This is a genomic window from Paraburkholderia domus, assembly GCF_905220705.1.
GTDB classification, from domain to species: Bacteria; Pseudomonadota; Gammaproteobacteria; order Burkholderiales; family Burkholderiaceae; genus Paraburkholderia; species Paraburkholderia domus.
In genome coordinates this window covers 576,716-634,386 of record NZ_CAJNAT010000001.1, presented here as the reverse complement: position 1 = coordinate 634,386, position 57,671 = coordinate 576,716, and the positions used below count along the sequence as shown (strand labels likewise).

47 protein-coding genes and 2 tRNA genes (1 of these 49 cut by a window edge) are annotated in these 57,671 nt (G+C 62.1%); 28 read left to right on the top strand and 21 right to left on the bottom strand.

Features of this window, described 5'->3' with window-relative positions; genetic code table 11:
* Positions 1 to 79 precede the first annotated feature (79 nt).
* The gene (locus KHO31_RS02705) at positions 80 to 307 is read left to right on the top strand and encodes a sulfurtransferase TusA family protein (protein ID WP_025600552.1); all 228 of its coding nucleotides are present in this window, start codon (positions 80 to 82) and stop codon (positions 305 to 307) included.
* A 124-nt stretch (positions 308 to 431) separates the two neighbouring features.
* Here the strand turns inward: KHO31_RS02705 and galU are convergent, their stop codons facing one another.
* Complete coding sequence (gene galU / locus KHO31_RS02700) at positions 432 to 1,313, bottom strand: UTP--glucose-1-phosphate uridylyltransferase GalU (protein ID WP_201069900.1); 882 nt, start codon at positions 1,311 to 1,313, stop codon at positions 432 to 434.
* 73 nt (positions 1,314 to 1,386) lie between these two features.
* Positions 1,387 to 4,254 (bottom strand): valine--tRNA ligase, encoded by a 2,868-nt coding sequence (locus tag KHO31_RS02695; RefSeq protein WP_211622646.1) that lies wholly within the window; start codon positions 4,252 to 4,254, stop codon positions 1,387 to 1,389.
* A gap of 1,068 nt (positions 4,255 to 5,322) precedes the next feature.
* Between KHO31_RS02695 and KHO31_RS02690 the strand changes: the two genes are divergently transcribed.
* Complete coding sequence (locus KHO31_RS02690; RefSeq protein ID WP_201071070.1) at positions 5,323 to 7,674, top strand: UvrD-helicase domain-containing protein; 2,352 nt, start codon at positions 5,323 to 5,325, stop codon at positions 7,672 to 7,674.
* On the top strand, positions 7,671 to 8,447 hold the full coding sequence (locus KHO31_RS02685; RefSeq protein ID WP_201123043.1) for a 5'-methylthioadenosine/adenosylhomocysteine nucleosidase: 777 nt from the start codon (positions 7,671 to 7,673) through the stop codon (positions 8,445 to 8,447). Before KHO31_RS02690 ends, KHO31_RS02685 begins: the two co-directional genes overlap by 4 nt.
* Here the strand turns inward: KHO31_RS02685 and KHO31_RS02680 are convergent.
* Complete coding sequence (locus KHO31_RS02680) at positions 8,444 to 10,333, bottom strand: propionate--CoA ligase (RefSeq protein WP_201140877.1); 1,890 nt, start codon at positions 10,331 to 10,333, stop codon at positions 8,444 to 8,446. The genes KHO31_RS02685 and KHO31_RS02680 overlap by 4 nt on opposite strands.
* Before the next feature lie 229 nt (positions 10,334 to 10,562).
* On the bottom strand, positions 10,563 to 11,831 hold the full coding sequence (locus KHO31_RS02675; RefSeq protein WP_211622644.1) for an MFS transporter: 1,269 nt from the start codon (positions 11,829 to 11,831) through the stop codon (positions 10,563 to 10,565).
* 511 nt (positions 11,832 to 12,342) lie between these two features.
* On the opposite strand from KHO31_RS02675, the gene KHO31_RS02670 reads away from it, so the two are divergent.
* Positions 12,343 to 14,022: a methyl-accepting chemotaxis protein gene (locus KHO31_RS02670; RefSeq protein WP_201069884.1), complete on the top strand. Its 1,680-nt coding sequence runs from the start codon at positions 12,343 to 12,345 to the stop codon at positions 14,020 to 14,022.
* Between the two features lie 417 nt (positions 14,023 to 14,439).
* Here KHO31_RS02670 and KHO31_RS02665 read toward each other — a convergent pair whose 3' ends face one another.
* Genes KHO31_RS02665 through KHO31_RS02650 form a run of 4 tightly spaced genes read right to left on the bottom strand, consistent with a single transcriptional unit; the run spans position 14,440 to position 19,273 of the window.
* Positions 14,440 to 15,300: an efflux RND transporter periplasmic adaptor subunit gene (locus tag KHO31_RS02665; protein WP_201069881.1), complete on the bottom strand. Its 861-nt coding sequence runs from the start codon at positions 15,298 to 15,300 to the stop codon at positions 14,440 to 14,442.
* Between the two features lie 13 nt (positions 15,301 to 15,313).
* A complete protein-coding gene (locus KHO31_RS02660; protein ID WP_063496755.1) occupies positions 15,314 to 15,514 on the bottom strand; it encodes a DUF1656 domain-containing protein in 201 nt (66 codons plus the stop codon).
* Entirely contained in the window at positions 15,504 to 17,714 is a 2,211-nt protein-coding gene (locus KHO31_RS02655; RefSeq protein ID WP_211622642.1) for an FUSC family protein, read from the bottom strand. The genes KHO31_RS02660 and KHO31_RS02655 overlap by 11 nt, the downstream gene beginning before the upstream one ends.
* 11 nt (positions 17,715 to 17,725) lie before the next feature.
* A complete protein-coding gene (locus KHO31_RS02650) occupies positions 17,726 to 19,273 on the bottom strand; it encodes an efflux transporter outer membrane subunit (protein WP_211622640.1) in 1,548 nt (515 codons plus the stop codon).
* 154 nt (positions 19,274 to 19,427) lie between these two features.
* Here KHO31_RS02650 and KHO31_RS02645 point away from each other — a divergent pair, with 154 nt between their 5' ends.
* Both KHO31_RS02645 and KHO31_RS02640 read left to right on the top strand, forming a co-directional pair.
* Positions 19,428 to 20,366, top strand: a complete 939-nt coding sequence (locus KHO31_RS02645) for a LysR family transcriptional regulator (protein ID WP_201069873.1) — start codon at positions 19,428 to 19,430, stop codon at positions 20,364 to 20,366.
* Positions 20,367 to 20,584: 218 nt separating this feature from the next.
* Entirely contained in the window at positions 20,585 to 20,743 is a 159-nt protein-coding gene (locus KHO31_RS02640) for a hypothetical protein (protein ID WP_201069870.1), read from the top strand.
* 134 nt (positions 20,744 to 20,877) lie between these two features.
* Here the strand turns inward: KHO31_RS02640 and KHO31_RS02635 are convergent, their stop codons facing one another.
* From KHO31_RS02635 to wrbA, 5 genes are all read right to left on the bottom strand, one after another.
* Positions 20,878 to 21,597: an SOS response-associated peptidase gene (locus KHO31_RS02635; protein ID WP_201069867.1), complete on the bottom strand. Its 720-nt coding sequence runs from the start codon at positions 21,595 to 21,597 to the stop codon at positions 20,878 to 20,880.
* Positions 21,598 to 21,785: 188 nt separating this feature from the next.
* Positions 21,786 to 22,592, bottom strand: a complete 807-nt coding sequence (locus KHO31_RS02630; protein WP_201069864.1) for a metallophosphoesterase — start codon at positions 22,590 to 22,592, stop codon at positions 21,786 to 21,788.
* Between the two features lie 50 nt (positions 22,593 to 22,642).
* Positions 22,643 to 24,061 carry an FAD-binding oxidoreductase gene (locus KHO31_RS02625; protein ID WP_201069862.1) on the bottom strand — a complete coding sequence of 473 codons (1,419 nt, stop codon included), beginning with the start codon at positions 24,059 to 24,061 and terminating at the stop codon, positions 22,643 to 22,645.
* Positions 24,062 to 24,123: 62 nt separating this feature from the next.
* A complete protein-coding gene (locus tag KHO31_RS02620; protein ID WP_211622832.1) occupies positions 24,124 to 24,534 on the bottom strand; it encodes a DUF2069 domain-containing protein in 411 nt (136 codons plus the stop codon).
* An 11-nt stretch (positions 24,535 to 24,545) separates the two neighbouring features.
* Positions 24,546 to 25,148, bottom strand: coding sequence for an NAD(P)H:quinone oxidoreductase (gene wrbA, locus KHO31_RS02615; RefSeq protein ID WP_115780521.1), 603 nt, complete (start codon positions 25,146 to 25,148; stop codon positions 24,546 to 24,548).
* A 120-nt stretch (positions 25,149 to 25,268) separates the two neighbouring features.
* Here wrbA and KHO31_RS02610 point away from each other — a divergent pair, with 120 nt between their 5' ends.
* On the top strand, positions 25,269 to 26,582 hold the full coding sequence (locus KHO31_RS02610) for a YihY family inner membrane protein (protein WP_236060703.1): 1,314 nt from the start codon (positions 25,269 to 25,271) through the stop codon (positions 26,580 to 26,582).
* 14 nt (positions 26,583 to 26,596) lie between these two features.
* Here the strand turns inward: KHO31_RS02610 and KHO31_RS02605 are convergent, their stop codons facing one another.
* From KHO31_RS02605 to KHO31_RS02595, 3 genes are all read right to left on the bottom strand, one after another.
* On the bottom strand, positions 26,597 to 26,917 hold the full coding sequence (locus KHO31_RS02605; protein ID WP_012433756.1) for an Mpo1-like protein: 321 nt from the start codon (positions 26,915 to 26,917) through the stop codon (positions 26,597 to 26,599).
* 200 nt (positions 26,918 to 27,117) lie between these two features.
* Entirely contained in the window at positions 27,118 to 27,963 is an 846-nt protein-coding gene (locus KHO31_RS02600; RefSeq protein WP_201138603.1) for an alpha/beta fold hydrolase, read from the bottom strand.
* Positions 27,960 to 29,381 carry an O-acetylhomoserine aminocarboxypropyltransferase gene (locus KHO31_RS02595; RefSeq protein ID WP_236071047.1) on the bottom strand — a complete coding sequence of 474 codons (1,422 nt, stop codon included), beginning with the start codon at positions 29,379 to 29,381 and terminating at the stop codon, positions 27,960 to 27,962. Before KHO31_RS02595 ends, KHO31_RS02600 begins: the two co-directional genes overlap by 4 nt.
* A gap of 239 nt (positions 29,382 to 29,620) precedes the next feature.
* Between KHO31_RS02595 and KHO31_RS02590 the strand changes: the two genes are divergently transcribed.
* The 4 genes from KHO31_RS02590 to KHO31_RS02575 all read left to right on the top strand — a co-directional run bounded on the left by KHO31_RS02590 (position 29,621) and on the right by KHO31_RS02575 (position 35,006).
* Entirely contained in the window at positions 29,621 to 30,085 is a 465-nt protein-coding gene (locus tag KHO31_RS02590) for a CBS domain-containing protein (protein WP_201069857.1), read from the top strand.
* A 141-nt stretch (positions 30,086 to 30,226) separates the two neighbouring features.
* Entirely contained in the window at positions 30,227 to 32,164 is a 1,938-nt protein-coding gene (locus KHO31_RS02585; protein ID WP_201069856.1) for an MFS transporter, read from the top strand.
* 218 nt (positions 32,165 to 32,382) lie between these two features.
* Positions 32,383 to 33,483 (top strand): chorismate synthase, encoded by a 1,101-nt coding sequence (gene aroC, locus KHO31_RS02580; protein ID WP_211622636.1) that lies wholly within the window; start codon positions 32,383 to 32,385, stop codon positions 33,481 to 33,483.
* 47 nt (positions 33,484 to 33,530) lie between these two features.
* Entirely contained in the window at positions 33,531 to 35,006 is a 1,476-nt protein-coding gene (locus tag KHO31_RS02575; protein WP_211622634.1) for a tetratricopeptide repeat protein, read from the top strand.
* Positions 35,007 to 35,141: 135 nt separating this feature from the next.
* On the opposite strand, the gene KHO31_RS02570 is transcribed toward KHO31_RS02575, so the two are convergent.
* On the bottom strand, positions 35,142 to 36,815 hold the full coding sequence (locus tag KHO31_RS02570; protein WP_211622633.1) for an electron transfer flavoprotein-ubiquinone oxidoreductase: 1,674 nt from the start codon (positions 36,813 to 36,815) through the stop codon (positions 35,142 to 35,144).
* Positions 36,816 to 37,003: 188 nt separating this feature from the next.
* On the opposite strand from KHO31_RS02570, the gene KHO31_RS02565 reads away from it, so the two are divergent.
* Positions 37,004 to 37,780, top strand: a complete 777-nt coding sequence (locus KHO31_RS02565) for an SDR family oxidoreductase (RefSeq protein WP_201069848.1) — start codon at positions 37,004 to 37,006, stop codon at positions 37,778 to 37,780.
* Positions 37,781 to 37,842: 62 nt separating this feature from the next.
* Positions 37,843 to 38,274 carry an acyl-CoA thioesterase gene (locus tag KHO31_RS02560; RefSeq protein ID WP_201069844.1) on the top strand — a complete coding sequence of 144 codons (432 nt, stop codon included), beginning with the start codon at positions 37,843 to 37,845 and terminating at the stop codon, positions 38,272 to 38,274.
* A gap of 121 nt (positions 38,275 to 38,395) precedes the next feature.
* On the opposite strand, the gene KHO31_RS02555 is transcribed toward KHO31_RS02560, so the two are convergent.
* Entirely contained in the window at positions 38,396 to 38,941 is a 546-nt protein-coding gene (locus KHO31_RS02555) for a LuxR C-terminal-related transcriptional regulator (RefSeq protein ID WP_211622632.1), read from the bottom strand.
* 289 nt (positions 38,942 to 39,230) lie between these two features.
* Between KHO31_RS02555 and KHO31_RS02550 the strand changes: the two genes are divergently transcribed.
* From KHO31_RS02550 to KHO31_RS02480, 15 genes are all read left to right on the top strand, one after another.
* Positions 39,231 to 39,935, top strand: a complete 705-nt coding sequence (locus tag KHO31_RS02550; protein WP_201069840.1) for a CoA transferase subunit A — start codon at positions 39,231 to 39,233, stop codon at positions 39,933 to 39,935.
* 2 nt (positions 39,936 to 39,937) lie between these two features.
* A complete protein-coding gene (locus KHO31_RS02545) occupies positions 39,938 to 40,579 on the top strand; it encodes a CoA transferase subunit B (RefSeq protein ID WP_115780510.1) in 642 nt (213 codons plus the stop codon).
* Positions 40,580 to 40,839: 260 nt separating this feature from the next.
* Complete coding sequence (locus tag KHO31_RS02540; protein ID WP_201069837.1) at positions 40,840 to 41,751, top strand: alpha/beta fold hydrolase; 912 nt, start codon at positions 40,840 to 40,842, stop codon at positions 41,749 to 41,751.
* Positions 41,752 to 41,847: 96 nt separating this feature from the next.
* Positions 41,848 to 42,201 carry a RidA family protein gene (locus KHO31_RS02535; RefSeq protein ID WP_201069836.1) on the top strand — a complete coding sequence of 118 codons (354 nt, stop codon included), beginning with the start codon at positions 41,848 to 41,850 and terminating at the stop codon, positions 42,199 to 42,201.
* 63 nt (positions 42,202 to 42,264) lie between these two features.
* On the top strand, positions 42,265 to 44,508 hold the full coding sequence (locus KHO31_RS02530) for a RelA/SpoT family protein (protein ID WP_201069835.1): 2,244 nt from the start codon (positions 42,265 to 42,267) through the stop codon (positions 44,506 to 44,508).
* A 129-nt stretch (positions 44,509 to 44,637) separates the two neighbouring features.
* Positions 44,638 to 44,714, top strand: a tRNA-Val gene (locus KHO31_RS02525).
* Positions 44,715 to 44,964: 250 nt separating this feature from the next.
* Positions 44,965 to 46,872: a threonine--tRNA ligase gene (gene thrS / locus KHO31_RS02520; RefSeq protein ID WP_201069834.1), complete on the top strand. Its 1,908-nt coding sequence runs from the start codon at positions 44,965 to 44,967 to the stop codon at positions 46,870 to 46,872.
* 49 nt (positions 46,873 to 46,921) lie between these two features.
* Positions 46,922 to 47,446 (top strand): translation initiation factor IF-3, encoded by a 525-nt coding sequence (gene infC, locus KHO31_RS02515; RefSeq protein WP_211622830.1) that lies wholly within the window; start codon positions 46,922 to 46,924, stop codon positions 47,444 to 47,446.
* A gap of 247 nt (positions 47,447 to 47,693) precedes the next feature.
* Positions 47,694 to 47,891, top strand: coding sequence for a 50S ribosomal protein L35 (gene rpmI / locus KHO31_RS02510; protein WP_074282768.1), 198 nt, complete (start codon positions 47,694 to 47,696; stop codon positions 47,889 to 47,891).
* A 29-nt stretch (positions 47,892 to 47,920) separates the two neighbouring features.
* Positions 47,921 to 48,280 carry a 50S ribosomal protein L20 gene (rplT, locus tag KHO31_RS02505; RefSeq protein WP_006052502.1) on the top strand — a complete coding sequence of 120 codons (360 nt, stop codon included), beginning with the start codon at positions 47,921 to 47,923 and terminating at the stop codon, positions 48,278 to 48,280.
* A 157-nt stretch (positions 48,281 to 48,437) separates the two neighbouring features.
* On the top strand, positions 48,438 to 49,451 hold the full coding sequence (gene pheS, locus KHO31_RS02500; protein WP_074282769.1) for a phenylalanine--tRNA ligase subunit alpha: 1,014 nt from the start codon (positions 48,438 to 48,440) through the stop codon (positions 49,449 to 49,451).
* A 142-nt stretch (positions 49,452 to 49,593) separates the two neighbouring features.
* Entirely contained in the window at positions 49,594 to 52,029 is a 2,436-nt protein-coding gene (gene pheT / locus KHO31_RS02495) for a phenylalanine--tRNA ligase subunit beta (RefSeq protein ID WP_201084594.1), read from the top strand.
* Between the two features lie 69 nt (positions 52,030 to 52,098).
* Positions 52,099 to 52,509, top strand: a complete 411-nt coding sequence (locus KHO31_RS02490) for an integration host factor subunit alpha (RefSeq protein ID WP_063496729.1) — start codon at positions 52,099 to 52,101, stop codon at positions 52,507 to 52,509.
* Positions 52,510 to 52,555: 46 nt separating this feature from the next.
* Positions 52,556 to 52,960: a MerR family transcriptional regulator gene (locus KHO31_RS02485; protein WP_201069830.1), complete on the top strand. Its 405-nt coding sequence runs from the start codon at positions 52,556 to 52,558 to the stop codon at positions 52,958 to 52,960.
* 63 nt (positions 52,961 to 53,023) lie between these two features.
* Positions 53,024 to 53,100 (top strand) — tRNA-Pro (locus KHO31_RS02480).
* Between the two features lie 145 nt (positions 53,101 to 53,245).
* On the opposite strand, the gene KHO31_RS02475 is transcribed toward KHO31_RS02480, so the two are convergent.
* The 3 genes from KHO31_RS02475 to KHO31_RS02465 form a co-directional block, all read right to left on the bottom strand.
* On the bottom strand, positions 53,246 to 54,376 hold the full coding sequence (locus KHO31_RS02475; protein ID WP_211622631.1) for an acyl-CoA dehydrogenase family protein: 1,131 nt from the start codon (positions 54,374 to 54,376) through the stop codon (positions 53,246 to 53,248).
* A 12-nt stretch (positions 54,377 to 54,388) separates the two neighbouring features.
* A complete protein-coding gene (locus KHO31_RS02470) occupies positions 54,389 to 55,597 on the bottom strand; it encodes an acyl-CoA dehydrogenase family protein (RefSeq protein ID WP_211622630.1) in 1,209 nt (402 codons plus the stop codon).
* Positions 55,598 to 55,680: 83 nt separating this feature from the next.
* A protein-coding gene (locus KHO31_RS02465) for a 3-hydroxyacyl-CoA dehydrogenase NAD-binding domain-containing protein (protein WP_211622629.1) crosses the window boundary here: on the bottom strand, positions 55,681 to 57,671 show its 3' portion. 130 nt of this gene lie beyond the right edge of the window; 1,991 of the gene's 2,121 nt are visible here — the last part of the coding sequence; its start codon lies beyond the right edge, outside the window — the gene reads right to left on this strand; the stop codon is at positions 55,681 to 55,683.

Genomic DNA, 57,671 nt, shown 5'->3' with positions numbered 1-57,671 from the left:
ATGACGCCTGCTGTAGAATTTGACCCTCTCCCCGGCGTCGAGCGACGACGCCTCATCCCGAAGGTCATCGTCGATGCAAATTCAGGTTCACAAGGAAGTCGATGCGCGTGGGCTGATGTGCCCGCTGCCCATTTTGCGCGCCAAGAAGGCGCTCGCCGACATGGAAAGCGGCCAGATTCTCAAGGTACTGGCTACCGATCCGGGTTCGCAGCGCGATTTCGCCGCGTTCGCGAAGCAAACCGGCAACGAAATCGTCGAAAGCTCGGCGCACGACAAGGTTTTTACCTTTTTGATGAAGCGCCGCTGAAAGGCGCGCCCCAAAACAAAAGGCGCTGTGCCCGCAAATGCGGGCACAGCGCCTTTTTTACGTCTGACTGATGCTATCGAGAGGCTAACAGCGCAAAAGGGCTCTGCGCGGCTGTCCAGTTTGCTCAGCCTTCCAGCACCGGCGAACGGGTACGCAGATATTCTTCGAAATCGGCTGCCACTTCCGGGTGACGCAGAGCGAACTCGACGGTCGCCTTCAGGTAACCCAGCTTGCTGCCGCAGTCGAAACGCGTGCCGTGGTACTTGTACGCCAACACCTGTTCATCGGCGAGCAGCGATTGAATCGCGTCCGTCAGCTGCAATTCGCCGCCTGCGCCCGGCTTCAACGCGCGTAGATGCTCGAAAATCCGCGGCTTCAGTACATAGCGGCCCACAACGCCGAGATTCGACGGCGCAACAGACGGCTCCGGCTTTTCGACGATGCCCGACATCTTGATGATCGAGTCTTCCCACTCCTTGCCATCGACGATACCGTACGACTTCGTCTCTGCGGCCGGGATCTCTTCTACGCCGATCACCGAGCTGTGATAATGGTCGAATACCTCGATCATCTGCGTCATCACGGGCGGCGTGCCATACAGCAAGTCGTCCGCGAGGATGACGGCGAACGGGTTGTCGCCCACCAGTTTTTCGGCGCACATCACCGCATGACCGAGACCGAGCGCTTCCGGTTGACGCACGTAGAAGCAGTCCACATGGCTCGGCTTGATGCTGCGCACCAACTCCAGCAGCTTTTGCTTGCCACGCGCCTCGAGTTCAGCCTCGATTTCGTATGACTTATCGAAATGGTCCTCGATCGCACGCTTGCTCCGGCCCGTGACAAAGATCATTTCGGTGATGCCCGCCGCCATTGCCTCTTCCACCGCATATTGAATCAGCGGCTTGTCGACGATCGGCAGCATCTCCTTCGGGCTCGCCTTCGTGGCAGGGAGGAACCGGGTGCCAAGACCTGCTACCGGAAATACTGCTTTTGTAACTTTTAGCATGTGATTACCCTGAATCCTCTGGTTTAGCATTTGATCCGGGCCCGCCCACAACGGGACGGACCCGGAGCGTCGATCAGGCTGGCAAACGGGCCAATTGGGCTTTCAGCTTGCCGATAGTGGTTTCGAATTCTGCCAGCCTTTTCTGCTCCTGCTCAACGACCGCCGGCGGCGCCTTTGCAACAAAGCTTTCATTCTGCAACTTGGCATTGCACTTGATGACTTCCGCGCCAAGCCGCGCAATCTCCTTCGACAGACGCTCGCGCTCGACGGCAACGTCGATTTCCACCTTCAGCACGAGCTTGTCATTTCCAACGATAGCAATTGGCGCGCCATCCGCCTGCGCATCCAGCGTTGCCTCGTCGGCAATGATCTGCACTTCCGACAAACGGGCCAACGCCTGAGCGTACGGAGCGAAGGTGGCGAGGCGCTCCGCGTTGCCGGTAGCGAGCAACGGCACCTTGACCGCCGGCGACAGATTCATCTCGCCGCGCAGATTCCGGCACGCATCGATCACTGCTTTCAGGTCGGCCGCCCATTGCTCCGCGTCTTCGTCGATTTTCGACGGCTCCGCAACGGGGTACGGCTGCACCATGATGGACGCTTCGCCTTCGGGGTAACGAGCCGCCAGCGGTGCAACTTTTTGCCACAGCGCTTCGGTAATGAACGGAATCACCGGATGCGCGAGGCGCAACACCATCTCGAGTACGCGCAGCAGCGTGCGGCGCGTTGCGCGCTGCTGGTTCGGCTGACCCGTCTGGATCTGAACCTTGGCGAGTTCGAGATACCAGTCACAGTATTCGTCCCATACGAACTTGTATAGGGCGTTGGCCACATTGTCGAAACGATAGTCGGCGAAACCCTTGGCGATTTCCGCTTCCACGCGTTGCAGGCGCGACACGATCCAGCGGTCGGCCGCCGAGAAATTCAGGTGGCCGTCCGGGCCGCATTCGCCGCATTGCTCCGGCTTGCCGAAACCGCAATCGTGGCCTTCGCAATTCATCAGCACGAAGCGCGTGGCATTCCACAACTTGTTGCAGAAGTTGCGATAGCCTTCGCAGCGCGCCAGGTCGAAGTTCACGTTGCGGCCGAGCGTGGCCATCGACGCCATCGTAAAGCGCAGCGCGTCCGTGCCGAACGCCGGAATGCCGTCCGGGAATTCCTTGCGGGTTTTCTTTTCGATCGACGCAGCCTGCTTCGGATTCATCAGGCCCGTGGTGCGCTTGGCAACCAGCGCGTCGAGGTCGATGCCGTCGACGATATCGATGGGGTCGAGCGTATTGCCCTTGCTCTTCGACATCTTCTGGCCTTCGGCGTCGCGTACGAGACCGTGCACGTAGACCGTGTCGAACGGCACTTTGCCCGTGAAGTGCGTGGTCATCATGACCATGCGCGCGACCCAGAAGAAAATGATGTCGAAGCCGGTGACCAGTACCGACGAAGGCATGAAGTGCTTCAGCTCCGGCGTTTCGGCAGGCCAGCCGAGCGACGAGAACGGCACCAGCGCCGACGAGAACCACGTGTCGAGCACGTCTTCATCGCGCTTGAGCGGGCCCGTGTAACCGGCCTCGGCGGCCTTCTCGCGTGCGCCTTCTTCGGTCTTGGCGACGAAGATTTCACCGTTTTCGCCATACCATGCCGGGATCTGATGGCCCCACCAGAGTTGACGCGAAATACACCAGTCCTGGATGTTTTCGAGCCATTGGTAATAAGTGGTGGACCAGTTTTCCGGCACGAATTTGATTTCGCCGCTGCGAACCACGTCCAACGCCGTTTCGGCGATCGATTTGCCCGGATTAAAAGTGCCTTCCGGCGCCGGCTTGCTCATGGCGACGAACCATTGATCCGTCAGCATCGGCTCGATCACGACACCCGTGCGGTCGCCGCGCGGCACCATCAGCTTGTGCGGCTTGACCGATTCGAGCGCACCGAGCGCTTCGAGGTCCATCACGACCTGCTTGCGGGCTTCGAAACGATCCAGGCCGCGGTAATTTTCCGGCGCGTTGTCGTTGATCTTCGCGTCGAGCGTGAGGATTTCGATCATCGGCAGCTTGTGACGCAAGCCGACCTGATAGTCGTTGAAATCGTGCGCGGGCGTGACCTTGACCACACCGGTACCGAATTCGCGGTCGACGTAGTCGTCGGCGATGATCGGTACTTCGCGGCCGGAGAGCGGCAGCGTGACCGTTTTGCCGATCAGGTGCGCGTAGCGTTCGTCTTCCGGATGAACCATCACGGCGGTGTCGCCGAGCATGGTTTCCGGGCGCGTGGTGGCGACGGTCAGGTGGCCCGAGCCGTCCGTGAGCGGATACTGGATGTGCCAGAGATGGCCATTTTCTTCTTCGCTAGCCACTTCGAGGTCGGAGACGGCGGTGAGCAGAACCGGATCCCAGTTGACGAGGCGCTTGCCGCGGTAGATCAGGCCTTGTTCATACAGGCGTACGAACACATCGCGCACGGCGGTCGACATTTTGTCGTCCATCGTGAAATATTCGCGCGACCAGTCGATCGACGCGCCGAGGCGGCGCACCTGATTCGTGATGGTCGAGCCCGATTGCTGCTTCCATTCCCAGACGCGTTCGGTGAATTTTTCGCGCCCGAGATCGTGACGGGAGACGCCTGTGGCATCCAGTTGCCGTTCGACGACGATTTGCGTGGCGATGCCCGCGTGGTCCGTGCCCGGCACCCAGAGGGTGTTTTCGCCGAGCATGCGGTGATAGCGGGTGAGGCCGTCCATGATCGTCTGGTTGAAGGCGTGGCCCATGTGCAGGGTGCCCGTGACGTTCGGCGGCGGCAGCTGGATCGAGAAGTCTTTCTTGTTCTCGTCGAAGGTGGGCGCCGCGTAGGCGCGCTTTTCCCATTCGGGCCCCCAGTGGGCTTCGATGGTGTGGGGCTCGAAGCTTTTGGCAAGCGTGGAGGTCGGGTCGCTCGGGGTCTCGCTCATTTGTCGGTCTGCTGGTAGATGCAAAGAATGCTCGATTATAAGCGGCGCTGCGGGTGGGGGGATTTGGGGGGGAGGTTTTTGCCTGCGGCGCTGGGCTTTGATTGGATTTTTTGCCTGCGCGGCGCTTTTTGTCTGTGCTTTTATGGCGTTGGCCTTTCCTTGATTTGTTAGTGGTTTATTAGTGTCGCCCCTGTGCGGGGCGGGCACCTACTTTTCTTTGCATGCCGCAAAGAAAAGTAGGCAAAAGAAAGCGGCTCAAACCGCCAGCTCTTAAGCGGGTCCCCTGGCTCGGAGGGGGCAGTGGTGCATCTGGAATCTGTGTTCTCGCACATTCGGCGTCAGTGACAAGGGCGTCATGCTTCCCGCCTCGCACTTCGTGCTCGCCGGAAGGGTCTGCTAAAAACCGCCGGATTCGTTTTGCTTGGGTGGGAGCCATCGGCTTCGCCTCGGCGATGCACCGAAAACGCCGAATGGCTGTGGGAGTGCCGCGGGATGCGCTAGCGGCCAGAGGCCGCCTCCGCGCTCCACGCCGGTAGCAGCTATCGGCCTGATGAAGGAGCATCGAGCGTGGCGCTCACTGGGGGTTGCCGAATTTCCGCTAAGGGCTGGCCGCAGCAAGCGGTTTGAGGGAGCGGGGCTGGCCATCGCGATACCGCGCGTTTGGTGAACTACCGCTACGGCGCGCGCAGCGTCGCCGGAAGTATGACGGCCTGGTCACTGACGCCGAATGTGCGAGAGCTCAGATTCCAGATGCACCACTACCGCAACTGCGTGGGGGCCCCACTTAAGAATTAGCGGCTTGAGCCGCTTTCTTTGCTTATCTTTCTTTGCGGCGGCAAAGAAAGTAAGTGCCGCCCCGCACAGGGGCAACGCTAATAGACCACCAAGAAATCAAGGAAAGGCCAACACCGTAGGCACACAGAAAACCGCCTCCGAGCAGGCAAAACCCAAGCAAACCCCAGCGCCGCAGGCAAACAGACAAAAGCCGCCGCGCAGGCAAAAAAACCCAAAAAAACCCCAACCCCGGAGGGGCATATAATGTCGGACGCACTTGCCGCCTCCCAAAAAATGCCCGATCTGCTAGCCAATCTAAACCCCGAACAACACGCCGCCGTCACGCTCCCCAACGAGCCAGCGCTCATCCTTGCCGGCGCGGGCAGCGGCAAAACCCGCGTCCTAATCACGCGGATCGCGTGGCTCATCCAGCACGGTCTGGCGTCACCCGCCACCATCCTGGCGGTGACCTTCACCAATAAAGCCGCCCGCGAAATGATGTCGCGTCTTTCGGCGCTCTTGCCGATCGATACGCGAGGCATGTGGATCGGCACCTTCCACGGTCTGTGCAATCGCATGCTCCGCGCGCATCATCGCGACGCAGGCCTGCCCGCCACCTTCCAGATCCTCGACACCGCGGACCAGCTCTCCGCGATCAAGCGTCTGATGAAGGGCCTTAACATCGACGATGAAAAGTACCCGGCGAAAAATCTCCAGTACTTCATCAACAGTTCCAAAGAACAAGGCCTGCGGCCGAAAGACGTCGACGCCACCGACAACTTCAACCGCAAATTCGTCGAACTCTACGAAGCCTACGATCAGCAATGCCAGCGCGAAGGCGTCGTCGACTTTCCGGAACTGCTGCTGCGCTGCTTTGAACTGCTGGCGCACAATCCGCCGCTGCGCGCTCACTATCAGGCGCGCTTCAGGCACATTCTCGTCGACGAGTTCCAGGACACCAACAAGCTGCAATATGCGTGGCTGAAAATGCTGGCCGGGCAGACCAACTCGATCTTCGCGGTCGGCGACGACGACCAGTCGATCTACGCCTTCCGCGGGGCGAACGTCGGCAACATGCGCGACTTCGAACACGAGTTCAACGTCCGGCACATGATCAAGCTCGAGCAGAACTACCGCTCGCACGGCCATATCCTCGATGCGGCCAATCAGTTGATCGCCAATAATTCGCGGCGTCTGGGCAAGAATTTGCGCACCGACGCGGGTCATGGCGAACCGGTACGCGTCTACGAGTCCGCCACCGATACGCAGGAAGCCGGCTGGATCGTCGAGGAAATCAAGGCGCTGATCAGCACCGGCACGTCGCGCAGCGAAATCGCCATCCTGTATCGCAGCAACGCGCAGTCGCGCACGATCGAACATACGCTGGTCAATGCGGGCATCGCGTACCGGGTGTACGGCGGTCTGCGCTTTTTCGAGCGTCAGGAAGTCAAGCACGCACTCGCCTATCTGCGGCTGATCGACAATCCGAACGATGACACCGCGTTTGCTCGCGTCGTCAATTTCCCCACGCGCGGCATCGGCGCGCGCTCGATCGAGCAACTTGCCGACGCAGCGCGTCTGTACAACTGCTCGATGGCCGCGGCAATTCCGTATGTCGCGGGTAAGGCGGGATCGAGCCTCGCGAGCTTCGCGAACTTGATCGGCAAGATGCGCGCGGAAACACAGCAGATGAGTCTGCCGGAAACGGTCGAATACGTGGTTCGCACGAGCGGTCTCACGGAGTTCTATCAGAACGAGCGCGAAGGCCAGGACCGTCTGGAGAACTTGCAGGAACTGGTCAATGCGGCCGCCGCTTTCGTCAGCGAAGAAGGCTACGGCATGGATACGCCGGCACGCTCGATTCCGCTGCGTCCGGGCGCGACCGCGGCGCCCGAGTTGGCCGTCGCTACCGACGATCCGAATATCGTCGTGCTGGACGCGCCGGACATCGCCGATCCGGCGCAAAACCCGGACACGATGACGCCGCTCGCCGGTTTCCTGTCGCATGCATCGCTGGAAGCGGGCGACAACCAGGCGCAAGCCGGCCAGGAAGCCGTGCAGTTGATGACGGTGCACGCAGCCAAGGGTCTCGAGTTCACGGCGGTGTTCATTACGGGTCTGGAGGAAGGGCTGTTCCCGCACGAAAACAGCGCGATGGAATCGGACGGGCTGGAAGAAGAGCGCCGTCTGATGTACGTGGCGATCACGCGGGCCAAGGAGCGCTTGTATCTGTCGTTTGCGCAGAGCCGGATGCTGCATGGCCAGACACGCTACAACATCCGCTCGCGCTTCTTCGACGAACTGCCGCAGGAAACCCTCAAGTGGCTCACGCCGAAGGTCGAGGCGGGTGCGCGCTGGGGCGGCCGGTCGGATAACGCGGGCTATGGTCGTGACTGGTTCGCGCGACCGGGCTACACGGGCGCTTCGTCGTCGACTCCGGCGCCGTTGCCGGCCTTTGCGAACGAACAGCGCGCGGCCGAGACGGGTTTTCGCGTCGGCCAGCAGGTGTTCCACACCAAGTTTGGGGAGGGCACGATCACGGCGCTTGAAGGCGGCGGCACGGATGCCAAGGCCCAGGTCAAATTCAAGCGGCACGGCGAGAAGTGGCTGGCGCTTGCTGTAGCTAAATTGCAGGCGGTTGAATGAGCGCGCCGATCTCGCATCGCCCCCTCGGCGTTCTTGCGGCCTTGCCGCAAGAACTCGGTGATCTGATCGAAGCAATGCGCGCCGAATCCGGCGTACGCACGATCACCCATGGTCAGCGTGACTACCACCTCGGCACCGTGCACGGCGCGCCGTGCGTCGTGACACTGGCTCGCGTCGGCAAGGTCGCGGCCGCGGCGACTGTCAGCGCCTTGATCCATGCGTTCGATGTCGAGGCGGTCGTGTTCACCGGCGTCGCGGGTGGCGTGGGAGTTGAGGTGCGGGTCGGTGATATCGTCGTCGCCAACGTGCTGATGCAGCACGATCTCGACGCGTCGCCGTTGTTTCCGCGATTCGAGGTGCCGTTGCTCGGCGTGTCGCGTTTTACCGCCGATGAGGCGCTCGCCGATGAACTGGCCGCCGCATGCGAACGATTTGTCGTTGAAGAGGGCGCGGCGTCGGCGGCGCGCTTCGGCACGCGCGAGCCGCGCGTACACCGGGGCTTGATCATCAGCGGTGATCAGTTCGTCGCGAGTGCGACGGGCGTCCAAGCCTTGCGCGATGCACTGCCGGACGCGCTCGCGGTCGAGATGGAAGGCGCGGCGATCGCGCAGGTCTGTTACGAATACGGCGTGCCGTGTGCGGTGGTGCGCACCATCTCCGACACCGCCGACGATCACGCGCCGCAATCGTTCGTGTCGTTTCTCACGGAGATCGCCGGGACGTATTCGAATGCGATTCTGACGCGGTTTCTGGCGGCGCGCCGGGTGGCTTAACCCAGCGCCTCACGCACCTGCTGCAAAGCCGCCGGATCTTCGATAGTCGGCAAATCGCCCGGTTCGCGTCCTTCCGCGAGCGCTGCAATCGCGCGGCGCAGCAGCTTGCCGGAGCGCGTCTTCGGCAGCATCGATACCACCACTACACGCGCCGGGCGCGCAATCGCGCCGAGCTGGCGGTCGACCGTCGCGGTAAGTTCGGCTTCAAGCTTCGCCCGCGCCTTGTCGTCCGCATAGGCTTGCGCGTCGCGCAGCACAACGAAGGCCATTGCCGCCTGACCCTTCACCGCATCCGTTACGCCGACCACTGCCACTTCCGCGACCGCCGCGTGGCTCGACAACGCTTCCTCGATTTCGCGCGTGCCGAGCCGATGGCCGGCGACGTTGATCACGTCATCGGTGCGGCCGAGGATTGTCACGTAACCGTCTTCGTCCTGAATACCCCAGTCGAAGGTCGAGTAGGCCTGCTGGTTCGGAATGCTCGACCAGTAGGTGCTGACAAAGCGCTTGTCGTCGCCCCATACCGTCGACATGCAGCCCGGCGGCAGCGGATAACCCAGTGTGAGCACGCCTTTTTCGCCGGGCGGGCAGGGCTCGCCGGTCAGTTCGTTACGCAAGGTCAGACTGAAGCCGGCCGACGGCACACCCGGCGAGCCGAGCTTGGTGGGCAGCGCTTCGACGCCGCGCGGAATCGCCAGCATCGGCCAGCCGGTTTCGGTCTGCCAGTAGTTGTCGATCACGGGCTTGCCGAGCGCGTCAGCGATCCATGCGGCGGTGGGTTCGTCGAGCGGCTCGCCGGCGAGGAACAGCGCGCGCAGGCTCGATAGATCGGCTTTCTTCAGCAGCGCCGGGTCCTGTTTTTTCAGCACGCGCAACGCGGTCGGCGCGGTGAACATGAGATTGATCTTGTGCTGCTCGACGAGACGCCACCAGATGCCGCCGTCCGGGCGGATCGGCGTGCCTTCGTACATCACGGTCGTGAGCCCCGCGATCAGCGGCGCGTACACGATATAGCTATGGCCGACCACCCAGCCCACGTCCGATGCGGTGAACATCGTGTCGCCGGCGTTGCCTTGAAAGATGTGTTCCATCGATGCAGCCAGCGCCACCGCATAGCCGCCGACGTCCCGCTGCACGCCCTTCGGTTTGCCGGTCGTGCCCGAGGTGTACAGGACATACGAAGGCTCGTTCGATTCGAGCCACTCGCACGGCACGTGGGCATCGAAAAATTGCTCGCGCAGCGGCTCGTAGGCGACCAGATAGTTCGCGTTCAGCCGTGCGGGTGCGAGTTGCCGGTCGATCAGCAACACATGCGGTGTCTTGTGGGTCGCACGCGCGAGCGCTTCGTCCACCAGCGGCGTGTAGTCGATCACTTTTCCGCTGCGCGCTCCGGCATCGGCGGTGACGATCAACGCGGGTTTGGCGTCATCGATGCGAGCCGCCAGGTTGGGCGCCGCGAAGCCGCCGAACACCACCGAGTGAATCGCGCCGAGCCGTGCGCACGCCAGCATGGCGAACAGCGCCTCGGGGATCATCGGCAGATAGAGCAGCACGACGTCGCCGCGTTTCACGCCCAGAGAGCGCATCACCGCGGCCATCCGGTTGACTTCGGCGTACAGCTCGGCGTAGGTGTAGCGCCGCTCGATACCGGTTTCCGTCGAGACGTAGATCAGCGCGTTCTGCTGTGGACGCCCGGCCATATGCCGGTCCACTGCGTTGTGACACAGGTTCGTGCGGCCCCCGACGAACCAGCGCGCGAACGGTGGATTCGAGCGGTCGAGCACGGTATCGAAGGGCGTCTGCCAATGAATTCGCCGCGCCTCATCACGCCAGAATTCCTCGGGTTGCTCGATCGAGCGGCGGTGGAAGTCGCGGTAGCTTGTCATCGGCGGCGATCCTTCTGCTGCGTGAGTGAACGGATGTCGAGTTGTACGGCTGTTAGGCGCGGCGAGAGAGCAGTACAACCATCCGCACAAGCATAGTGCAGGCGCCGCCCCGCGGACAACGCGGGTTCACCATGAGGGGGCGGGCAGCCACAAGCAACCGTGACAATCCGCTGTCCAAAGAAAAAGGCGCCGTAGCGCCTTTTTCTTCATGCAACCAGACGCGACCTCATCATGCTTTCGCGCGCTTGCCTTCGACATTCGGCAGAAACACCGTCAGCACGCCGATCAGCGGCAGGAACGAGCAGACCTTATACACATAGGTGATGCTGGTGGCGTCGGCCAACTGCCCGAGCACCGCAGCGCCGATCCCGCCCATGCCGAAGGCGAAACCGAAGAAGAGGCCGGCGATCATCCCCACCTTGCCGGGAATCAGCTCCTGCGCATAGACGAGGATCGCCGAGAACGCCGAAGCCAGCACGATACCGATGATCACCGTCAGCACGCTGGTCCAGAACAGGTTGGCGTACGGCAGCAGCAGCGTGAACGGTGCGACGCCGAGGATCGACACCCAGATCACGTACTTGCGACCGATCTTGTCGCCGATCGGACCGCCGATCACCGTGCCCGCAGCAACCGCCGCGAGGAATACGAACAGGTGGACCTGCGCGGCCTGCACCGGCAGATGGAACTTGTCGATCAGATAGAAGGTGAAGTAGCTGTTGATGCTGGCGAGGTAGAAGTACTTCGAGAACACCAGCAGCATCAGCACGCCCATCGCGAACATGACCTGGTTGTGCGAGAGCGTTGCGTGACCGGTCTGGCTGCGCGTCTTCTTCACGGCGGGATGCTGCTTGTACCAGCGGCCGATCTGCGTGAGCACGACGATCGCGACGAGCGCCGCCACCGAGAACCACGCGATGCTGCGCTGGCCGTGCGGAATCACGATCAATGCGGCGAGCAACGGTCCGAGCGACGAACCCGCATTGCCGCCCACCTGGAACAGCGACTGCGCCAGACCGTGACGGCCGCCCGACGCCATCCGCGCCACCCGCGACGATTCCGGATGAAACACCGACGAGCCGCAGCCGACCAGCGCAGCCGCCACCAGCAGCACGCCGAAACTCGGCGCGACCGACATCAGCAGCAGCCCGGCGAGCGTGAAGCCCATGCCGACCGGCAGCGAATACGGCTTCGGATGCTTGTCGGTATAGCTGCCGACAAGCGGCTGCAGCAGCGACGCCGTGATCTGGTAGGTCAGCGTAATCAGGCCGATCTGTCCGAACGACAACGAAAAGTTGTCTTTCAGCATCGGGTAGATCGCCAGAATCAACGACTGGATCATGTCGTTGAGCAGATGCGAAAAGCTGATCGCGCCCAGCACGGAGTACACCGTGCGCTGGACTTTTGCGGCCGGCTGCGCGGCGGCCGCGGGCGCGGCAGGACTGGCGGGAGAGGCTGAGGCGCCGGCGAGGGCGCTTTTATCGAGGCTCGTTTCCATACGCTAGATGAGAGAGAAGAGAGGGGTGAAAGGTAAAGATCTCAAGCTGCCGGCGCGTCGTCATTTTTCATGTTCGCGTGCCTGTTCGGCTGGTGCGGCATTTCGACGCGGCGTTCGGCGTTGTCAGCTATTTGTCGAAGTTTAATGTGGCTTCCATGAAATGTAAGGACAAGTTTTGTCGCGAATCGGACACTTGCGGGTCTTGCCGGGCGCCACGGCTGCGCGGAAACCGGGCGTCGGGTGCACCGCGGTGGTGCTCGCGGCGAATGTGTTGCCATTACCACGCGTGGTTGGCAAGTCATCTGATAAATGCGGTTCGGGGATTTTTGGCCATGTATAAAACGGTCGCGGGCGAGAAGCTTACAAAGCGATTCGTCGAGGACCGGGCGCGACGGTCGGCATGACGTGAGTGGCGTTAAAGATCGCAGACGTTTATGCCGTAGACCCGGAGAGATAGGCATGAATGCCGGAACCGACCTTTCCGGCAGTTCGATACGTGGGGACGAGGAATATGAAAGCAGTTTCGCTGGGCGGCCAGACGGGCGCGGGGTTCGTACCGGAGGGGGAAGCGGCGGGCAAGCCGTCGCCATCGCGTGGACAGGGCAGCCGCTCGCGTGCCGTGCGGATCAAGGGCTTGTCGGTGAAGACGATGCTGCGCCTTGCGTTTGCCGTGTTGCTGATTGGCACGCTCGCGATCGGCGTTTTTTCGCTGACCCAGATCAGCCGCCTGAACGCCTCCACCCAATCGATTTACGACCAGGGCCACGTTGCCAGCCGCGCTGCCGAAGAAGCGCGCGGCCACATGTTGCGCGCGAGCCGCGCGCAAAAGATGTTGCTGACCGCAACGACCGCTAAGGAACGCGACGATCTCGGCGCTGACATCGACAAGGGTTTGAGCGGTCTCGCCACGGAACTGGGTACGTTGCAACAGTACGTCGACACATCCGACGCGAAGGCCGTCGACCAGCAGAAGAAATTTGCCGCTGCTGTCGCCGTGTGGAGCGGCCACTTGCGTGACTTCGTGACGCTTGTGAAAGCGCAGCCGCTCGATCTTTCGCAGATGAACTGGCAGGTCGGCACACAGGACGTTTCGCTGCTGGTCGAGACCGGCAAGCTGGAAAAGCTCGTTGACGAACTCGTTGCGCAGCGCGGTACTGCCGCGAAGGCGACCATCGAGGCGTCGGGTTTTATCTACCACTCGTCGTTCGTGATGATCGCGGTGATGACGATTGCATTGATCGCGCTGGCGTTCGGCATTAGCGAGTGGGTGGTGCGCCGCCTTGCCGGCCAGCTTGGCGGCGAGCCGGCGTACGCAAAGGAAATTGCCAGCCGGATCGCGGCGGGCGACCTGTCGAATCAGATTGCGTTGGGGCGCAAGGACAAGTCGAGTATGCTGTACGCGCTGCACGACATGCAAAGCGGCCTCGCCACGACGGTCTCCGACATCGCTTCAAGTGCGGACGCGATTGCGACGGCCTCGGGCGAAATCTCGATGGGCAATCTCGACTTGTCGCAGCGCACCGAGCAACAGGCGATGGCGCTTGAGCGGACCGCGAGCAGCATGGAGCAGTTGACCTCCACGGTTAGACAGAACGCCGACAACGCGAAGCAGGCGAGCACGCTGGCCAACAATGCTTCGGAGATCGCGGAGAAGGGTGGCGACGTGGTGAGCCGCGTGGTTGCGACGATGAACGAGATTAACGATAGCGCGCGGAGCATTGGCGACATCATCGGCGTGATCGAGGGGATTGCATTTCAGACCAACATTCTCGCGTTGAACGCAGCGGTTGAAGCAGCGCGAGCCGGCGAGGAAGGCCGTGGATTTTCGGTGGTTGCGGCCGAAGTGCGCAATCTTGCTCAGCGCAGCGCGGCTGCCGCCAAGGAGATCAAGGGTTTGATCAGCACGTCGGTGGAGCGAGTGAGCAACGGGTCGACACTGGCCCAAAACGCCGGTCAGACCATGGATGAAGTGGTCAGGGCGGTGAAGCGCGTGACCGACATCATGGGAGAGATTTCGGCGGCGTCGTCCGAGCAAAGCGCGGGGATTGAAGAGATCAACCTTGCGGTAACGCAGATGGATTCGGGCACGCAGCAGAACGCCGCGTTGGTGGAGCAGGCGACAGCGGCTGCGCGCTCGCTGGATGACCAGGCACGCGGCCTGAAGCAGATGGTCGGAAAATTCAGGCTATAAAACAGCGAAGCCCCGCAACTAAAAAATCGGGAATGACTCACCGCGACCGAAGCACCGCCTCGACGCGCGCAGCGCCGCCGAGGCGAAGCGATGGCCCCGCTTCGCCACCGAAGCCCCAGGTGTCCCTGGCAGACCCATCCGCGACGCACGCAGTGCGGAGTGGGAGCTGATGAGCGCTTTGTCACTAACGCCGAATGTGCGAGAGCTCAGATTCCAGATGCACCACTACCGCAACTGCGCGGGGGCCCCACTTAAGAATTAGCGGGTTGAGCCGCTTTCTTTGCTTATCTTTCTTTGCGGCGGCAAAGAAAGTAAGTGCCGCCCCGCACAGGGGCAACGCTAATAGACCACCAAGAAATCAAGGAAAGGCCAACGCCACAGCCAAACAACCAATCAAGCGCCGCGAAGGCCAACAACTTAGCTTGCCTTAACAACAACAGTACAAGTAATCCCAGCAGCCAACACAACCCCATCCGGCACAGAATCAATCTTGACCCGCACGGGCACCCGCTGCGCCAACCTCACCCAATTAAAAGTCGGATTCACATCAGCCAGCAGCTCGCGGCTTTCGGGATTATCCCGATCATAGATCCCGCGAGAGATGCTCTCGACATGCCCCTGCAGGGTGCCGCCACTCATCAGCCGAACTTCGGCTTTGTCGCCGATCCGAACATGAGGCAGCTTAGTCTCCTCAAAATACCCATAAACCCAGAACGAGTGGCTATCGACAATCGCCAGCTTGGCAGACCCAGCGGTAGCATAATCACCACGAAACACATTCAGGTTAGTGACATAACCATCAACCGGCGACACCACCCGAGTCCGCTCGAGGTTCAACTTCGCCGCATCAAGCGCGGCCAAAGCTTGCTGATAAGAAGCCTCAGCAGCAGAAGCAGTATGAGTCGCATTCTCGCGACTCTCCTTGGACACAACCAAAGCATCCATATCCGCCCGCCGCTGCGCATCATCCCGCTTCATCTGCAACTCGGCCTTGCGCGCAGCAACGGCAGCCTCCGCCTGCTCAACAGCAATCTGATAGTGCGACGGATCGATCTGCATCAACAGATCCCCCTTCTTCACCAGTTGATTGTCCTTAACAGGCAGATCGACAACCGCGCCAGAAACATCGGGCGCCACATTCACGATCTCAGCGCGCACGCGCCCATCACGTGTCCACGGTTCATCCATGTAATGAACCCACAACGCGCGCCCAATCAAAATCGCGACGATAAAAATAATGGCTGTCGCGACGAAGCCAACAAGATTTCGGATGGTCATGTTTCGACTCTGATCAACGATAAACGGCGAGACCGAGCACGCCGCACACACACACGAGCAAGCTGGCCCGGAACAAGGATGGATGCCACACCACGCGATACAAGCCCGTATAGGCAATCACGCGGTCCAACACCCAGGTAAGCGCGGCGCCCGCGATAAACAGCAGCACAATGGCCGGCACGTAGGCGTCGAAAACAGCGATATCACGTGGCATGACGAACTCCCTCTGACGCGTTGGCAGGTCCGCGCATCAGCGGTTCAAGCGGCGATTGCGGATCGAGCAGCGCGGTACGAATGAAATGCAGTTGACTCAGAATGCGTTGCAGTTGATGCCGCTCCTCGCGCGGTGGCGTGAAGGTGGTCAGCATCCGTTGAACGGCGGCGATGGCATCGACGGTTGCAGACAGCGCGCGGTCGAAGCGGTCCGCGCGCGGCCGTTCGAATAGCGCGGTCACTGCATCGCGCATTGCTCGCAATGTGATGCGCCATGGCATCGACTTCGCATAGCGCGCGTCGGCGGGCAACGCGGCCACTTCGCGGCGCAGGTCGATCATCGCGTTGCCCACTTCGAGCACCGAGAAGAGCCAGCGCAAGGTGTCGCGTTTGAGTTCGGGTTCGTTTTGCGCGAGCGCGTTGATCTGGAACATCAGATCGCGTGCGCCGCTCTCGAAGCGTGAACGCACCCGGCGCATGCCCACACGGCTCGCCAGCGCTACCTGGCGGCGCAGGTCCACCAGCAGGCGGTTGCGCAGCCACGGTGTCGAAGGCGGCAGCAGGACAGCAAAAGCAACCGACGACACCAGCATCGACAGCACCAGTGCAATCCCATCGTTAATGGTGCCGCTCGGGTCGTAGTGAATCAGGTTGTCCGGACCGGCGAGGAAACAGAAGAAGATGCAGTAGCCGACGCCGTAGCCGGCGAGCGCGGGCCTCGTTGTCATGAATACGCCGAGCAGCAGGAACGGCGTGAGCGCTGCGCACAGCAGCGGAAAGCCGTCGATGTGCGGATACACGCCGTACACTGCGATCATGCCCATCACCGCGGCGACCAGCGTGCCGCCTGCCATCTGGAACGCTGTGCGCTTCGGATTTGGCGACGACGATGCCAGCGCACAGGTGGCTGCCGCGGTGAGCACAAGCGTCGAGCCGCTCGGCCATGCGGTCGCGATCCAGAACGCGCCGAGCACCATCATCACGATGGCCGCGCGCAAGCCGGCGACACCGGCGGCGATCGCGTTGGTCTTCGGCTCGTAACGCTCGATCCAGCGCTCGCGTTCGTGCGTGTCGACGGCAAGCGAGGCATAGGTGGCCGCGTACGCGTGCAGATCGTCGATGAAGCGGTACAGCAGTTCGGCGCCGGTGTCGAAATCGAGCAGCGGTGCGTCCGGCTGCGTTTCCAGTGCGGCGCGTGTCGCGCGCACCCGCTTGGGCAGCTCGGCTTTATACGCATCGAGTTGGGCCGCGGCGTGGGCGGCATCGGCAGCGCTCAGCACGGGTTCACCCGACTTCGCCAGCAATGGGGCGATTTCCTTGAAGTACGGTTCCAGCGCTTCGATCGCGACGGTCGCGCCGCTCGTGTTCGTATCGCGCAGCCGGTTCATCAACTGATGCAAGGCGTGAAAGCGCGTCGACGCGGTCATGAACTCGCTGTTCAGCCGCGCCAGACGGCCGCCGCGCATCCGCGAATCGGGACCTTCGAACACGGCGACGCTGCGCGCCGCTTCGAATCCGACAATATCGGCGACAAAGCGTGCATTCGTCGCTTCGATCTGCGCGCGGTCGTTGCGGCCGGCCAGCGAGGTGGACACATACTCGACGAACGCCGAGAAACGCGCACGCACGGTGCCGCGCATCTGCAAGCCGGCGAATTGCGGAAGCACGAGGCCGCTGACTGCGCCCGCGCAGACAATGCCCACCACCACTTCGGCTACCCGCGTAAGCGCGCTCAGAAACGCGCCATCCGGGTGCTGCGAAGCGGGAATGCCGATCAATGCGGCGGTATAACCAGCCAGCACGAAACCGTACGACTTGAAGTTGCGATTGCGTGCGGCACCTGCCGTGCAGATGCCGACCCAGATCGCGGTCGTGACGATAAACAGTTCCGGCTGCTGCGCGAACAGGCCGATCAGCGCCAGCATCACGACAAGGCCGACCAGCGTGCCGCAGATCCGGTAGAAGCTCTTGGCGAACACCATGCCGCTTTGCGGCTGCATCACGATGAACACGGTAGTCATCGCGGTGCGCGGCTGCGGCAGGTCGAGTTTCATCGCAATGCCGAGCGCCAGAAAGCAGGCGGCGAGCGCTTTGAACAGGTAGACCCACGTAAGGCCGTCGGTGCGCGCCCAGTCGGCGGCGGCCGAGTAGAGCGCGGCAAACGATGCCGGGCGCGAGGAAGGCGAGGGGGAGGCGGACATGGTCGGCTTCCTTACTCGGCCGTGGACGCAGCCGCGGTGGCGTTCGAACCTGCCGACGTCTGGCTCTTGCCTTTGCCATGCGCCGGCAGCGTCTCATTCGCCTGAGGACCATTGGCCGGTTCATCGAGTCCACCGCCCAAAGCGGTGACCAGCGATGCATGCGCGGCCAGCCTCTCGGCCTGAATTTTCGCGACACCTTCCTGCGCGCGCAGCAACTGGCTTTGCGCGATCAGGACATTCAGATAGTCGGTCAAACCGCGCCGATACCCTTCACGCGCCAGATCGTAGTTCTTGCGAGCCGCTGCGACCGAGCGGTCGGCGTCTTGCGCCTGGGTGGCGAGCGAACGGATCCGGATCACCTGATCGGAGATGTCCTTCAGGGCGCCGACGATCGACTGGTTATAGCGATCGACCGCCTCGTCGTACCCAGCCGACGCCGCACCGAGCTGCGAGCGCAGACGTCCGCCGTCGAAGATCGGCAGCGACAGCGCCGGACCCGCGCTCCAGCTATGCGACGGGTCCTTGAGAAACTGGAACAGCGGCCCCATCGCGGCATATCCGCCGATCGACGCCAGCAGGTTGATGTCCGGATAGAAGTTGGCCTTGGCGACGTCGATGCCGCGCGCTTGCGCCGCTACCGTCCAGCGCGCCGCGACCACGTCCGGCCGATGGCCGATCAGATCCGCGGGCAGGGCGCTCGGCAGACCGGCGGGTGCGGTGTCGAGCGAGAGCGCCGGACGCTGGATCGCGTCACCCGCGCCCGGACCCTTGCCGGCCAGCGCGGCCATTTGATTGCGGCCAAGGGCGATCTTTTCCTCGAGCGCATCGATCTGGCGTTCGTATTCCGGCATCGGCGTTTCGGCCTGGCTCACTTCGAGCTGAGTGCCGATGCCGCCCTTCAGACGCCGGTTCGCCAGGTCGACGATCTGTTGCTGTTGCTGCAGCGTGGATTTGGCGATATCGAGCAGCGCGTAGTTCATCGACATCTCGATGTACGTGCGCACCACGTTGCCTTCCAGTTCGAGCTGGGCGGCGCGGAAGTCCGCCGCGCTTGCATGGGCAGCGTCGAGCGCGCGTTCGGCGGCGTTCTTGTCCTTGCCCCAGAGATCGAGGTTGTACGACAGACCCAGGGTGCCGGTGTTATTCCACGACTGCTCGCCCGCGAGCGGGCCCGGACCGTAGTAGACGTTGTCGGCCCATTTCTGACGCTGGATCGACAGGCTGCCGTTCACTTGGGGCGATAGCGCCGAACGGGCGACGCCCGCCATCGACACGGCTTCGCGCACGCGCGCCTGGGCGACAGCGAGACTCGGATTACCCGTCTGCGCGGCTTCGACCCATTCATTGAGCTGCGGATCGTTATACGCGCGCCACCAGTCGGCGGCGGGCCATTGGGCGTCCGCGTTGGCGGCCCGAATGGCGTTGCCTGCGTCGAGCGAGGCGGGTTCGATTCCGCGGTCTTGCGGCGCGATGCCTCCGGTACTGGCACAGCCGGCGATTGTTAATAGGATCGTAAGAACCGCGGCTGCGGCGATCCCTTTCTGTACCGGAGACTGCACGATTTCCTCCAAATTTGACTATAGAAGCATGTGCGTCATTATATTTTTTGATTGATTGGGGAATAACCGGTAAAGATGCAAGGCATTTTTACGCAATATGAGACAATCGCCTTTGCGAATCGTGTAACAATCGCTACCGATCTCTAGGAAAAGTATGGATACGCTTCAAAACATGCGCGTATTTGTCCGGGTCGTCGAAGCGGGCAGCTTTACGGGTGCCGCGCAGCACCTGAACACGACCACGGCATACGCGTCGCGCGCGGTTTCCGATCTGGAGGCGCATCTGCGCACGCGCCTCCTGAACCGCACTACGCGCCGTATTGCGCTCACCGAGGCGGGTGAGCGCTATCTGCAGCGCTGCGAACAGATCCTTGCTTACGTGGATCAGGCGGAAGCGGAGGCAGGCGACGCCCACGCGCGTCCGTCCGGCAAGCTCAAGGTCCACGCGATGACGAGCTTCGGCCAACACTATGTGGTGCCGGCGGTGGGCCGCTATCAGGAGCGCTATCCGGACGTGCATATCGAACTGACGCTCGCGCAGCGCATGCCTGATCTGCTCGACGAAGGTTTCGACGTGTCGCTGACACTGGCAACCGGCCTGCCGGATTCGGGGTTGGTGTCGCAGCGGCTGGGCAGCGCGTTCAGCATCGCGTGCGCGTCGCCGGCCTATCTGGAGCGGCACGGCGTGCCCCAAACGCCTTCTGACCTCGCGCGCCACACCTGTCTGCAAATGGTGACGCCGGTCTTCCCGACCGACAAATGGATCTTTGACGGCCCGAACGGTGAGGAAACCATCGTCCTCGGCCCGGCCACCTTCCAGGTGAATGTCGCCGAAGCGATGGCGGTCGCGGCGTGCAACGGCATGGGGGTCGGACTGATTCCGCTGTACTCGGCGATCAGGGGCTTACGTAGCGGTGAACTCGTGTGGTTGTTGCCGGAATACACATCGCAGGAAATGAATCTGTACGCGCTGTATCCGTCCCGGCAGTATCTGGACGCGAAAATTCGCACCTGGGTCGAATTCCTGCGCGACGAGCTGCCCGTCACGCTGGCCGTCGATCAGGAAGAATTGCGCAAGTTCGCGCGCGGCTGAAGCAGCGTCACGCCGCAGTTGACCATTGTTGACGGTTCCAGGCACGGGTGGGGTGACAGCCTGTTACATAAGTGCCGCGTCGCAACATTTCCTTACTTCTACGCCGCGGTCGATTTGCTAACGTGTGGTTCATGCGCTGCCGCATTCAGCCGGACGCGTTCAATTAGCCGCCGTTCGGCCAATCGCAACGACCGCAACAACTGAAGGACGAGGAATTCATGGATACGCATCTGATGATCGGCGTGGCCGTCATGTTGGGACTGATCGGAATCGCCGCATCGCGCGATTTGCTGCGCCGCCTGCGCGACCGGCAGCCGCAACTGGTGCCGATCAAGGTCGAGCGCCCTGATTTGCAGGAACAACGGCGCGAACGTTGAACCTTGGCCGCGGCGCCCGGTTATCGAGCGCCCGGTGATTGAGTTTCCAGTTGCATTTCTTCGGTGTGTTTTCCGCGTTACCGCGCCGTTGCGGTCCGGCCGCCGATCAGTTTCGCTCCGCGCTGCGCACGTTTTCAGTGCAGCGCTTCGATCAGACCCGGCTCGTCGTTGAGCGTGCGGTCTACCTCAGGGCTCACACGGTGCCAGCGAAACCGCGCCGCAGGTAAGCAGGCGCCGCGCGCAAGCTGCTCGAGCTCGTCGAACTTCAGGGTCGGATCCAGCCAGCGGCGCGCCGCATCGGGCGCGAATACCAGCGGGCGGCGCCCGTGCACGTCGATCAGGCCCGCATCGGCAGTGGCCGTCACGATCACCAATCCCATGCCTTCCGTTTGCGGCTCCGTGCCGCGTACGCTCGATAAGGCCGCGAGGTACATCGGTACGTCGCTTTTCAGATGCACGAAGTAGGGTTGGCGGACGGTTGCGCTGGCTTCCTCCGTGTCATCCCTGTTTGATGTTCCGGGCGCTGCTTCCATGCGCCATTCGAACCAGCCGTCCGCCGGCACCAGTACCCGTCCGGTTTTCCACAGGTCTTTGAAGTAGCGTGTATGCGGCGCGGTTTCGGCACGTGCATTGATCGTCTGCGGCAGATGTTGCTCGCGCGCCCACTCCGGGCAATAACCCCAGTGGATCGCGTGCAGCGTCTGGTCCGGGTAAATCGCGAGCGGGTGAGTGCCCGGCGCGAGGTTGTAGCCGGGTCGGCGGTCGGCGGAGTCGAACAGCATCAGCGGATCGGCGAGGCCAAGCTGCCGTGCGTACAGATGCGGATCGCGGTACTGGCTGATTCGACCACACATGAGCGACCTCCGGAGATAACCGGCCTGGCGGGTTTGACCGATTCGAGTTATCCGGGCGATTTAACGCCGACACGTCAATGCGCCAACGACAATGCGCCCCTCACCCGCGGCAAGACCTGAACCCGACGACAACAGCAGCGTAGTGCGTGGCGCCTGGCTGCGCTACCCAGATCGGCCCCAAGTCGGCGCTATATCTCGACGACCTTATCCCATGCGAACAGCGGATTCTCCGGCTGGCGGGTGCGCCGGTCGAGATAGCCGCGTGGATTGCAGACCACGCGCGTGCCGTTCACGGTGTAATCGAACGGCGTATGCGTATGCCCGTGAATCCACAGTGCAACGGGCGAGCGCACCAGTTCCGGCAAATGATTGACGAAACCGGCCGACACGTGGTCCTCCGCGTAGCGCTCGGCCAGACTCAGCCGATGCGGCGCGTGATGGGTGACGACGATCGTCTTGCCGTCGAACGGTCTGGCCAGCTCGTTTTCGAGCCAGGCGCGCGCTTGCCGGTGCAGCGCGATGGAATCGTCAGGTGTGAAGTCGCGTGGCACGTCCTGGGTGTCGTGTGGCCAGTTCATCTGGATCAGGCCGCGGAAGTCGAGCATCGCGCGGCGCGACATGTCGATGCACTCGGCGAGCGTGTCAGGGTCCGCGCCATATAAAGTGAAGTCGGTCCACAAGGTGGTGCCGAGCACGCGCCAGCGGCCTTGCGGGTCGACCAGTGCGGCATTGTTCAGCACATGCACGTTATCGACTTGCGCGGCTGCGTCATACAGCGCGGTTTCGAGCGCACCGAATTCGCCGTCGTAGTACTCGTGATTGCCGGGCACGTAGATCACCGGCACGGCGCCGTCGAAAGTCTGCGCGGCCCAGCGCGGGCCGGCCGCGTGATTGTGAATGTCGCCGGCCAGCACGATCAGATCCGCGTGCGCATGCGGGATCAGTTCGGGCTCGTCGTTCTCCAGATGCAGATCGGACAGCACTCGAATCTTCACGGCGACAACTCCTGCAATGGGCCCCGCACCAATGGCGAAGGTTTCAAACCTTAGCGTAGCACCTTGCCCGGATTCATCAGGTTCAGTGGGTCGAGCGCGCGTTTGACGGCGCGCATCAACTGCACCTCGACGTCCTGCTTGTAATGCATCGCCTCGTCGATCTTCAACTGGCCAAGGCCGTGTTCCGCGCTGATGCTGCCGCGATGCCGGTGGACGCTGTCGTAGACGAGCTGGTTGATCGGACTTTGCCAGGTCTTGAGGAATGCCTTTGCGTCGACGCCCTCGGGTGCCTGCACGTTGTAATGCAGATTGCCGTCGCCGAGATGCCCGAACGTGACCATGCGCACGCCCGGCACGGCTTGCGCGATCGCTGCATCGGTTTCCTCGATGAAGTGGCCGATGCGCGAAATGGGTACCGAGATATCGTGCTTGATGTTCAGGCCTTCTTCAGCTTGCGCGAGCGGGATGTGTTCGCGCAGATTCCAGAACGCACGCGACTGGGTGAGATTTTCTGCGACCACGGCGTCTTCGACCAGGCCTTCTTCGAGCGCGGTTTCCATCAGGCGCTCGAACAGCCCGCGTGCATGCGCCTCGCTCTCGCTGTCAGACAGTTCCAGGAGCACGACTTGCGCATGCGGTTCGGCGAACGGATACCGCATCTGTTCGAAATGCCGGCCCACCAGCCGCAGACAGAAATCCGACATCAGTTCGAAGCCGGTCAGAAGCGGCCCGGCGACGCGTTGCGTGAGCGACAGGAAATCGAGCGCCGCGTGAGGCGACGCGAGCGCGGCGAGCGCCGTGACGCGCGCGGCCGGCTGCGGATGCAGCTTGAGCACAGCGGCGGTGATGATGCCGAGCGTACCCTCCGCGCCGATGAACAGATCGCGCAGGTCGTAGCCGGTGTTGTCCTTGCGCAGTCCGCGCAGGCCGTCCCACAGTTCGCCTTGCGGGGTGACCACTTCCAGACCGAGACACAGTTCGCGTGTGTTGCCGTAGCGCAGGACGCCAGTGCCGCCCGCGTTGGTGGCGAGATTGCCGCCGATCGTGCAGCTGCCTTCGGCGGCGAGGCTCAGGGGGAACAGGCGGCCGGCTTCCTCGGCGTGCTTCTGCACTTCGGCGAGGATGACGCCGGCCTCGACGGTGATGGTGTTGTTGTGCGGATCGATGTCGCGTATGCGGTTCAGACGCCGCAGACTGATGACTGCCTGCGCGCCGCTTGCATCCGGCGTGGCGCCGCCAGCCAGACCGGTGTTGCCGCCTTGCGGCACTAATGCAATGCGATGCTCGACGGCGAGTTTGACGAGCGCCGCGACTTCGTCAGGCGTGGCCGGACAGAGTACAGCGCAGGCCGAGCCGGTGTAGCGGCGGCGCCAGTCGGTGAAGTAAGGGGCGGTGTCGTGCGGATCGGTCAGCACCTGGGCGGCGCCGATGGTGTCGCGGCAAGCGGTGAGGAAAGCGGCTTGGGTCATGTTGGTCGGTCAGGGTGTTCGGCGGACAGGTTACGCAGGAAGTGACGCGGGAGGCGCTGTTCTCAGCTTGCACTTCCCTCGGTCTGCTCGCCTTTCTGTCTGGCGTTCTCTTTTGCAGCCCGTTTCGCCGCGCGCTTGAATGGTGCGACATACGCGAGCGTGCAAACGAAAAAAACCAGGGCGAGGGTGGCTTCGAGCCAGCCGAGGCGGGCGCTCAGGCCGCGGTCGCTCCAGCCGCGGACGATACCCTCGGCAAAATACAGCAGGATCAGCATCGACGCCCATTGCAGCGTGTAAAGCCGGTGCCGCCACACGCCGGGCAGGGCGAGCAGCAGCGGCACGGCTTTGAGCACCAGCGCCGAGCCACCCGGACGCAGCGGCGCGAGCCACCATTCCCACGCGACGGACAGCGCGATCAACGCGAGCAAGGTGGCGGCGCCGAAAGCGGCAGTGCGTTTTTGCTGCACGGGCATGGCGGTTGCGTTCACGGGCGCTCGCTCATGGACGCCGCCGTGCGGGCGACGCGTGCACCGAGGGCAATCGCAAGCGTCTTTTCGTCGGCGGAAATGCCCTGTTCGGCCGTGCCCGCACGTGCGAAATGCGATGCGCCATAGGGCGTGCCGCCAGTTTGCGTGGTGGAGAGTGCGCTCTCGGTGTACGGAATGCCCACGATCAGCATGCCGTGATGCAAAAGCGGCAGCATCATGGACAGCAGTGTGGATTCCTGGCCGCCATGCAAACTTCCGGTAGACGTGAACACACAGGCCGGTTTGCCGGACAGCGCACCCGAAAGCCACTGCGGCGTGGTGCCGTCGAGAAAATATTTCAGCGATGCGGCCATGTTGCCGAAGCGGGTGGGCGAACCGAGCGCGAGACCGGCGCATTCTTCGAGGTCGCGCAGTTCGACGTAGGGCGGCCCTTCAGCGGGAATATCCGGCTGGGTCGCTTCGCAGACGGTGGAAACCGCCGGTACCGTGCGCACGCGCGCCTGCATACCGGGGACGCTATCGACGCCGTGCGCGATGGCCAGCGCGAGCTCGCGCGTGGCGCCGTGACGGCTGTAATAAAGCACGAGAATGTCTTTCATAGGCCTCATCAGTGAACGGGTATTATAGGGGCTGGGTCCGCTGCACAGGCCATCCATAGCCATTCGGCCAGGCCTCGCGCACTGTCCTGAAACACCGATTGAAGGAGCACGGAAGTGGGTTTGTTGTCCAGGGTGCGTTTCGATCTCGACATGCTCAAACGGCTCGCGCAGTTTGCCGCGAAGCGCAGCAGCGAAGACCGCATTCCGCAGGTGGCCGGCAGTCTCACGTTCACCACCATGCTCGCGCTCGTGCCGCTCGCCACCGTCGCGTTTGCGCTATTCACGGCGTTTCCGATTTTCAGTTCGTTTCAGATGTCGCTGCAGATTTTCCTGGCCGACCATCTGATGCCCGCGCAGCTCAACAGTCAGATTTTCGATTATCTGAACCAGTTCGCGTCGAAGGCCAAGAGCCTCACGACTATCGGCATGATTTTTCTGTTCGTCACCGCCGTGATGACGATGATGACCGTGGAATCCGCTTTCAACGTGATCTGGCGGGTGCGCAAGGCGCGGCCGATCGCGCAGCGCATTCTGGTCTACTGGGCGATCATCACGCTCGGCCCGATTCTGATCGGCGTGAGCCTGTCGATTTCTTCCTATCTGTTCACGCGGTCCATGGCGTTCACGGCCGTCCAGCATATTCCGTCGGTGATCGACTGGGCGCTGACCGGCGCCGCGCTGCCATTGACGGCACTCGCCTTCACAATGCTTTATGTGTTTCTGCCGAACTGCCGGGTGGAGTGGCGCGACGCGGTGATCGGCGGGGTCGCTGCCGCGATCGCCTTCGAACTCGCCAAGCGGGGCTTTGGCTATTACGTACGCCGGATTCCGACCTACACCACGGTATACGGCGCATTTGCCGCTGTGCCGCTATTTCTGCTGTGGATGTACCTATGCTGGTTCATCGCGCTGGCCGGTGCCATGATCGCGTCGGCGTTGCCGGCGATCCGCATTGGCCAGTTTCACCGGCCGACCTTCGAGGGTAGCGATCTGTTCGATTCGCTCGAACTTCTCGCGCGGCTCTCGGAAGCACGCGACGCGGGCAAGCGCGGCTACACGGTGCAGGAGCTCTCGCGAATGCTTCGCCGGGAGATGGATACCACGATCAATCTGCTGCAAAAGCTTGAGGAGATCGAGTGGATCGCGCGCCTGGATGATGACGGCACGCGTCCGCACTTCCTGCTGCTGGCAAATCCTGCGCAGATCACGGTTAAGCGTCTGTTCGACCTGTTCGTGATCGACCGCGCGGAGCTCGAGTATCAGCTTGAACTGGCCTCCACGCGCGTGGATGGCCAGACGCTTCTCGCGGCGCTGGAAAACGACAAGCTGGAAGTGACGCTCGCCGCGCTGCTGGCAGCGCGCGCTGCCGCGCGGGCAACGCGAGCGCAGGAAAGCGAGCAGGGTGCTTCTTCAATGCCACCTCAGGCCGCCTGAAGCGGCGGCGAAACCTACAGCGAAATCTTCCCGACGCAGATGTCCTTGAACATCACCCAATCGCCCATCAGGCTATAAAGCGGATGCCGGAAGGTAGCCGGCCGGTTCTTTTCGAAGAAGAAATGCCCGACCCAGGCAAAGCCATATCCGCAGATGACGGCGGCCGGCAGCCATAGCCAGTCACCCGTGGCAAGCGCCATGGCGAGGCAGCCGATCACGCCGAGCGAACCCACGAAATGCAGCCGCCGCGATACCGTGTTGCGATGCTCGCTCAGGTAGTACGGGTAGAACTCCGCGAAACTCGCGAAGTGATCGGTGTGCGCGGTTTGAGCCATCACGGCCTCCGAATTTCGACGCTACTCGATTCCGTGCCCGTCGCTCCCAGGTTGCATCGCCGCGCGCCGACTTGCCCGGAACGCACTCGAAACAGGACAGGCTTGACCCATTGTGCGGCTATCGGGCTATGCGTGCAACCTGGCCATTCGGCCGATGGCGCGCCTGTGCCTGCGCGGTTATTGTGGCGACTCGCAAGCGACTATTGAACGCCCTGTGGAACGGCGCTTGAGGCCTTCGAGGCGAAGCTGAACAACGCGTCGAGCGTGGCGTCGGGCTGCTCGGTCATCAGGGCATGACCGGCTTCGAGCATCACGGTGTCGACCGGTACGCCGGCTTGCGAGAGCGCGTCGGCAAGCGCTTTGGCCGCCCGCGGTGGCGTCATCGCGTCGCGCCGGCCCACGATCAATCGTGTCGCGCAACGCACCTCCGCGGCGCGGGTGAGGCCATCCGCGTAGCCATTGCATGCGGTGAAGTCAGTGTGGAACAGGCGTGGCTCGCCGTTCGCCGAGACACGCTCCATCAGTCGCTGGTTCATGCCGTGCAGCCAGAAGCCTGGGCCGGGGCACGAGGGCTTGGCGGCGAGCGTCGAATGCGACCATTGATTGACCATGTCGATTGCATCGGGCTCGCGATGCAGGGCGGCGTCGAGCAAGGCGTCGGAGACGGCCATCGGCACGGCGGTGGCGAGCAGCGCCAGGTGCGTCACGCGCGCCGGATAGCGGCCGGCGAAGTCGAGTGCGATCAGCGAGCCCATGCTGTGGCCGGCGACGAATGCGCGCTGCACGCCCGCGGCGTCCAGCAGGGCGGCCAGCCAGTCGGCCATTGCTGTCACAGTGGTGAGTGCCGGGCCGGCGCTGCGGCAGTGCCCTGGCAGATCGACGGCCAGTACGCTGAAGCCGTGATGCGCGAAGTAACGCGTTTGCAATGCCCACACGCTATGGTCGTGCTCGGCGCCGTGGATGAACACTGCGGTCGGCAGGCTGGAGTCGAATGGTTTGCCGCCGGTGTACGCGTAAGCGGGCTTGCCTTGAACGGTGAGGATCATGCGGACTCCGGGCGGGATTTGGCGGCATCGGCGGATGGCTTGCCTTGGGTCGGAGCAGCGGATGCACTGGGGGCAGTGCTTTTTGCCGCGCCGGACGAACCAGACGGCCCGCTCCCAGGCGCAGTCGTCCCGCTCGCTTTCTGCGCGGCTTTCAGCGCGCGCTTGAGGTCGTCGATCAGATCGTCGGGGTCCTCAAGGCCGATCGACAGGCGGATCGTACCTTCGGCGATGCCGGCTGCGGCGAGCGCGGCGGCGTCCATGCGGAAGTGCGTCGTCGATGCAGGGTGGATGACCAGTGAGCGCGCGTCGCCGACGTTCGCGAGATGCGAGAACAGCGAAAGCGCTTCAATGAAGCTGCGTCCGGCGGCGCGATCGCCGCGCAGATTGAAGCTGAACACCGCGCCTGCGCCGCGCGGCAGCAGACGCTTCGCGAGCGCATGGTCCGGATGCGACGGCAGTTCCGGATAGGCGACGGCTTCGACGGCAGGGTGTGCGCACAGGAATTCAACCACCTTGCGCGTATTCGCGACGTGCCGTTCCATGCGCAGCGGCAGCGTCTCGATGCCTTGCAGCAGTTGCCAGGCGGCTTGGGGATGCAGGCACGCGCCGAAGTCGCGCAAGCCCTCGCGGCGCGCGCGCAGGAGGAACGGCGCGACGGTGCTTTCCTCGGCGAACACCATGCCGTGAAAGCCCTCGTACGGTTCGGTAAATTCGGGGAAGCGGCCGGACGCGTCGAAGTCGAAAGTGCCGCCGTCCACGAGTACGCCGCCGATCGTGGTGCCGTGGCCGCCGAGGAATTTGGTCGCCGAGTGATAGACGAAGTCGGCGCCATGCTCGAACGGCTTGAGCAGGTAGGGCGTGGTGAAGGTCGAATCAACTAGCAGCGGCACGCGGTGTTCGTGCGCGAGTTGCGCCACCGCGGCGATATCGAGCACGTCGAGGCCGGGATTGCCGAGCGTCTCGCCGAACAGCAGGCGCGTGTTCGGACGCAGTGCGGCACGCCACGCGTCGAGATCGCCGGGTTTGACGAAGGTCGTCTCGATGCCGAAGCGCCGCAGCGTGTAGTGCAGCAGATTATGCGAGCCCCCGTACAGCGCGCTGGACGCGACGATATGGGAGCCGGCGCCCATCAAGGTGGCGATCGCCAGATGGAGGGCGGCCTGGCCGCTGGCGGTGCCGATCGCGCCCGCGCCGTTTTCCAACGCGGCGACCCGTTCCTCGAACACGGCCACGGTCGGATTCGAGATGCGCGAATAGACGTGGCCGGCGCGTTCCATATTGAAGAGCGACGCGGCGTGGTCCGAGTCGCGGAACGAAAACGAGGTAGTCTGGTAAATCGGCGTGGCGCGCGAGCCGGTGGTTGGGTCAGGCGCTGCGCCGGCGTGCAGCGCGAGCGTATCGAAACGGTTGGCGGACATCCTGGGCGGCGAGGCCACGGACGGCCTCGCGAAAGGTGAAAGTGGCGGCCATCCTATCACCGGCATGGATCGCTTCAAGCGCGGTTTTCCCGATGCGCACGCTCCGGATCGTGCCCGGCAGGCCGTGCCAACGCCCGCTGCGCCTTGGTGGGCGGGCCGCTTTCCTTTTATGGACCTTTCCGCTAGGATCGAAAGTCATTCAGGCATTATCAGCTTAGCGGGTATCACGGAGACAGATCATGCGGGTCAGCGACATTCTTAAAGTCAAAGGCAACACTCTTTTCACGGTTACGCCAGATACAAAGCTGCACGACGCAGTCAATACAATGGCCGAGCACGATATCGGCTCGTTGGTCGTGATGGAATACGGCGACCTCGTCGGCATGCTGACGTTCCGCGAAGTTATTCTGACTTTGAGCAAGCATGACGGTAGCCTTGGTACCAATACGATCCGCAAGTTGATGGACGACCATCCGCTCACCTGCACGCCCGAAACGGACGTCAACGAGGTTCGTCGCATGATGCTCGAACATCATGTGCGCTATTTGCCGGTGCTGGAAAGCCGCACGCTGATGGGCGTGATCTCGTTCTACGACGTCGCGAAGGCGGTGGTCGAAGAGCAGGGCTTCGAAAACCGCATGCTCAAGGCTTACATCCGCGACTGGCCGGAAGAACAGCAGGAACAGCAACCGACGCCGCGCTAACTAACGCGCGGTGGCTCACCGCGGCGCTCGCGCCGTTGCCGTGAGTCTGATGATGGGGTCAAGGCGCGCGCGAAAGCGTGCGCTTTTTTTGTGCCCGGCCCGTTCCCCTTTGTTGTTCCTTTAGCCCGTTCTCCGACCTTCATGAGCGATCGTCCGTTACCTGCCGCCCGCCGTGCCGCCCGCCCTCACGAAGCGCACGAGTCCCAGTTCGGCCTGCTCGGCCAGCGCCGCTTCGCGCCGTTTTTCTGGACCCAGTTCCTCGGCGCGATGAACGACAACGTGTTCAAGATCGGCTTCACCTCGCTCGTGACGTATCAGGCGGCACGCTTTTCCGGTGTCGACCCGAAAACGGCGGCATTCCTGATCTCGGCGATTTTCATTCTGCCGTTCGTGCTGCTGTCGGCCACCTCCGGCCAGATCGCGGACAAGTACGACAAGGCGATGCTTACGCGCTTCGTCAAGAGTTTCGAAATCGTCGTGATGTTGATCGGCGGCGCGGGTTTCTGGCTGCATAGCGCGCCGCTGCTGTATGCGTGCACGTTTCTGATGGGAGTCCATTCGACCGTGTTCGGACCGGTCAAGTATTCGTACCTGCCGCAGCATCTGTCGAAGTCGGAACTGGTCGGCGGTAACGGGATGGTCGAGATGGGTACCTTCGTCGCGATCCTGATCGGCACGATCGTCGGCGGCGTGGGCGCGGGTTTCGTCGAGCATGGCGCCGTGGTGCTGGCCTGCGCATGTGTCGGGATTGCGCTGGCGGGGCGGCTCGTGTCGAACCTCGTGCCTGTCACCGCGGCGCCGCAGCCGGATCTGCGCATCAACTGGAATCCGGTCAGCGAGACGTGGCGCAACCTGAAGCTCGCGCGCGAAAACCGGACGGTGTTTCTAAGCCTGCTGGGGATTTCCTGGCTCTGGTTCGTCGGCGCAACCTTTCTGTCTTCATTTTTCAGCTTCGCGAAAAACGTGCTGTCCGCCGATCCGGACGTTGTGACCGTGCTCCTCGGCACGTTCTCGATCGGCATCGGTTTAGGCTCGCTGATGTGCGAAAAGCTCTCGAAGCGGCGTATCGAAATCGGCCTCGTGCCGCTCGGCTCGATCGGCATGAGCGTGTTCGCGATCGATCTGTTTTTCGCGAGTCATGCGTTGCCGGCCGCCGGGCATTTGCTGAGCGTCGGCGAATTCCTCGCGCGGCCTGCCCATTGGCGCGTGCTTGCCGATCTGTTTCTGCTGGCCATGTTCGGCGGCTTCTATAGCGTGCCGCTCTATGCGCTGATCCAGAGCCGCAGCCAGCCGAGCCACCGCGCGCGCATCATCGCAGCGAACAATATTCTGAATTCGCTGTTCATGATCGTCTCGGCGTTGATGGCGATGGGGCTGACCGCGGCTGGCTTCAGCATTCCGGCGATTTTCCTCGTCACCGCGCTGCTGAACATTGTCGTCGCGACGTACATCTATTCGCTCGTGCCCGAGTTTTTGCTGCGCTTCATTGCCTGGATGCTGGTACACACGTTCTACCGGATCCGTCTGGTTCACGCCGAACGGATTCCGGAAGAGGGGGCGGCCGTGCTGGTGTGCAATCACGTGAGCTTCGTCGATGCGATCGTCATCATGGCCGAGAGCCCGCGGCCGATCCGCTTCGTGATGGATCATCAGATCTTCAAGACGCCGTTCGCCGGCTGGGTGTTCCGCCATGCGAAGGCGATTCCGATCGCGCCCGCCCATCAGGATCCGGCGTTGCTGACGCGCGCTTATGAGCGCTGCGCAGAGGCGCTCGCCGAGGGCGAACTGGTCTGCATCTTCCCGGAAGGCAAGCTTACGAATACCGGTGAGATGAATCCGTTCCGCCACGGCGTGACGGAGATCATCCGCCGCACGCCGGCGCCGGTAATACCGATGGCGTTGCGCGGGCTATGGGGCAGCGTGTTTTCGCGGGCCAACGACGCGCGCTGGCCGCGGCCTGTCCAGAAGGGCGTGATGAGCCGGTTGACGCTGGCGGTGGGTGAGCCGATCGATCCGGCAGAGGCGACGCCGGAGATGCTGCAGCAGATCGTCGCCGAGTTGCGTGGGGCACGGAAGTAGTGCGGCCGGCTGACGGTTTGCCGATTGGGCTTTAGCCCAAGCTGCGGCGTCACGGAATTCGCGGTTGGATCCCCTTGTGTCAGGAATTCCTGCGCTTCCACCTGTGGCCATGCCCCCCGGAGTCTTGTCCAGAAGGCGTAGGCCGTTGCGTACTGCGGCCCTAGCCCCTTGAGGGCTGGCATAATAGTGTCTTCCTCGCATTTCTTTGGACGACGCCCATGTCCGGCAACACGCTCGGTACGCTTTTCACTGTCACGACTTTCGGCGAATCGCACGGCCCCGCTATCGGCTGCGTCATCGACGGCTGCCCGCCGGGCATGGCGCTTAGCGAAGCCGATATCCAGTTCGAACTCGACCGCCGCAAACCCGGCACGTCGCGCCACGTCACGCAGCGCCAGGAAGAAGACAAGGTCGAGATCCTGTCGGGCGTGTTCGAAGGCCAGACCACCGGCGCGCCGATCGCGCTGCTGATCCGCAATACGGACCAGCGCAGCAAGGACTACGGCAACATCGTCGACACCTTCCGTCCCGGTCACGCCGACTACACCTACTGGCAGAAATACGGCATTCGCGACTATCGCGGCGGCGGCCGCTCGTCGGCTCGTCTGACTGCGCCGACGGTGGCGGCCGGCGCGGTGGCGAAGAAATGGCTGCGCGAAAAGTTCGGTACCGAGATCCGCGGCTACATGGCGGCGCTCGGCGAGATCGACGTGCCGTTCGTCGACTGGGCGCATGTGCGCGAGAACCCGTTCTTCGTGCCGAATGCGGAGATCGTGCCCGAACTCGAAAGTTACATGGACGCGTTGCGCAAAGACGGCGACTCGATCGGCGCACGCATCAACGTCGTGGCTTCCGGCGTGCCGGTCGGGCTCGGCGAGCCGCTTTTCGATCGCCTCGATGCGGACATCGCGCACGCCATGATGGGCATCAACGCGGTGAAGGGCGTCGAGATCGGCGCGGGATTCGCCAGTGTCGCGCAGCGCGGTTCGGTGCACGGCGACGAATTGACGCCGGAAGGCTTCGTCGGCAATCACGCGGGCGGTGTGCTCGGCGGCATTTCGACCGGGCAGGATGTCACGGTGTCTATCGCGATCAAGCCGACTTCGAGCATCCGTACGCCGCGCCGCTCGATCGACAAGACGGGGCAACCTGCCATCGTCGAAACGTTCGGGCGCCATGACCCCTGCGTCGGCATCCGTGCCACGCCGATTGCCGAATCCATGCTCGCGCTGGTGCTGATTGACCACGCGCTGCGCCACCGTGCGCAATGCGGCGATGTCGCTGTAAGCACGCCGAAGATCGCGGCGAGCGCGCCGTAAGGGGCGCTCTCGGAGCGTCTTCGTACTGTGCGCGCAGCGTCGTCTCAATGACCGATCCGAACATCGAGCCGGCGGATAGCCAACTCGCGGACCTGCGTGCGCGCGCCGCCGCGCCGCATGCCGGCGCAGCCGACTGCCTCGTGTTTGGACAAGCGCTGTTACAACACGCCGGCCGCGATAAAGCCCGTCAGCGTGAGGCGCTTGCAGCGCTGGTACGCGCGTATCAGCTCGATCCCTCTTGTGAACCCACACTGCTCCACATGATTGCGCAGACGGCGTTCATCGTGCGCGACTGGGTACTTGTCGACTCCGCCACGACGCTGCTTCTCGAACCGAACAGCCAAGACGCCAACGCGCTGATCTGGCGGGCAGCCGCCGTGCAGCAGCGCAACGACTTCGACACGGCCGAGCGGCTACTGCGTGAAGCGGTGCGTGTCGTGCCCGGCAATCCGGTGGCGCTTCACAAGCTCGCGTTGTGCATCAAGGAACAGGCGCGTTTCACGGAAGCGGAAGCGTTGCTCAGGCAGGTGCTGGTGTTGTCGCCGAATAACGTGCATGCGCTGTTCGATCTGTCGGAACTCGAAATTCGCACGGGACGTTTCGCCGAAGGCTGGGCGCATTACGAGTCACGCGTCGCGTTCGCCGACGATTTGAATAGCGCGCAGCATGCGCTTGCTGCGATCAGCGCGCATTGGCAGGGCGAATCGCTGGAAGGCAAAACGCTCATCGTGTACGGCGAGCAAGGCAACGGCGATTGCCTGTGGGCGGTGCGCTTTCTGCCGCTGCTGGCCGAGCGGGCGCGCCGTGAGGGCGGCCGGGTGATTTTCGGTCACGACGGGCCGCTGCGGCATCTATTCGAACGGATGCTGCCTGCTGACCTGCCGCTCGAAACGAGCCTCGAAACGCGGCCGGATTTCCATTGCGGGTTGATGAGCTTGCCGATGCGGCTTGGCGTTTTCGATGCAACTGGATGGGGTGTGCCGTATCTGAGCGCCGAGCCCGCGCGTGTGCAGGCATGGCGCGAGCGGGTTCATGCGCACACGGCCAGCAAGCTGGGCAATCGCAACGTCGGTTTAGTGTGGAACGGGAATCCTGAGCATATCCGCGATAGGCGGCGGTCGGTGCCCGTCGAGCAACTCGAAGCGCTATTGAGCGTGCCTGGTGTGACCTGGTTTGCGTTGTCGCCTGGGCGCAGCGAGACTGTCGTGCAGTGGCGGGCCAAGGGTCTCGATGTTGTCGACTTGACTCACCATTTTCAGTCCGGATTCGACGATGTCGCTGCGTTGCTGGCGAATCTGGATCTGGTCGTCACGATTGATAGCGGGCCCGCGCATCTGGCGGGGGCGCTCGGCGTGCCGACGTGTTTGATGATCGATCACGTGTCGGCATGGTTTTGGGGCGACGAATCGCGCGCCACGGCCTGGTACGATTCGATTGAACTCGTTCGACAGCCTGAGATTGGCGCGTGGGCGCCGGTGCTGGCTAAAGTGCGAGAGCGGATTGAAATGATGCGGGGTAGTTGAGTTTTTTGCTTTGCTGTGGCGTTGGCAATACGCCTGCAGCGGATGCTTCTTTACTTATTGCTCGCTCGGAGCGATTGACTGCGTGCCGCACGCGGACCGACAAACACGCTCCGCGCACGGCAATCAAACACCGAATCACATGTTCGGGTAGTTAGGACCGCCGCCGCCTTCCGGCGTCACCCACACGATGTTCTGGGTCGGATCCTTGATGTCGCAGGTCTTGCAGTGCACGCAGTTCTGCGCGTTGATCACGAGCCGCTCGCTGCCATCGTCGTTCTTCACGAACTCATACACCGCAGCCGGGCAGTAGCGTGACTCCGGACCCGCATAGGTCTGAAGATTCACATTCACCGGCACCGAAGGGTCTTTCAGCGTCAGGTGGGCCGGCTGATTCTCTTCATGGTTGGTGTTCGAGATGAACACCGAAGAGAGCCGGTCGAACGTCAGCTTGCCATCCGGCTTCGGATAGACAATCGGCTTGCACTGCGACGCAGGTTTGAGCATCTCGTGATCGGAGTGCTGGTGATGCAGCGTCCACGGCACGTTGCCGCCCAGCAGCTTCTGCTCGATGCCGACCATCAGGGTACCGAGGTACAGGCCCTTGCTCATCCACTGCTTGAAATTGCGCGCGCGATGCAATTCCGTGTGCAGCCACGACGTTTTAAAGCTCTCCGGATAAGCCGTGAGTTCATCGCTGGTGCGTCCGGCCTGCACGGCTTCAAACGCCGCATCAGCCGCCAGCATGCCGGTCTTGATCGCCGCATGTGAGCCCTTGATGCGCGACGCGTTCAGGAAACCCGCATCGTCGCCGACCAGCGCGCCACCCGGGAACACCAGCTTCGGCAGCGACAGCAGGCCGCCCGCGGTGATCGCCCGCGCGCCGTACGACACCCGCTTGCCGCCTTCGAGCACTGCGCGGATCGCTGGATGCGTCTTGTAGCGCTGGAATTCCTCGAACGGTGACAGATACGGGTTCGTGTAGCCCAGGCCCACAACGAAGCCCACTACCACCTGGTTGTTGTCCATGTGATAGAGGAACGAGCCGCCGTACGTGTCGTTCTCCAGCGGCCAGCCGGCGGTGTGCATCACCAGACCCGGCTTGTGCTTGCCCGGATCGATTTCCCACAGTTCCTTGATGCCGATGCCGTGAACCTGCGGATCGACGCCTTCGCGCAGCTTGAATTTCTCATTCAGCTGACGGCCCAGATGCCCGCGCGCGCCTTCGCAGAACAGCGTGTACTTCGCGTGCAGTTCCATGCCGAGCTGGAAATTCTCGGTCGGCTCGCCATCCTTGCCGATGCCCAGATTGCCGGTCGCGACGCCTTTGACCGAGCCATCGTCGTTGTACAAGATTTCAGCGGCCGGGAAGCCCGGAAAAATCTCGACGCCCAGCGCTTCAGCCTGCTGACCCAGCCAGCGCGTGACATTCGCGAGGCTGATCACATAGTTGCCGTGGTTCTTGAAGTTATCCGGCAGCGCCCAGACCGGCACGCTTTTCGAGCCGGTTTCGGTCAGGAAGAGGAATTTGTCTTCGGTCACGTCGACCGTTAGCGGTGCACCTTTTTCCTTCCAGTCCGGAATCAGTTCGGTGATCGCGCGCGGATCCATGACCGCGCCCGACAGGATATGCGCCCCGATCTCCGAGCCTTTTTCCAGTACGCACACGCCAAGCTCGACGCCTTTCCCAGCCGCCAGCTGCTTCAGGCGGATCGCTGCGGACAGGCCAGCCGGGCCGCCGCCGACGATCACGACGTCGTATTCCATCGACTCGCGTGGACCGTATTGCTCAATGAGACTTGCGGGGGTCATTGATGCTCCTCTTACCGTTAGAATGCTTTTTTCGGGATCGTATTGTGGGCGATGGTCTCCGCCACTGCAACCGGATGAGCATAGATTAGCACGATCGTTCTATTTCTGTGATACGGTATGACCCGCAGCGACGGTCCTACCGCACCCGTCAACCGCGTCTGTAACAACAACCGAACAAGGGAACGACAATGGGCCGTTCGATCAATCTGGAAGGCAAGGTCGCGCTGATCACCGGCGCCTCGAGCGGGTTGGGGAAGCGCTTTGCTCAAGTATTGTCGCAGGCCGGCGCCAAGGTCGTGCTGGCGAGCCGCCGCACCGAGCGTCTGAAGGAGTTGCGCGCCGAGATTGAAGCGGCCGGCGGCGCGGCGCACGTTGTCTCGCTCGACGTCACGGATTATCAGAGCATCAAGTCGGCCGTTGCTCACGCGGAAACCGAGGCGGGCACGATCGATATTCTGGTGAACAATTCAGGCGTGTCGACCACGCAGAAGCTTTCGGAAGTCACACCGGCCGACTTCGAATACGTGTTCGACACCAACACGCGCGGCGCTTTCTTCGTCGCCCAAGAAGTCGCCAAGCGCATGATCATGCGCGGCAATACCGCACAGAAGCCGTCATACCGGATCATCAATATCGCGTCGATGGCGGGCTTGCGGGTGCTGCCGCAGATCGGCCTGTACTCGATGAGCAAGGCCGCCGTCGTCCATATGACGAAAGCCATGGCGCTGGAATGGGGCAAACACGGCATTAACGTGAACGCTATCTGCCCAGGTTATATCGATACCGAGATCAACCATCATCACTGGTCAACCGAGCAGGGGCAGAAGCTGGTGTCGCTACTGCCGCGCCATCGTGTCGGCAAGCCGGATGATCTGGACGGGCTGTTGCTGCTGCTGGCGGCCGACGAATCGCAGTTCATCAACGGCTCGGTGATTGCCGCCGACGATGGGTTCGGGCTCGCCTGAGTCATTTCTGTGCCGGCCCGTGCGCCGGTTTCAACCTGGTTTCAACCCGTTAAAGAAGTACGATGAGCGATTTTCACGCAGTTTTTGAGATGTCGATGCCGATCCGCTGGGGCGACATGGACGCATTCGGCCATGTGAACAACACGGTCTATTTCCGTTACATGGAGCAGGTGCGGATTTCCTGGTTCGAACAACTGGGGCTGGCCGGCAGCAATGCCGACGGGCAGGGGCCGGTGATCGTCAATGCGTCGATGGAGTTTCTCAAGCAACTGCACTATCCCGGCGATGTGATCGGCCGGATGTCCGTGGCCACGCCCGGGCGCAGCAGCTTTGACACGGGGTTCGAGCTCGTGCGGGCCGACGACCCGAACACCGTCTATGCCCGTGGCGCTGCGCGCTGTGTGTGGATCGACTACGCCGCCGGCAAGTCGGTACCGGTTCCGGATCGGCTGCGCGCGACCATCGAGGGCGCGGCGCTGGTCAAGGCGGCTTGATCGTCAGGCTTCTGTCACCAGCTCGTAGCCTCGCCCGCAAATGAACTTCGCGCCATCCTCACGTTCGCTGCGGGGCGCTTCAACGCTGGCTTCTCACGGAACCAGCACCCGATCCTAGCCCTCAATGCCCGAGCAAACGCTGCAATAGCTCGGTCGCATTCGCCGTATCGTATTTGCGCATCAGCCGCGCGCGGTAGACATCGACCGTGCGCGGGCTGATATCCAGCGCGCGCCCGATCTGCTTGCTGGTTTTGCCTGTCACCAGTTGCGCGGCGATTTCCCGCTCGCGCGGCGTCAATTCGACCGCCACGCGCCGCGTCGCGCTCAAATCCTCGAAAGTCCAGACACCGGCGGCATGTGGGTCGGCGCGTTGCTGCGCGCGGCCTGTGACGTGACACCAGAATAATTCCCCGTTGGCCCGCTTCATGATCCGGTCATCCGTGTAACTGCCCTGCGCGGTCATGATCGGCGGAATCCGCGCGCCGATCCGCTCGAATTCGTCCGTCGACGGATACAAAATCTGAAACGACTGGCCGAGCAGCGCCTCGCGCGTGCAGCCGAATATCGACGCCAGCTCGTCGTTGCAGTCTTCGATGGTCCGTTCGCGCGACAGCACGAGTCCGATCGGGGCGAGTTGAAACGCGGTTTGGTAGTCCAGTGCGGGCATGGGTTGGCGGCAAGTACTTATGTATTTTTGCGTATTGTGCCGCATGGCGCGCCCAGCGTACTCTTTCGGGCACATGACAACGCGGCAAAGCGTCCGCGGCAGGCATTGGCGCGAGTAGTCAGGCAACCCCGCAGGCAACCCCCCGCGGGCGGCCCCGACAGTCTGAGCGCACAGCCGGCCACGGATGACTAGAATGACATGTCGGGCTGGCGCCCGCTCAACGTCATAGCCGTAATGATCCGGCGGCCGGCGAACCGGTTTCGGGTTTCCATAAAGGAAGGGACAAACGATGAACAAGGTCTATCCGGGCGCGGCTGAAGCGCTGAAAGACATCGTCAAGGACGGGCAGACGTTCGCCGTCGGCGGCTTCGGGCTGTGTGGCATTCCGGAAGCGTTGATTGGCGCGCTGCGCGATTCGAAGGTGCAGGGCATCACCTGTATCAGCAACAATGCGGGCGTCGACGGTTTCGGCCTCGGTCTGCTGCTCGAAACGCGCCAGGTCAAGAAGATGATCTCGTCGTACGTGGGCGAGAACAAGGAGTTCGAACGTCAGTATCTGGCCGGCGAACTCGAACTGGAATTCACCCCGCAAGGCACGCTCGCTGAGAAGCTGCGCGCCGGCGGCTCGGGCATTCCGGCGTTCTTCACGAACACCGGCTACGGCACGTTGATCGCCGAGGGTAAGGAAACCCGCCAGTTCGGCGAAAACCACTACGTGCTCGAACATTCGCTGACGGCCGACGTGGCTTTGGTCAAGGCGTGGAAAGCCGACAAATCGGGCAACCTGATCTATCGCCGCACGGCGCGCAACTTCAACCCGATGTGCGCGATGGCCGGCAAGATTACCGTCGCGGAAGTCGAAGAAATCGTTGAAGTGGGCGAGCTCGATCCGGATGCGATCCATACGCCGGGCATTTTCGTGCAGCGCATTGTGCTCAATGCGCATCCGGAAAAACGCATTGAACAACGCATCGTCCGCGCGAAAGGAGACTGATCATGGCATGGACTCGTGACGAAATGGCCGCACGCGCGGCGAAGGAATTGCAGGACGGCTTCTACGTGAACCTCGGCATCGGCTTGCCGACGCTGGTGGCGAACCACGTGCCGGCGGGCGTCGAAGTATGGCTGCAGTCGGAAAACGGCCTGCTCGGCATCGGCCCGTCGCCGACCGAAGAAGAAGTGGATGCCGATCTGATCAACGCCGGCAAGCAGACGGTAACCACGTTGCCGGGTTCGTCGATTTTCTCGTCGGCGGATTCGTTCGCGATGATTCGCGGCGGCCACATCAATCTGGCGATTCTGGGCGCGATGCAGATCAGCAAGAAGGGCGATCTGGCCAACTGGATGATCCCGGGCAAGATGATCAAGGGTATGGGCGGCGCGATGGATCTGGTCGCGGGCGTCAAGCGCGTGGTCGTGCTGATGGAGCACGTCGCGAAGGGCGACCAGCACAAGATCCTCGAAGAATGCACGTTGCCGCTGACCGGCGTGGGCGTGGTCGATCAGATCATCACCGATCTCGGCGTGATTGAAGTGACGGAAGACGGTCTGAAGGTGACTGAACTGGCGCCGGGCGTCAGCGTCGAGGAAATCAAGGCGAAGACAGGCGCACCGCTGGATGTCAGCGCGGTGAACTGAATGGCCTTGTGAGCCTGCCGCGGTTTTGGTCGCTATGACCGGCACGTGGCGGCGAGGCAGCATCCGGAGCGGGCGAGGCGTGAGTCTCGCCCGCTTTATTTTGTGCCTGGTGTTCGCGCCACCTAAGTCTTAGGCCGTCCTATGACGTTTGGCTGATCCTTGCCGCGCGGCAAAGCGGTTTACAATCTTTTGAAGATTGGACGCTTATTGATCCCTGACGTGCTCAGGCCGAATCCGCAGCGTTTTTGCAAGGAACCCAGATGACCGAAACGTCCGCTTCCACGATCGGGCGGCCCGTGCCGCGCCAACGTTATGTGCAATGCGCGAGCGCCGGAGGCTTGCACCGTATCGCGTACACCGAGTGGGGCGACCCGGCCAACCCGCGCGTGCTGCTGTGCGTGCACGGCTTGACACGCTCGGGGCGCGATTTCGACCGCCTCGCGGCGGAATTCGCCGGCACTTACCGCGTGGTGTGTCCCGATGTGGCGGGGCGGGGCTTGTCTTCGTGGCTCGCGAACCCCAACTTCTACAGCGTGCCGCAGTACGTCGCCGACATGGTTACGCTGATCGCGCGCCTGAACGTCGAAACGGTCGACTGGTTTGGCACCTCGATGGGTGGTCTGATCGGACTCGCGCTGGCAGGCCTGCCGGAAACGCCGATCCGCAAAATGCTGTTGAACGACGTCGGTCCGCATCTGGAGCCGGTGGCCGTGCAGCGCATCGGCGATTACCTCGGTAAGCCCGTGCGTTTCGAAACGCTGCAGCAGGGCATCGATTACGCCGCGTTGCTGGCGCAATCCTTTGGCCCGCTCACGCCGGACGAATGGCGTGAGATCAATACGCCGCTTTTGCATGAGCAGGATGGCGCATGGCTATTGCGCTACGACCCCCGGATTGCGCAGCCATTTGCCGCGACCACCGAAGAGGCGACCAAACTCGGCGAGGCCGCGCTTTGGCATTCACTGGCTGCATTTCAGGGGCCTGTGCTGGTGGTGCGCGGTGAGCAATCGGATCTGCTCTCGCGTGAGACCGTCGCGAAGATGGTCGAGGCCGGCCGTGCCGTATCGAGCGCGGAGATCGCGGGCGTCGGGCATGCGCCGGCGTTTCTGTCGGCCGATCAGATCGACCTCGCGAGGCAGTTCTTTATCGGGCCGGCCGCTGACGCGTCATAATATCGAGTTCCGCGTGGCGTCCTTTAGTGGGTGCAATGCGTGGGTGCAATGCGGAACGCATCTCCGATCAACTTTCAACCAACCTCAGGATTCTTCATGGCAGTCATTCGTCACCACGTCGGCAAGCGCCTCTCGGAAATCGCCGTGCACAACGGCACCGTGTACCTCGCGGGTCAGATCGCCGAAGACGATGATCAGGACATCACGGGTCAGACGCGCGAAGTGCTCGGCCACATCGACCGTCTGCTGGCTGAAGTGAACAGCGACAAGTCGCACTTGCTGTCTGTGCAGATCTACATCTCGGACATGGTGCATTTCGCCGGCATGAACGCAGTGTGGGACGAGTGGGTCGCACAAGGCGACACGCCGCCGCGCGCTACCGTGGAAGCGAAGCTCGCGAATCCGAAGTGCCTCGTCGAAATCGTCGTGGTCGCGGCGCAGCGCGATTGAGCCTGGCCTCGCAATTGTTGTTGAAATTCCGTTGATCCGTCTGGCCCGGTGGGCCGTCGCACCATGACTACCGAAATCGTTACGAGCACCCCGACACCCATCCCTTCCTTCGACGAAGCGATGGCGTTCGTGCGCGAACATGCGGGCGAGGTGCGGCTCTCTTCAGGAGAGTTGCTGGCGGATCATGCCGCGGGTACGGCGTCGATCATGCGCAAGCTCAACGTCGATCCGCCGGCTGTGCTGGCGGCGGCCTTGTTCGCGCTGACGCCGCATCTGCAAGACCCGGAGCGCGTGATTGCCGACAACTTCGGTGAAGAAGTCGCACAACTGGTCGGCGACGTGCGCAAGTTGCTGCGCCTGGGGACGGTGAGCTTGCGCGCCGCGCAGAATGCGATGCCCGAAGCTGGGCGCGATGCGCAGACCGCACGCCGCGCCCAGGTCGAGGCCTTGCGCAAGATGCTGCTTGCGTTCGCGCAAGACATTCGCGTCGTGCTGATACGGCTCGCATCGCGCTTGCAATCGCTGCGTTATTACGCGGCAGCGAAAGTCACGCCGTCGCCCGACGTCGCGCGTGAGACGCTCGATATTTACGCGCCGCTCGCCAACCGTCTGGGCATCTGGCAACTGAAATGGGAGCTCGAGGATCTTGCGCTCCGTTTCGAAGAGCCGGTCACGTACAAGCGAATTGCCAAACTGCTCGACGAGAAGCGCGTTGAGCGCGAAAGTTATGTTGCGCAGGCGATCGAGCGGCTGCAGCAGGAGTTGGCTGCGGCCAATGTAGTGGCCGAAGTCAGCGGCCGGCCCAAACATATCTACAGCATCTGGCGCAAGATGCGCGGCAAGGAGCTGGACTTCGCCGAACTGTACGACGTGCGCGCGTTTCGCGTGATCGTGCAGGACATCAAGGATTGCTACACCGTGCTCGGCATTGTGCACAACCTGTGGCAGCCGGTGCCGAAAGAGTTCGACGACTACATCTCGCGACCCAAGCCGAACGGCTACAAATCGCTGCACACGGTCGTGATCGGCGACGACGGCCGCGCGTTCGAAGTGCAGATTCGCACGCAGGAAATGCATCAGTTCGCCGAGTACGGCGTGGCGGCGCACTGGCGCTACAAGGAGGCGGGCACGCGTGGTTACGGCGGCCAGTTCAGCGCCAATGAGAAGTACGACGAGAAGATCGCGTGGTTGCGTCAACTGCTCGCGTGGAAAGACGAAGTCTCCGAAGGTGAGCACGGCGAGAAGCGCGCCGCGCAGCCGTGGGAGCAACTGCGGCAGGCTACGCTCGACGACGACCACATCTACGTTCTCACGCCGCAAGCGCGGGTGATTCCGCTGCCGCACGGCGCGACCCCGGTGGACTTCGCGTATCACCTGCATAGCGAACTGGGGCATCGCTGCCGCGGCGCGCGTGTCGATGGCGCGATGGTGCCGCTCAACACGCCGTTGCAGAACGGCCAGACGGTTGAGATCGTCGCGGTGAAGGAGGGCGGCCCGTCGCGTGACTGGCTCAACCCGCAACTCGGGTATCTGCAGAGCCATCGGGCGCGGCAAAAAGTGCGCGCGTGGTTCAACGCGGTTGAAGTGCAGGAACACATCGTGAGCGGCCGTGCGATGGTCGAAAAGACCCTGCAGCGCGAGGGCAAGACGTCGGTCAATCTCGACCAACTCGCCGCCAAGCTCGGCTTCAAGACCACCGACGATCTGTTCTCGGTGGTAGGCAAGGAGGAATTCAGCCTGCGGCTCGTCGAGCAGGCGCTGCACGATGCACCGCCGCCCGAGCCTGTAGTCGAGGCGCCGGAGCAGTTCGAGAAGCGCAGCAGCGGTGCAAGCGTCGCCCGCGGGGCTTCTACGGGTGTGCTGGTCGTGGGCGTCGATGCCTTGCTCACGCAACTCGCACGCTGTTGCCGTCCTGCTCCGCCTGACGACATCAGCGGCTTCGTCACGCGTGGCAAGGGCATGTCGATCCACCGCAGCGATTGCCCGACCTTCTTGCGCATGGCCGACCGCGCGCCGGAGCGTGTGTTGCAGACCGCATGGTCGGCAGATGTCATGAGCGGCCGCGGACAATCGGTTTATCCTGTCGACCTCAGCATTGAGGCAACGGATCGGCAAGGCTTGCTGCGCGATATCTCCGAAGTTTTCGCGCGCGAGAAAATGAATGTGATCGGGGTGAAAACGCAATCGCGCCGTAACGCCGCGTTCATGCAATTCACCGTCGAGGTATCGAGCGCTGCGCAAATTCAGCGCGCGTGCACCTTGCTCGGTGAAGTAATCGGCGTGGTGCGCGCTTCACGCAAGAGTTGATGCGCGGAAGATGCGGCGGGTGCCGGCAGGCATCGGTTCGATGCGCCCGCGCGTGTGAGCAGAAATTTAAAGTCGGTGCATAAAAGTACTTGCCAAGCGGTGTGGCGCTCCATATAATCTCGTTTCTTCAGGCTCGTAGCTCAGCTGGTTAGAGCACCACCTTGACATGGTGGGGGTCGTTGGTTCGAGTCCAATCGAGCCTACCAACGAAAGAGAAATTCCGGTTTTTCCGGGGTTTCGCAAACTGCAGTAAGCGCTTCGGCGCAAAAGGCAAATACGGTTATGGCACCGCGAACGTTGACCGAAACTACTTCGGAGCGACGCTAGTCGAGGACCACTTTCGCCACTGTAGTTAGCAGGAAATGTGAATGCGGCCCCTCGAAAGCGGGGCCGCATTTTTTTTGGCTTATTTGATGGTTGTATGTGCCGCCGCCGGTCGGCACCACGGAGAACGCAATGGTTTCGATACGTCTGCCTGACGGTTCTGTTCGACAGTACGAGCATCCGGTGACCGTCGCCGAAGTGGCCGCCTCGATCGGCCCCGGCCTCGCGAAAGCCGCGCTCGGCGGCAAGATCGACGGTGAGCTCGTCGATACGTCCACGCTGATCGATCACGACGTGGCGCTTGCCATCGTCACCGAGAAAGACGCCGACGGCCTCGACATCATTCGGCACTCCGCGGCGCACTTGCTCGCGTACGCAGTGAAAGATCTGTATCCGGAAGCGCAAGTCACCATCGGTCCGGTGATTGACAACGGCTTCTACTACGACTTCGCCTACAACCGTCCCTTCACGCCCGAAGATCTCGAAAAGATCGAAAAGCGCATGCAGGAGCTTGCGAAGAAAGACGAGCCGGTCTCGCGCCGCGTGGTGTCGCGCGACGAAGCCGTGGACTACTTCAAAAGCATCGGCGAAAAGTACAAGGCCGAGATCATCGAATCGATTCCCGCCACGGACGAAATCAAGCTCTACTCGCACGGCGGCTTCACTGATCTGTGCCGCGGCCCGCACGTGCCGTCCACCGGCAAGCTGAAGGTCTTCAAGCTGATGAAGCTCGCCGGCGCCTATTGGCGCGGCGATTCGAAGAACGAACAGTTGCAGCGCATCTACGGTACGGCCTGGACGAAGAAGGAAGACCAGGAAGCGTATCTGCACATGCTCGAAGAGGCGGAAAAGCGTGATCACCGCAAGCTCGGCAAGCAACTCGATCTGTTCCATATGCAAGACGAGTCGCCGGGCATGGTGTTCTGGCATCCGCGTGGCTGGACGCTGTGGCAGCAAGTCGAGCAGTACATGCGCCGCCGCGTCAACGACGCCGGCTACCTCGAGATCAAGACGCCGATGATCATGGACCGCTCGCTCTGGGAAGCGTCGGGCCACTGGCAGAACTATCGTGAAAACATGTTCACGACGGAATCGGAAAAGCGCGACTACGCGATCAAGCCGATGAACTGCCCGGGCCACGTGCAGGTGTTCAACCACGGTCTGCGCTCGTATCGCGATCTGCCGCTGCGTTACGCGGAGTTCGGCTCGTGCCACCGCAACGAATCGTCGGGCGCGCTGCATGGGTTGATGCGCGTGCGTGGCTTCGTGCAGGACGACGCACACATTTTCTGTACCGAAGACCAGTTCATCAGCGAATCGATCGCGTTCAACACGCTGGCGATGAGCGTCTATAAAGACTTCGGCTTCGACAATGTCGAGATCAAGCTGTCGTTGCGCCCGGATGCGCGCGCCGGCACGGATGAGACATGGGATCGTGCGGAGCAGGGCCTGCGCGAGGCGCTGACGGCTTGCGGCGTGACGTGGGAAGAGTTGCCGGGCGAGGGCGCGTTCTACGGTCCGAAGGTCGAGTACCACATCAAGGACGCGCTCGGCCGCTCGTGGCAGTGCGGCACGTTGCAGCTCGATATGGTGCTGCCGGAGCGCCTCGGCGCCGAATACGTGGCGGAAGACAATAGCCGCCGCCGCCCGATCATGCTGCACCGGGCAATCGTCGGATCAATGGAACGGTTTCTCGGTATTCTGATCGAGCACCATGCTGGTGCAATGCCGTCGTGGCTCGCGCCCATGCAGGTTGTGGTGATGAATATCGCGGAAAGTCAGACCGAATATGCGCAGTCCCTAGCCCAATCGTTGCAAAAACAAGGGGTTAGAGTAGAGGCCGATTTGCGCAACGAGAAGATTAGCTATAAAATACGGGAGCACACGCTGGAAAAGGTGCCGTACCTGCTTGTGGTCGGCGACAAAGAGCGTGAAGCCCAAACGGTAGCCGTGCGTGCCCGTGGTGGTGTCGATCTGGGCGTGATGCCTCTCGATACCTTCATTGAGCGTCTGCGCCAGGACGTGCAGTCGTTCAAGTGAGCCACTTGGCAGCCCGGCTCGTTTTTTTAATTTTTAGAGGAAACGTAACATCGCTACTGATAAGTCTGCGCACCGCATCAACGGTGAAATTACAGCACCCGAGGTGCGTCTGGTCGGCGTCGAGAACGAACCGCTCGGCATCGTGAAACTCGCTGATGCGTTCCGCATGTCGGAACAGCAGGATGTGGATCTGGTTGAGATCGCTCCGCAAGCGGTTCCGCCGGTCTGCCGTTTGATGGACTACGGCAAGTTCAAGTACTCGGAAGCGAAGAAGCAACACGAGGCCAAGCTGAAGCAGAAGATTGTCCAGGTTAAGGAAGTCAAATTCCGCCCGGGCACCGATGACGGCGATTACAACGTCAAACTGCGCAACCTCATCCGCTTCCTCGACGACGGCGACAAGACGAAAATCACGTTGCGTTTCCGTGGCCGCGAAATGGCTCACCAGGAAATCGGTATGCGCATGCTCGAGCGCCTGCGCACGGACCTCGACGAAGTCGGTCAGGTCGAGCAGATGCCGAAAATGGAAGGGCGCCAGATGATCATGGTGCTCGCTCCGAAGAAAAGGAAGTAAGCGGCTGGAGCAGCGGCGCACCGTGTGGTGTGCGCTCCGGTTGTCAAAGATTGAACGATGCTGTGCCGGGTGTCCGGTGCGGTATCGGCAGGTTTCGGAACGGCGTGCGTGTCAATGCGCGTCGCTTTCTGAAAAGCGGCCGCCAGCAGTGTCGGCGGTCTGCATACCAAGTGGAATGGGTTTCGAAGGGCGGGTAATGGCCATCTGGCCGACCGCACACCCATATCCATCTAATAATGGAGTTGTCATGCCGAAGATGAAGACCAAGAAGAGTGCTGCAAAGCGCTTCGTGGTGCGTCCGGGCGGTACCGTCAAGCGCGGTCAAGCCTTCAAGCGCCACATTCTTACCAAGAAGACCACCAAGAACAAACGCCATCTGCGCGGTTCCACGTCAGTTCATGAGTCAGATATGAACTCCGTGCGCGCAATGCTGCCGTTCGCTTAACCCTTAACCGACACTCATAGGAGCAAGATATGCCTCGAGTAAAACGTGGGGTTACCGCACGGGCCCGTCACAAGAAGATCATCAAGCTGGCCAAGGGTTACCGCGGCCGTCGCAATAACGTCTATCGCATCGCCAAGCAGGCGGTCATGCGCGCAGGCCAATACGCCTACCGCGATCGCCGCAACAAGAAGCGTGTGTTCCGTGCATTGTGGATCACGCGTATCAACGCGGCGGTGCGTCAGCACGACATGACGTACAGCGTGTTCATCAACGGCCTGAAGAAGGCTTCGATCGAACTCGACCGCAAGGTGCTGGCCGACATGGCTGTGTTCGACAAGGCTGCTTTTGCTGCGATCGTTCAGCAGGTGAAAGCCGCCGTTGCAGCCTGATTGCGCTTTGGGCAATTAAACTGCGTGGTTCGTTGCAGCGAACATCCGGTAGTCTCGGTGACGCTGCAACAAAAACGGGGCTCCTCACCGAGCCCCGTTTTTGTTGGTAGAACCAGTTTTGCAATGATTGAACACTGACGTTGAAATGATGGGATCAATGGATCTGGACCAGATTGTCGCCGACGCGCAAAAAGCCTTCGCAGAAGCCTCCGACGTCACCACCCTCGAGAACGAGAAAGCGCGCTTTCTCGGCAAATCGGGTGCGTTGACCGAGCTATTGAAGGGTCTTGGCAAACTCGATCCCGAAACGCGCAAGACCGAAGGCGCACGGATCAACCTCGTCAAGCAGCAAGTGGAAGCCGCGTTGACGGCCCGCCGCCAGGCGTTGGCCGACGCGTTGCTGAACCAGCGCCTCGCCGCTGAAGCCATCGACGTCACGCTGCCCGGCCGCGGCACCGGTGCGGGCAGCCTGCACCCGGTCATGCGCACGTGGGAGCGCGTCGAACAGATTTTCCGGTCGATCGGATTCGACGTGGCCGACGGCCCCGAGATCGAAACCGACTGGTACAACTTTACCTCGCTGAACAGCCCGGAAAATCACCCGGCGCGTTCGATGCAGGACACCTTCTACGTCGACGGCAAAGATGCCGACGGCCGCCAGCTGCTGCTGCGCACGCACACCAGCCCGATGCAGGTGCGTTACGCCCGTACCAACACGCCGCCTATCAAGGTGATCGTGCCGGGCCGCACGTATCGTGTGGACAGCGACGCGACGCATTCGCCGATGTTCAACCAGGTCGAAGGCCTGTGGATCGACGAGAACATCAGCTTCGCGGATCTGAAGGGTGTCTACTCCGACTTCCTCAAGAAATTCTTCGAGCGCGACGATATTCAGGTGCGCTTTCGTCCGTCGTACTTTCCGTTCACCGAACCGTCGGCCGAAATCGACATGCTGTTCGAAACGGGCAAGAACGCCGGCAAGTGGCTTGAAATTTCGGGCTCCGGCCAGGTTCACCCCACGGTGATCCGCAACATGGGCCTCGACCCCGAGCGTTACATCGGCTTTGCTTTCGGCAGTGGCCTCGAGCGGCTCACGATGTTGCGTTACGGCGTGCAAGACCTGCGTCTGTTCTTCGAAAACGACCTGCGTTTCCTGCGTCAATTCGCGTGAACCGGCGCGTACGAACGCGACTAGCATAGAGCGCGGCATTGCACGCAGTGCGTGCCGCCAGCAGCGTCCCCGGCAGTGTCCAGTGAATCAATGGGCCGCCTGCCGGACGTGGACCTAACCTGATCAGAACGTACACAGAACCATGCAATTCCCGGAATCCTGGCTGAGAACCTTTGTCGACCCGCAACTGACGACCGATGAACTGTCGCACGCGTTGACGATGGCGGGTCTCGAAGTCGAAGACCTGCGGCCGGCCGCGCCGCCGACCTCGAAGATCGTCGTCGGCCAGGTGCTGGAAGTCGTCAAGCACCCGGACGCAGATAAGCTCAACGTGTGTCAGGTCGACGCCGGCACGGGCGCGACGCTGAACATCGTGTGCGGTGCGCCGAATGTCGCGCCGGGTATCAAGGTGCCGGTCGCGCTGGTTGGCGCGCAACTGCCGCCGGCCGAAGAGGGCGGCACGCCGTTCGCGATCAAGCTCTCGAAGCTGCGCGGCGTGGAAAGTCAGGGCATGCTGTGCTCGGCACGCGAACTGAAGCTTTCGGAAGATCATAGCGGCCTGATGATCCTGCCGGAAGATACGCCGATCGGCCAGGACATCCGCGAAACGCTCAATCTCGACGACACGGTTTTCGAAATCAAGCTGACGCCGAACAAGGCGGACTGCCTGTCGGTGTTCGGCGTGGCGCGCGAGACGTCGGCCATCACCGGCGCGCCGCTGCGTCCGCTTGAGATCAAGCCGGTCGAAGTGAAGCTCAACGAAACGTTGCCCGTCAAAATCTCGGCGCCCGATCTGTGCGGCCGTTTTTCGGGTCGCGTGATCCGCGGCGTGAATGCGCGCGCGAAGTCGCCGCAATGGATGGTGCAGCGTCTCGAGCGCTCGGGTCAGCGCAGCATTTCCGCGCTCGTCGACATCTCGAACTATGTGATGCTCGAACTGGGCCGTCCGTCGCACGTGTTCGATCTGGACAAGATTCATGGCGGCATGGACGTGCGTTGGGGCCGCAAGGGCGAAACGCTCAAGCTGCTGAACGGCAACACCGTCGAACTCGATGAAACCGTCGGCGTAATCGCCGATGAACAGCACATCGAGAGTCTCGCCGGCATCATGGGCGGCGACAGCACGGCCGTCACGCTCGACACCACCAATATCTATCTCGAAGCCGCGTTCTGGTGGCCCGATAGCATTCGCGGCCGCTCGCGCAAGTACAACTTTTCGACCGATGCGGGCCACCGTTTCGAACGTGGCGTCGACTACGCGACCACCGTCGAACACATCGAACGAATCACGCAATTGATCCTCGATATCTGTGGCGGCGAAGCCGGCCCGGTCGACGATCAAACCGTCAACGTGCCGAAGCGTGAGCCGGTGAAGATGCGTGTCTCGCGCGCGAACCGCATCATCGGCATCAAGATCGATGCGGACGAAATCGCGCATATCTTCACGCGCCTCGGTCTCACGTTCGAACGAGACGGCGATACGTTCTCGGTGATGCCGCCGTCGTACCGTTTCGATATCGAAATCGAAGAAGACCTGATCGAAGAAGTCGCGCGTATCTACGGCTTCGAAAAGATCCCGGCACGTCCGCCGGTCGCGACCAGCGAAATGCTGCCGACCAACGAAACGCAGCGCTCGATCCATGTGATCCGTCACGCGCTCGCCGCACGCGATTACGCGGAAACGGTCAACTTCAGTTTCGTGGACGCCGAGTGGGAGCAGGACTTCGCCGGTAACGACAAGCCAGTACGTCTGTTGAATCCGATTGCGAGCCAATTGTCGGTGATGCGTACCACGCTGTTCGGCAGCTTGATCAATGTCCTGCGCACGAACCTGAACCGTCGCGCGGCCGATCGCGTCCGTGTGTTCGAAGCTGGCCGCGTGTTCCTGCACGATCCGTCAATCAAGGCAGGCGAATTGACGGTCGAAGGTTTCGCACAGCCGAAGATGATCGGCGGCCTCGCCTACGGTCCCGCGCTCGAAGAGCAGTGGGGCGCCCAAACGCGCACGGTCGACTACTTCGACGTGAAGAGCGATGTGGAAGCCGTGCTCGCGCCGGCAGTGGCAAGCTTCGTGAAAGCGGAGCATCCGGCATTGCATCCGGGCCGCAGCGCGCGCATTGAACTGAATGGCCGCGCAGTGGGCTGGATTGGCGAATTGCATCCGCGCTGGATGCAAAAATATGATTTACCGCACGCGCCGATTCTGTTTGAAATCGAAGCGGAAGCATTAATGCAGCGCGTATTGCCGATTCTGGCGGACGTGTCTAAATTCCCGCCGGTGCGTCGCGATATTGCGGTAGTCGTCGATCAGAAAATCGAGGTGCAAGCGCTGCTGGACGAGCTTCAGAAGGCTCAGTCCGATGAGGCCTGCAAGACTGTTCAGAAGGTTGCGCTTTTCGACGAATTCCGTCCAAAATCAAACACTTCCGGTGGTCTGGCTCCTCACGAGAAAAGCCTTGCGTTCCGTGTGACCTTGCAAGATACTGGCGGAACCCTTCAGGATGAAACGGTCGATTTGGCCATTCAAACTCTGGTGGAACGTCTGGCTCGAGTATATGGCGCACGGTTGCGTGGATAACCCGCATTTAACATTTGCACGGCATTTTTTCGCAACCTCCGTTTCTGTTTGGCGCGCCATTTGATAGATATGAATGAAATGAACTCGAGTGATTTCGAAGCCCTTCTTACGGCGCAACGCAGCGCCATGATTCGCGAAATTCCGACATCACCCGCGGCCGTTTCCACCGAAACGCCGACGCTGACCAAGGCTGAACTTGCCGAGTTGCTGTTCGACAATGTCGGGCTCAACAAGCGGGAAGCGAAAGACATGGTCGAAGCGTTCTTCGAGGTGATCCGCGATGCGCTGGAGAGTGGCGATAGCGTGAAGCTGTCGGGGTTCGGCAACTTCCAGTTGCGCGACAAACCCCAGCGTCCCGGCAGAAACCCGAAGACCGGCGAGGCGATTCCGATCGCCGCGCGCCGCGTTGTGACGTTCCATGCAAGTCAAAAGCTGAAAGCACTGGTTGAGAACGGCGCTGAAGCGAGCTTCGCGCGCTGATTGACTGGCGCGTTCCCGCGCAACCCACCACGACGGCTAACTGACGATGACAGCGACGATCGAAAAAGTCGTCTTGCCTCCGATTCCGGCGAAGCGCTACTTCACGATTGGTGAGGTCAGCGAACTATGCGGCGTGAAACCGCATGTGCTGCGCTATTGGGAACAGGAGTTCACGCAGCTGAGGCCGGTCAAGCGACGCGGCAATCGCCGGTACTACCAGCATCATGAAGTGCTGTTGATCCGGCGGATTCGTGAGTTGCTGTATGAGCAGGGCTTCACGATCAATGGGGCGCGCAACCGGCTTGATTCGCATGGCGGTGGTGCGCACGGCGCACCAGCAGATGTGGTCGAGGAAGGCGAGGGCGTAGCGGCGCCGGCAGCAACCGCTGCGGTGGACGTCGAGCAGTTGCGCAAGGAATTGCTGCATGTGATCGATTTGTTAGGGCACTAGTTTGCTTTGTTAGCGTAGGGCGGTTCTAATCGCTGGAACTGTCTGTTATAATTTTCAGCTGTTCGGGGCGTAGCGCAGCCTGGTAGCGTACCTGCATGGGGTGCAGGTGGTCGGAGGTTCAAATCCTCTCGCCCCGACCAAAGAAATCAAGGCCTTACAAGCAATGCTTGTGAGGCCTTTTTCTATTTCTGAGGCGCTAGTGAGTCATTGGCAAAACGCGCGGGGCAGCGCCGCTGGCAAACCGCCAGAGCGGCGCTGATTCTGAGCAAGCCCGGAAGCCCTGTCTCAACCTCTGCCGAGCGCGATATACCGCTCGAGATGATGATCCTCATCGCCCAACTGATGGTCGATCATCACGAGGCGCTTCGCATAGTGAGCAAGCGGCAACTCCCACGTCATGCCGATACCGCCATGCAGTTGGATACATTCCTCAGCAACCAGCGCCCCAATCTTGCCAATACTGTATTTAGCCGCCGAAACCGCCCGTTCTCGCACGGTGCGTTCAGCCCCAAGCGCCGCAGCGGCATTGATCACCGCCGATCGCGCCTGCTCGATCTCGAGCAGCAGATCCGCCATCCGATGCTGCAATGCCTGGAAGCTTCCGATCGGCACGCCAAACTGCTTGCGCGTGCGCAAGTACTCAAGCGTGTAGTCCTTTGCGACATCCATCGCGCCGACTGCTTCAGAACACAAAGCAAGCACGCCGCAGCTGATCGCGTATTCGAGCATCGCAAAACCTTCTCCGGCTGCGCCGAGCAATGCGTCGTCGTCCAACGTGACGTTGTCGAACGTGACCTCGGCCGCGCGGCCACCGTCGATCTTGCGATTGCCACGCACGCTGACACCTGCTGCGTCGCGAGGGATGAGAAAGAGTGTGATGCCTGCTTCGGCATCGTCGGCACCCGCCGTGCGCGCCGAGACCAGGAAGAGGGAAGCGTTCTCGCCCTGCTGGACGACCGCTTTCGCGCCATTCAGTTTCCACGAATTGCCGTTACGCTCTGCATGCGTCGTCACGCGTGATAGTTCGTAGTGGCCGTCCGGCTCGCCGTGTGCCAGTGCAACCAGACGCGAGCCGTCGATCAGTTCGGCCAGCATCGCTTTCTGCGCTTCGCTGCCGTCGCGTGCAATCGCCTGGCCGACGATCAGCGTATCGAGAAACGGCTCGACCACGAGGCCACGACCCAGGCTCTCGAACACGACGGCGATATCGAAGCCGCCGCCGCCAAAACCACCGTCCGCTTCATCGAACAGCGCGCCGATAATGCCGAGTTCTGCGAAACGATTCCACAGGTCGGTGCTGAAGCCTTCAGGCGAGCGTGCGATTCGGTCGCGCGTCTCGAAGCCGTATTGCTCACTGACAAAGCGGTTGAGCGTATCCGCCAGCATGCGGCGGTCTTCGGTGTGCTGGAAATTCATGGCGTGTGCCCCTTACAGTCCCAGAATCATTTTGGAAATGATGTTCTTCTGGATTTCGTTGGAGCCGCCGAAGATCGACAGCTTGCGGTTGTTGAAGTAAAGCGAGGCAGCGCTTGCGGCTTCGTCGGGGCCGACTGGCGTGCCCTGGAAACCATCGTGCAAGGCCTCCTCGACGAACGGCTGCGCATACGGTCCCATCGCACGGCGCGTGAGCGAGGAGATCTCCTGGCGAATCTCGGTGCCGCGAATCTTCAGCATCGAACTCTCGGCGCCCGGCACGCCGCCACCGGCCACCGCCGCGATCACGCGCAGGTTGGTGGTCTTCATGTTCTCCAGATCGATCTCGACGCGCGCCATGCGCGCCGCAAACGATGGATCTTCGGCGAGCGGCCTGCCGTTGCGCTGCTGCTTCGCGGCGATCTTGCCCAGGCGATTGAACGCGGCCACGGAGAAGCCGACGCCCGCGATATTGGTGCGCTCATACGTGAGCAGGTATTTGGCGTAGGTCCAGCCCTTGTTCTCTTCGCCGACAAGGTTCTCAGCCGGCACACGCACATCGATGAGGAACACTTCGTTGACTTCATGCTCGCCATCGAGTGTGATGATTGGGCGCACTTCGACGCCCGGCGTGTTCATATCGATCAACAGGAAGCTGATGCCTTCCTGCTTGCGCACGTCGGTGGCGGTGCGTACAAGGCAGAAGATCATGTTCGCGTAGTGGCCGAGCGTGGTCCACGTCTTCTGACCGTTGACGATGTAGTGCTCGCCTTGCGCGTCGCTGCCGCGTACAGCGGTGGTTTTTACCGCCGCGAGATCGGAACCCGCGCCCGGTTCGGAGTAGCCCTGGCACCACCAGTCCGAGCCGTCGAGAATGCGCGGCAACCAGTGGCGCTTTTGCGCCTCGTTGCCGTATTTGATCATCACCGGGCCAAGCATGTTGACGCCGAACGGCACGACACGCGGTGCACCCGCCAGTGCGCATTCATTCTCGAAGATAAACTTCTGCACGGCATTCCAACCCGGGCCGCCGTATTCCTTCGGCCAATGATTGGCGAGCCAGCCTTGCGCGTTGAGAATCGCGTGCCACTCAGCCATGTCGTCGCGCGTGAGGCGGCGGCCGCCGTGTACCTTGTCCGCGAGACGCTGAGGCAGCTTGTCACGCAAAAAGCGCTGTACGTCAGTGCGAAAAGCCTCTTCTTCAGGCGTGAAGTTCAGATCCATAGCGGGTTCTTCCGTGGACAGTTAACGGACAGGTGGGCGAACAGGCCCCCACCGGTCGAGAATGCGCCAAATGATGTGGCGTCTCAAGCCGTCTGGTTGAGGCTCGCGAAGTCGGCACCGCGCTCGACCAGTTCGACCAGCAGCGGCGACGCTTGCCAGAACAGCGGGTCTTCCTTGGCGAACTCGCGAATGTCCGCGAGAACCTTGGCGAGACCCACCGTGTCGGCGTATTTCATCGGACCGCCGCGATAGCGCGGAAAGCCGTAGCCATAGAGGAAGGTCACGTCGACGTCGAGTGGCCGAAGCGCGATGCCTTCGTGCACGACATTGGCACCTTCGTTGATCATCGCAGCCATGTAGCGGCGTACGATTTCTTCGTCCGTGAACGTGCGCGGCGTAATGCCGGCGCGTTCACGCTCGGCATCGATGATGGCCTCGACCTCAGGGTCGGGCGTGCCGCTGCGCAAACCTTCGGGGTACAGATAAAAGCCGCGGCCGGTTTTCTGGCCGAACCAGCCACGTTCGCAGAGGCGGTCGGCGATCTGCACATAGCGTGCTTTGGGGTTCCGCGTGGCCGCGCGCCGCTTGCGCGTGGCCCAACCAATGTCGCCGCCCGCCAGATCGACCACCTGGAACGGACCCATCGGGAAGCCGAACGCACGCACTGCTGCATCGATCTGATACGGCGACGCACCGTCTTCCATCATCGCGTCCGCCGCGCTGCGATACACCGCGAGCACGCGATTGCCGATGAAGCCGTCGCACACGCCGGCACGCACCGGCGTCTTGCGCAGCTTCTTCGCGAGTTCGAACGCCGTGGCGACCACGTCGGCGCTGACCTGCTTCGGCACCACCACCTCCAGCAGCTTCATGATGTTGGCAGGTGAGAAGAAGTGCAGGCCGATTACGTCCGCAGCGCGTGAAATGCTAGCCGCAATCGCGTCGATGTCGAGATAAGACGTGTTGGTGGCGAGCACCGCGCCGGCTTTGCAGACGCGATCGAGTTCGGCGAACACGGCCTGTTTCACCGCCAAGTCTTCGAATACGGCTTCGATCACCAGATCGGCTTCGGCGAGTGCGTCATACGAGGTGCTGCCATGCCAGCGCGTCATGACGTCGGCTTTCTTCTCCGCGCTCATGCGGCCTTTGGCGATCAGGCCGTCGTAGACCTTTTCGATGTGTGCGCGGCCGCGCGCGAGCGACGCGTCGTCGCGTTCGATCATCGTCACCGGCAAGCCCGCGTCGAGCACGGCGACCGCGATGCCCGCGCCCATCGTGCCGCCGCCCACTACGCCGATCTTATTCAGCGCGCGGGGCTTTGCCTCGCGCGTTTCCGGCGCCTTGAGCACTTCGCGTTCGGCAAAGAACGCGTGAATCAAGCCGGCACGCTGCGGGCTATCGATGCATTCGAGGAACAGTTTGCGTTCGAGCCGCAGGCCGTCTTCGAAAGACTGTTCGACGGCGGCTTCTACCGCATCGACGATTTTTAGCGGAGAGAACAGGCCGTGCGATTTCTTCGTCGTTTCCGCGCGTGCCGTGGCAACGGCGGCGAGGCTCGCGGCGCGGTCGCTTAGCGCAGCGGCATCGCGCGTGCGCCGCACTGGGGCGTGAGCGGCCAGCAGTTCGTGCACATAGGCGAGTCCTTCAGCAAGGATGTCGTCGCTGCTGCCGAGCCGGTCGATGAGGCGGAGCGCGAGCGCTTCCTTCGCGCCGGCATGACGGCCGCTCAGGATCAGGTCGAGGGCGGCCGGCGCGCCGATCAGGCGCGGCGTACGCTGCGTGCCTCCTGCGCCTGGCAGCAGGCCGAGTTGCACTTCGGGCAACCCGAGCTTTGCGCCATCCACCGCGAGACGGTAGTGCGCCGCTAGCGCCACTTCCAGGCCGCCACCGAGTGCGGCGCCGTGAATGGCGGCCACCACCGGTTTCGCACACGACTCGATGCGGTGACAGACGTCCGGCAGCGACGGCGGCACCGGCGGCTTGCCGAACTCGCGGATGTCCGCACCCGCGATGAAGTTGCGTCCGGCGCCGACGATCAGCACGGCTTCGACGGCGCTGTCGGCGTCCGCAGCTT

Bases quoted from the DNA above. Each gene is read 5' to 3' on its own strand.
- galU (WP_201069900.1), bottom strand. From the start codon at position 1,313: ATGCTAAAAGTTACAAAAGCAGTATTTCCGGTAGCAGGTCTTGGCACC.
- KHO31_RS02695 (WP_211622646.1), bottom strand. From the start codon at position 4,254: ATGAGCGAGACCCCGAGCGACCCGACCTCCACGCTTGCCAAAAGCTTC.
- KHO31_RS02690 (WP_201071070.1), top strand. From the start codon at position 5,323: ATGCCCGATCTGCTAGCCAATCTAAACCCCGAACAACACGCCGCCGTC.
- KHO31_RS02685 (WP_201123043.1), top strand. From the start codon at position 7,671: ATGAGCGCGCCGATCTCGCATCGCCCCCTCGGCGTTCTTGCGGCCTTG.
- KHO31_RS02680 (WP_201140877.1), bottom strand. From the start codon at position 10,333: ATGACAAGCTACCGCGACTTCCACCGCCGCTCGATCGAGCAACCCGAG.
- KHO31_RS02675 (WP_211622644.1), bottom strand. From the start codon at position 11,831: ATGGAAACGAGCCTCGATAAAAGCGCCCTCGCCGGCGCCTCAGCCTCT.
- KHO31_RS02670 (WP_201069884.1), top strand. From the start codon at position 12,343: ATGAAAGCAGTTTCGCTGGGCGGCCAGACGGGCGCGGGGTTCGTACCG.
- KHO31_RS02665 (WP_201069881.1), bottom strand. From the start codon at position 15,300: ATGACCATCCGAAATCTTGTTGGCTTCGTCGCGACAGCCATTATTTTT.
- KHO31_RS02660 (WP_063496755.1), bottom strand. From the start codon at position 15,514: ATGCCACGTGATATCGCTGTTTTCGACGCCTACGTGCCGGCCATTGTG.
- KHO31_RS02655 (WP_211622642.1), bottom strand. From the start codon at position 17,714: ATGTCCGCCTCCCCCTCGCCTTCCTCGCGCCCGGCATCGTTTGCCGCG.
- KHO31_RS02645 (WP_201069873.1), top strand. From the start codon at position 19,428: ATGGATACGCTTCAAAACATGCGCGTATTTGTCCGGGTCGTCGAAGCG.
- KHO31_RS02640 (WP_201069870.1), top strand. From the start codon at position 20,585: ATGGATACGCATCTGATGATCGGCGTGGCCGTCATGTTGGGACTGATC.
- KHO31_RS02635 (WP_201069867.1), bottom strand. From the start codon at position 21,597: ATGTGTGGTCGAATCAGCCAGTACCGCGATCCGCATCTGTACGCACGG.
- KHO31_RS02625 (WP_201069862.1), bottom strand. From the start codon at position 24,061: ATGACCCAAGCCGCTTTCCTCACCGCTTGCCGCGACACCATCGGCGCC.
- KHO31_RS02620 (WP_211622832.1), bottom strand. From the start codon at position 24,534: ATGCCCGTGCAGCAAAAACGCACTGCCGCTTTCGGCGCCGCCACCTTG.
- wrbA (WP_115780521.1), bottom strand. From the start codon at position 25,148: ATGAAAGACATTCTCGTGCTTTATTACAGCCGTCACGGCGCCACGCGC.
- KHO31_RS02605 (WP_012433756.1), bottom strand. From the start codon at position 26,917: ATGGCTCAAACCGCGCACACCGATCACTTCGCGAGTTTCGCGGAGTTC.
- KHO31_RS02600 (WP_201138603.1), bottom strand. From the start codon at position 27,963: ATGATCCTCACCGTTCAAGGCAAGCCCGCTTACGCGTACACCGGCGGC.
- KHO31_RS02595 (WP_236071047.1), bottom strand. From the start codon at position 29,381: ATGTCCGCCAACCGTTTCGATACGCTCGCGCTGCACGCCGGCGCAGCG.
- KHO31_RS02590 (WP_201069857.1), top strand. From the start codon at position 29,621: ATGCGGGTCAGCGACATTCTTAAAGTCAAAGGCAACACTCTTTTCACG.
- KHO31_RS02585 (WP_201069856.1), top strand. From the start codon at position 30,227: ATGAGCGATCGTCCGTTACCTGCCGCCCGCCGTGCCGCCCGCCCTCAC.
- aroC (WP_211622636.1), top strand. From the start codon at position 32,383: ATGTCCGGCAACACGCTCGGTACGCTTTTCACTGTCACGACTTTCGGC.
- KHO31_RS02575 (WP_211622634.1), top strand. From the start codon at position 33,531: ATGACCGATCCGAACATCGAGCCGGCGGATAGCCAACTCGCGGACCTG.
- KHO31_RS02570 (WP_211622633.1), bottom strand. From the start codon at position 36,815: ATGACCCCCGCAAGTCTCATTGAGCAATACGGTCCACGCGAGTCGATG.
- KHO31_RS02565 (WP_201069848.1), top strand. From the start codon at position 37,004: ATGGGCCGTTCGATCAATCTGGAAGGCAAGGTCGCGCTGATCACCGGC.
- KHO31_RS02560 (WP_201069844.1), top strand. From the start codon at position 37,843: ATGAGCGATTTTCACGCAGTTTTTGAGATGTCGATGCCGATCCGCTGG.
- KHO31_RS02555 (WP_211622632.1), bottom strand. From the start codon at position 38,941: ATGCCCGCACTGGACTACCAAACCGCGTTTCAACTCGCCCCGATCGGA.
- KHO31_RS02550 (WP_201069840.1), top strand. From the start codon at position 39,231: ATGAACAAGGTCTATCCGGGCGCGGCTGAAGCGCTGAAAGACATCGTC.
- KHO31_RS02545 (WP_115780510.1), top strand. From the start codon at position 39,938: ATGGCATGGACTCGTGACGAAATGGCCGCACGCGCGGCGAAGGAATTG.
- KHO31_RS02540 (WP_201069837.1), top strand. From the start codon at position 40,840: ATGACCGAAACGTCCGCTTCCACGATCGGGCGGCCCGTGCCGCGCCAA.
- KHO31_RS02535 (WP_201069836.1), top strand. From the start codon at position 41,848: ATGGCAGTCATTCGTCACCACGTCGGCAAGCGCCTCTCGGAAATCGCC.
- KHO31_RS02530 (WP_201069835.1), top strand. From the start codon at position 42,265: ATGACTACCGAAATCGTTACGAGCACCCCGACACCCATCCCTTCCTTC.
- thrS (WP_201069834.1), top strand. From the start codon at position 44,965: ATGGTTTCGATACGTCTGCCTGACGGTTCTGTTCGACAGTACGAGCAT.
- rpmI (WP_074282768.1), top strand. From the start codon at position 47,694: ATGCCGAAGATGAAGACCAAGAAGAGTGCTGCAAAGCGCTTCGTGGTG.
- rplT (WP_006052502.1), top strand. From the start codon at position 47,921: ATGCCTCGAGTAAAACGTGGGGTTACCGCACGGGCCCGTCACAAGAAG.
- pheS (WP_074282769.1), top strand. From the start codon at position 48,438: ATGGATCTGGACCAGATTGTCGCCGACGCGCAAAAAGCCTTCGCAGAA.
- pheT (WP_201084594.1), top strand. From the start codon at position 49,594: ATGCAATTCCCGGAATCCTGGCTGAGAACCTTTGTCGACCCGCAACTG.
- KHO31_RS02490 (WP_063496729.1), top strand. From the start codon at position 52,099: ATGAATGAAATGAACTCGAGTGATTTCGAAGCCCTTCTTACGGCGCAA.
- KHO31_RS02485 (WP_201069830.1), top strand. From the start codon at position 52,556: ATGACAGCGACGATCGAAAAAGTCGTCTTGCCTCCGATTCCGGCGAAG.
- KHO31_RS02475 (WP_211622631.1), bottom strand. From the start codon at position 54,376: ATGAATTTCCAGCACACCGAAGACCGCCGCATGCTGGCGGATACGCTC.
- KHO31_RS02470 (WP_211622630.1), bottom strand. From the start codon at position 55,597: ATGGATCTGAACTTCACGCCTGAAGAAGAGGCTTTTCGCACTGACGTA.